Source organism: Leptolyngbya sp. PCC 6406 (assembly GCF_000332095.2).
In the GTDB taxonomy this organism is placed as follows: domain Bacteria; phylum Cyanobacteriota; class Cyanobacteriia; order Phormidesmidales; family Phormidesmidaceae; genus PCC-6406.
This window is the reverse complement of sequence record NZ_KI913949.1, coordinates 2,979,170-3,036,840: the sequence shown is the minus strand read 5'-3', so window position 1 is coordinate 3,036,840 and position 57,671 is coordinate 2,979,170. Positions and strand designations below refer to the sequence as shown.

The following is a 57,671-nucleotide window of genomic DNA, read 5'->3' as shown; positions in this document are numbered from 1 at the left end:
GGTAACGCGGCTACCAATGGGGAAGCGGTAAGACAATTGACTAACGCTGATACTGAAGTCCCCGGTCCCGCCATTGGCCAAGAGCCCCCCTGCCCCTAAAACCCGATTGTTACCGCCCAGTTCGTCGCGGGCCTGAAGACGGGTTCGCAAACGATCCCGTCCTGTAAAGCTGGTATCGAAGTTTAGCCGTGCGCGACTGGTGAAGGTGGTGAAGTTATCAATTTGGGGACCGCCCGCCGCCAACTGGCGGTCGCCAAAGGGCACGACCAAGTTGGCATCCACCTGACCCCGGAGTTTGGTGGTGGTGGAGAACTGCTGGGCACGGAGTTGAGCGGTTTCTGCTTCTAGGGCATCCACACGACCGCGCAGGGTGGCGAGTTCGGCTTGGAACTCTTGCTGGAGGCGCTGGATGGTGGCGAGGGTGCTGCCGTCTAGGCCGTCTCCGGTGATCAGGCCCGCGATCACGTCTAAGCAGGCGTTGAGGCCAGCGGCGAATTCGTAGCGGGTGAGGGCTTGGTTACCCCGGAAGGTGCGGTTGGGATAGCCTTCGATACAACCGTAGGTTTCTACGAGGTTTTGCAGCGCGGTGTAGGCCCAGTCAGAGGGCAGTACATCGCTGAGGTCGCTAACGCTGGCGACTTGGGCTAGTTGCGTTGGAGTGGCGATGGAAATGGGTTCTATGGCTTCAGGGGCAGGGAGATCCGCGATCTCGTTTTCTACGGCCTCATCCGCCAGCATCTGGGGAACATCTCCAGAGCCTTGTACCGTCAGGGAAGGGTCTGACGCTAGGGCAGTACTACCTACAACCATACCCATTAGAACCGGGCTGGCTAATGCTACTTTTTTCCAGAATTGTTGAGTCATTGAATGTACAACTTTTCCTCACACCAGGAGGCTAGGGTTTACTGCCAGAAGGAGGTTGACATTCCATCTTGGACCTGTGCCGGAGGTCGCAATAGCCTAAAGTTGGCCAGAATCCGGAATTTACCCGCTGTTAGGTACATTATTCCCAATCAGGACGAAGTTGGCCCACAACTTCATCCCCCTCTCAGCTCTTGCGCTGGGAGAGTTCTTGAAGATACCCACAAGAATTCTTGGCCAGCATGATGCTGTCCAGTGGAGGATGTCACCCCTTATTGCGAATTACTCTTATTAAGTAACTGCGAGAGCCATCCTACCACTATTGATAGCAGCTCTCAATAGGTTTCGGGCTGATATCCTGTAGGTGGGCTACTGTGCATAGCGATCCTGCATGAGCTTTGAGTAAGCCTCTTCATGGGTTACGCTTTGCTTCACCCACGCTACGAAGGTCTTCAGAAATCAAATGGGATTGCTATGTACACATCTTGCTCCTCCCCCCCAGCCCTATCGGGCAGGCTAAACAAGGGGGGATTAAGGGGGGTTGCAAGGAGCAGAAGTACCCATCAGAAATATGTGTACATGGCACCCCCAAAATGGGGAGGCCGGACAAGACTTTCCGGCTCCCCTTGTGTCTTATTGGAGGGTGTCTGAGAAGTCGAGTATGGGTGCTGAAACCCCTATTCTTTCCTCATGCGCCAGTACTCATAACCCTGATTCTTTCCTAGGCAACTACCCTTTTCAGACACTCGCTTAGACAGAGATCTCAGTATCCTGGGGAGTGGCCGTAGATTGGAAGGATCGCTCTAGTCGCATTACTTGCTTGGCCTTCAGGGACAACGTAGTCGTATCGAGAACGTTGGCGATCAGTGCATCGGTGGAGAATAGGCCACCGCCATTCACGGTGAAGTACAGGAAACAGGCAGCGTAGATGGCAGATAGTTCCAGGTAGGGCAAGCTCAACCCCGCTACGGAAACATGGTGGTACATGGCGACAAGCATGGTGCTAAAGAGGCCCAAGGCGGCAGGACGAGTGAAGAGCCCAATCGCCACCAGTGGGGCACCAATCAGCTCAGTGTAGGCCGCCACATAGCTGAGAAAAATAGGGAAAGGTAATCCCAGATATTCCACATAGGCGCGGGAAAAACTCTCAATGTTAGCGAGTTTGTCGAGACCGTTGTGCACCATCATGATGCCAATAACAGCACGGGCAAGGGCAAGGGTGGCCTGGGACCAAAAATTGGGATTGACGTTGGGCTGGAAAAGCTTAGCAGCGAAGGTAGTCAGTTGCATGGGTGAGGACGTGGAGGAACTCCAGGCGAAACTGTATTTATGAATGTGTCTTTATATAAGTTAACGAATCGTCGTAATTTTTGCAGGCAGCGAAAAAAGGGCGCACGATTCCGTGCGCCCTGAAGAATTAGCCCAGTAATAGGGAGCTACACCTGGGGAGTTGTACTAGCCTGAGCGCGATTGCCAAGGACTGGCCGGCCATCGCGTCGCCGTATCATCAGTGCGCCAACAGCCAACAAGCCTAACCCCAGAGCGGGTTCTGGCACTGACGCCGGAGGCTGGTCTGGGGGCTCGGAAACCCTCACCGGAGGCGTAGGCAGATTTCCCTTGAACTGGAAGTTGTGGAACTCCCCGCTGCCAGATACCGAGGCTGCAACCAGGTTGCCTTCCAAATTGCCATTGTTAAAGGTGTAGTGGGCCTTAGGAGCTAGGACACTACCCGTAAAGGAAAAGCCAGTGGTAGAAAGCTGGGTTGCATCCACAAAGTTGAACAGGACATTTTCCTTATTGATTCCGTTGAGATTGAGACCAAAGTTGGCAATGTTAACCGTGTCGCCAAAGACGTTAAAGAGAACGGTGGCATTATTAGCCACTTTGTTGATATTGAGGTAAGTGGAGTTTGAAAACCAGGAGCCGTCAATATTGAACACTGACTGGCTGGAGTTGTCCCCCTCTAGCCAGATCCCACCCCACTTATGTTCAGCAGTGCCAGTGGTAGCGAGGCTACCCCAGTAGGCGGAGGCATCTAGCAAGTTCTGTTGGGCGGCGACAAAATCGATGGGGCTACCCTGACTAACACCGCAATTGGGAGCACAGTTGAAATACACCGGGGTGTTGACGCTACCCCCTACGATCGCATTGCCGCCAAAGATCTGACCGCCGTTGTAGTTCAGGTCTCCGCCCACCACTAGGCGAGTATCACTGCCGTTGGAGTTGGGCAGGCGATCGCCGATACCAAAATTGGTGAAGGTGGCATTGCCACCCACTGCAACGCGACCTTCAGCATCCGAGCTTTGGTTCATATCACCAAAGACAAATACGTTGTAGTCAGAGGCGATGCCCAAGCCACCTGCTACGGCAGGAGCAGGTGCCAGAGAGACTAGGGCTATAGGAGTAATGGCGGCTAACAAGGCCGCAGACTTCAGGAGGTGCATAGAATAGCTAAATAATTAGAATGAGCCCAAATGAAACAGGCGAACTGGTAAATGTCCTCGATTAAGGCTAACGGACCTATTATGGGCTCCCCATAAAATTTCCTCTGGGGTGGGTAAATTTTCCATGAAGTTTCTAGTACTCGACGGCAGAAATCTTCCGATGCCGACACCCGAGAAATCACAGGATCCCTCCCTGCGCTCGGGGAGTAACGGAGCGTCGTGAGGGATCTCGGACTATCTGAGGGATCGAGATTCCTCGTTTAATGGCCATTAAAAATAGACTAGGAGCTGGGCTGGGGATAGGGGGGCGAGTCCGTTTTAACGGACTTCTGCGATGAGCCAGGGTAATTTATTCCCTGGCGGATGGGCAACGAAGCTTAAGTCGAGATCAGGTCTCCGTGAGCGAGCCCGAGATTGTTCCCTGCGCTCGGAATGACAGGCTTCCCTCTGTTTCTTCCGGGCATTACCCAACATTTTGCGTTGGGTCTGTTGTTCCGCAGGTGCAACGGAGTCGTGGGGTGCTTGCCCGGTGGGTGGTGCCGCCCTGTCGAACAGCTTGTCCAGTGGTATACCGGCGCAACGGAGTCGTGGGGTGCTTGCCCGGTGGGTGGGTGACAGAGATTGGGGTGGGTGGGGTCGGCGATCGGGGGAAGGGCTACGATTCTGGGTCTAGGGTGACTGCTTTCACATCTACGGTCTGCCCCTCTGGGGCGGTGGTGTTTGGTTGGGAGCCCTCGGCTTCGGGAGACGGGGCCATACGCTGGGTAGCCCACTGGGTAAAGGCGGACACCATCACAAAAATCAGGGCCACATCGTCGATCTGCCCCAAGATTGGCACCAGATCTGGGGATAAATCAATGGGGCTAATCAGATAGGCAAAGCTAGCCAGCAGAACCCACCCGCCAAAGCGAGGATGGGTGAGCAGGCGGCGATAGCCCTCTATGAATATTCTCCCTGGCCATCTCATCCCTCAATCCCTCTGTTGTCTGTAATTGGCGTCTGTAATTGGCGTCTGTAGTTCTTAGTCGCCAGTTCGTAATTGGTGCAGGAATATGCTGCCCCCTATTAACCCCTATTAATAGGATAAGGGCAGTGTTTCCCCTGAGATGCACGATGGCCCAAGGTCGGTCGGAGCCTAACGGAGTTGGCCCGACCGCAGGATGCTCACCACCAGCCAGAGACCCAGGAAGGTGGCGGCGGCGAAGAGGATATTGCTGAGGATTACCCCCTGGGAAGACTGCTGACTGGTGGAGACGATGGCGGCTCCGATGATTAGGGCGGCGACAACGGTGCTGAAGGACCGCCGGTTGGCCGCTGTGTCGATGCTGCGACGGAGGCCGTCTAGCTCTTGCAAGCTGAGATTCCAGCGTAAGGTTTCTGTACTCATGCGCTCTAGCAAAAAGCCAAACTGCCGGGGGGATTCTAGGGAGAGGTTGCGAAACTCTAGCCCGGTGCGAAGCAGGGTTTGCAGGGGATCTTCTCCCACCAGTTGTTGCCGGAACAGATCCACCATCAGGGGTTTCACCTCCTCTAGCAGGTTTACCTCGGGGTTGAACTGGCGGGCTGCCCCCTCTAGGTTGGCCATGGATTTGGTGAACAGGCCAATATTGGCGGGCCAGCGGAGATGGTTACGGGTTCCTGTTTCTAGGATTTGACCAAAGATTTCTGCTGTGTTGATGTTTTTTAGATTCAGGCCGTAGTAGCGCCCCATGAGCCGGGTAAATTCGCTCTCTAGTTTGGCGATATTGGTGGGTTCGAGGGGCTCTGTCAGTTTGAGGGTGAGTTGGGTACAGCGTTGGGCGTCGGAATTTGCGATCGCAAGTACCATCTCCGTCATTACGGCACGGGTGCGGGGATCGAGGCGGCCCATCATGCCGCAGTCCAACAGGGCCACACGCCCATCTTGGAGATAAAACATATTGCCGGGGTGGGGATCGGCATGGAAAAAGCCATTGCCAAAATACTGCTGGAAAAAAGCTCGGAACAGCAGCGTGGTGATGGCTTGTCGCTGGGCTTCGGCTTCAGGAGCGAGGGAATGGGCAATGTCGCTGGTAAGGATGGGAGCCCCCTCTAACCATTCCATCACCAGCAGCTTGGAACTGGTCAACTCCCACAAAATTTCAGGCACGACCAACTGGCTGGGGTCAAACCAATCACTCTGGTTCAGGTTATGCCGCAGCAGATCGGTATACTCCGCCTCGGTGGTGAAATCGAGCTCTGCCCGGATGGCTTCGCTGAATTCCTGGGCAAGGTCCACGACGTTATAGCGCTGGCCAAACTGGGTGGCGGACATAAGACGAGCCACATCGCGGATCAACGTCATATCCCGCTCCACCAAGCGGTCAATGCCGGGGCGCTGTACCTTGAGGGCCACGGAACGTCCATCTTTGAGGACGGCCTTGTGAATCTGACCAATGGAGCCCGCTGCGATCGCGGTGTAGTCCAAATGGTCAAACAGCTCCTCAGGGGATTGGGGTAGATGTTGCCGAATAAACGCCTCCATCTGCCCCGCTGGCACCGGAGGCACCGTAGATTGCAGGCTACTGAGGGCCTCAATGTACTTACTGGGCAGTAGGTCAGGGCGGGTGCTGAGCAGTTGCCCCAGTTTGACGTAAACCGGGCCTAGCTCCGTCAGGATATTGCGCAATACTTCCGGGGTGGGGATGTCAGGCTCATTCGCCTTGCCGCCCGTCAGCAGTTGCCGCATGTAATCCCAGCCGTTACGGAGTACGACCTCTACAATCTCTCCCTGGCGAGACATGCGAGAAGGGGCGAGCATAGAACCTCCGAAGTCACCTGGCTTGATGCTAACGAACTCCAGCCCCGATTCACGCTGCGGCCTCTGCCCAAATTCAGGAGAGGCCCAATTCCAGACAGGCCAATTCAGGACAGGGGTCTAGCTGAAACACGCTGAAACTGATCCATGGGAATTCCCATACTGTAGGGAAGATGTTTCATGCCCCAAGCTGTGGGGAGTTTGGATGCCATTCCCTACCCCCCTGACTCAGGATTTGGTCTTTGTCGGTGGCGGTCATACCCATGCCCTAGTGCTACGGAAATTTGCCATGCGCCCCTTGGCAGGGGTGCGTTTGACCCTGATTACCAATCTGGTAGATACCCCCTATTCGGGGATGTTGCCCTGCCACATCTCTGGCCTCTACGACTTTGACGAGTCCCACATTGACTTGCGGCCCCTGACCCGCTTTGCCCAATGCCGCCTGATTATGGACCGTGCCGTCGGTCTTGATTTGGACCGTCAGCAGGTGCTCTGTGCCACCCATCCTCCCGTTGCCTACGATGTGCTGTCCCTGGACACTGGCAGTACCCCCGCTACCGCCACCGTACCGGGGGCGGCGGAGTATGCGATTCCTGCTAAGCCTGTGCCCGATTTGTTGCGGGCTTGGGTCGATTGGCTGGCAGACATTGAGGCCCAGAATCCCGATGCCCTGTCCCTCGGGATTGTCGGTGGTGGTGTCGGCGGGGTTGAATTAGCGCTGAATATGCAGGTGCGGTTGTGGCAGCTCTTAGCGCGGCTGGGGCGATCGCAATCTGCGCTAACCCTGCACCTGTTCCATCGGGGGGAGGATATTGCCTCTGGGCGCAATGCCAGTACTCGGCGTAAGTTGCGGCGACACTTTCAGGAGCGAGGCATTCAGCTCCACTTGGGGGAGTCGGTCTCTGGGGTGGAAGCGGTGGGAACTGGGCGGCGGGTGCGTTGCGAGTCGGGCTTGACGGTAACGTGCGATCGCGTTTTTTGGGTTACCCAGGCTGCGGCCCCAGACTGGATTCAGGGCACGGGGCTCCGCACCAATGACCAGGGGTTTGTGCTAGTGCAGGACACCCTAGAAAGCTGTTCCCATCCCCAGGTTTTTGCCGCTGGGGATATGGCCACGATGGTCAACCATCCCCGACCCAAGGCGGGGGTGTTTGCGGTGCGCCAGGGACCGCCACTGTTCCACAACCTGCAAGCTCGATTATTGGGCACCCCATTGAAACCCTTTCGCCCCCAGCGCCAGTATTTGAACATCATTGACACTGGGGATGGCAGTGCGATCGCATCTCGCGGCCCCTTCACCTGGGAATCGCCCTGGATGCGGGCCTGGAAGGATCGCATTGATCGCCGCTTCATGGGCCTGTTCTCGGATTTTCCGCCTATGGTGGAGAGCCCCCAGCCTCGACCAGGGCGGGCCGATGGCCTCGGGGCTGCCCTGGGAATCCCTGGCGCTGGGCAGAATTTCCCTGGCCCTCGGGACCAGCCTCCGTCCATGTACTGTGCCGGGTGCGGTTCCAAGGTGGGGCAAACGGTTTTGAGTCGTGCCCTGGTGCGATCGCAGGCTACGGTGCCCAGTCTGGAGCGGGAGGACATTGTGGTGGGGTTGACTGCGCCGGATGATGCCGCGATCGTCCAGTTGCCGCCCCATACCCTAGCGGTCCAGACCGTGGACTTCTTTCGTGCCCTAGTGGACGATCCCTTTATCTTTGCCCAGATCTGTGTCAAGCACTGCCTCAGTGATCTCTATGCCATGGGGGCGACGCCGCAAACGGCCCTAGCGATGGCGACGATTCCCTACGGCAGCTTCACCCTCCAGGAAGAAACCCTATTTCACCTGCTGGCGGGGGCGAAAAAAGCCCTGGCCATAGCCGATACGGCCCTGGTGGGGGGCCACACGACGGCGGGGCCGGATCTGTCCCTGGGCTTTGCCTGCAATGGCTGGGTGGCCCCCGATGCCATCTGGTCCAAGGGGGGCATGGAGCCGGGACAGGTGTTGATCTTGACTCAACCCTTGGGCACGGGGACGCTGTTTGCCGCTGACATGCAGTACCGGGCCAAGGGGGAGTGGATTGAAAGTGCGATCGCGGCCATGATTCAGCCCAATGGCCCCGCCGCCCATATTCTGCGGCACCACGGAGCCACCGCCTGCACCGATATCACCGGGTTTGGGCTGCTGGGCCACTTGGCGGAAATGGTGGAGGCATCCCAGGTGGGGGCCGAGCTGGATCTGCGGGACTTGCCCCTCTTGGCGGGGGCACGGGAAACCCTAGCCCAGGGGCTAGTCAGCTCCCTCCAGCCCCAGAATCTCCAGGTGACGCGGGCCTTGAGCAATGGCAGCACCTACAGCGCCCATCCCCTCTACGGCATCCTCTTTGATCCCCAGACGGCAGGGGGACTGCTGGCCAGCGTCCCAGCGGCACAAGCCACCGCTTGTCTCGAATCGCTCCACGCCCAGGGCTACACCGCCGCTGCCATCGGCACTGTGGTTCCCCTCGTAGCCCCCACCCCGCCCTTAACGATCCGCGCTTGGTAACCAGACAAGATTCGGGTTGGGATACGCTCAGGGTGAGCTTATCCCTAGGAGCCGGAGGCAGATCCCCGGCGACGTTTGCCCAGCTTTGCCGGGGCACCAGAAAATTCCCAGCCTAATCTTCACCGTATTTTCACAGTATTTCTCCTACTTTAGAAGCCATTCTTAGGGAATAAGGTGAAGAATAGTTTTACCTCTAAAGCAATTCCGTATTTTCCAGTGGACGGGGTCAATTTAGACTGATTTTCGGGAAAATACTTGGGTGATCCCCCTGTGGGGTGATGGCAAGGAGCTATTTAGGATATCGACAGGTGCCGTACAGCACCCCACCCTGTCGCAATTGGCTACCTCCATGGACAGCTCTATCCGACCCGCTAGCGCCTTCGTAACCCGGTCTTTCCGTAAGGCATCTACCTCTTTCAACGCCTCAGGTAAGTCCTACTCAAGCACAGTGGATCTGCGGGAAAACATTACTTCTGACAATTTACAGGGAGTAGCTGCTCTGGATTTCACCGTTGCGATTTGCACCTACAACGGGGCCGAGCGACTGCCTGATGTTTTGGACTGTCTAGTTGAGCAGGGTCCCATAGAGGACTGCAATTGGGAGGTGATCGTCGTCGATAACAACAGTACTGACGCAACCCCTCAAGTCGTCCAAACCTACCAAAAAAAATATCCGCACCTAGGATTGCGCTACACCTCTGAATCCCGCCAGGGTGCAGGCTACGCCCGTCACACAGCGATCCGTGAGGCTCACAGTTCCCTAGTTGGGTTTCTAGACGATGACAATTTACCTGAGTCCAATTGGATTCAGGCATCCTACTACTTTGCTCAAGAGCATCCCCAAGCTGCGGTGATAGGAAGTCGTATTCATGGTGATCTTGAAACCGATCCCCCGGCACATTTTGAACGTATTGCTGCTTTTCTAGCCCTGACGGATCGGGGCAATGAGCCGATTCCCTATCGGCCTCAGCAAAAGATCCTGCCCCCAGGTGCAGGTATGGTGGTCCGGCGCGATCTCTGGCTTCGCCATGTACCGGATGAGCCCGTATTGGGGGGCAGAGATGGAAAAAGTATGCTCACGGGGGAGGATATAGAGGCTGTGCTCCAGATTCAGCAGGCGGGGGGAGAGGTTTGGTACAACCCTGCCATGCGAATTGCCCACAAGATTCCCGCTAAGCGCCTCCAGCGGCAATATTTGCTGAGTTTGATGCGGGGAATTGGCCTCAGTCGCCATCGTACTCGGATGCTGAGTCTCCCAGCCTGGAAGCGTCCCCTGATGTTTTGGGCCTATCACCTGAATGATCTTCGCAAGGTGTTGATTCACCTGAAGCGCTATGGCAGTGATGCCTGGACGGATACGGTTGCCGCTAGCGAACTCACGCTCTATCTCTTCAGCTTAGTGAGTCCTTATTATCTCTGGCAGCGGAGTCTGTGCCAGAAGCTGGCGGGTCGTTCCTAAGGCTGATACAATCAGCCTCAAGCTAGGGGTGTCCGAGCAATCGGGCTGAGATTATACCCTCAGAACCTGACCTGGTTCAGACCAGCGGAGGAAAGCGTTGCTTGCGGTCAAGGGTACCAAAACGACGTAGGGCCAGCTTCGGTAGTGGTGGTGACAGGGGAAACCTGTTTGCCCCTAGTTCTGTCTGAAGTTTGTTCGCTTTGACAGGTTGAGCACCCCGGCGCTATTTAAAGCAATCGGGGGGGATGGGCTATGGCGATTGGGGCGGTGGGGCTGTGGGTCACGTTGGTGACCGCTGCGGTGTTTACGGTGTTGGGGGTAATCCAGGCTAGCCGTCAGGCGGTTGACCTGGAGGACTTCATGGTCAGTCGCAATCGCTTCGGTACGGGTATGGCGCTGGCGACGGTGGTGGCTAGTGCGATGGGGGCCTGGATTTTGTTTAGTCCTCCGGAGGTGGGGGCCACAAGTGGGGTGGCGGGAATTTTGGGCTATTGCATTGGACAGGCGACGCCCGCTGTGGCTTTTGCTGTGTTGGGACCGCGAATTCGTCACCTGATGCCCCAGGGCCATTCTTTGAATGAGTATGTGCTCTATCGCTTTGGCAATGCCATGTACTGGGTGACCTTGGCCATTATCACCTTCTACATGTTTGTCTATCTGACGGCGGAGCTAACTGCGATCGCAAAAGCAGTGGAACTCATGGCAGGGGTGCCGCTGTGGGTGACGGCCTTGGTCGTAATGGGGGCGGTGTTTGTCTACACCACCGTAGGGGGATTGGGGGCGACGATTTTCACCGATGCGATTCAGTTTGCCTTGATTGTTCCCCTGTTGCTGTTGAGCTTTGGCGTGGTGGTGGTGGCTCTGGGGGGATGGGAAGCCGCGATCGCGCCGGTCCTACAATCCGCTCCAGAGTTGTTCAGCTTGGGCTATGGTCCGGGACAGAAGTTTGGGCTCACCCTGATCATCGCCATTATTGCAGCGGAAATGTTTAACCAGGCCAACTGGCAGCGCATCTATGCTTGCCGGAATGATGGGGTGGTGCGGCGGGCATTTTTGGGATCGTTTCTAGTAATTGTGCCCCTCCTATTCATCGCCGGGTTACTGGGCATCTTGGGAATGCACTTTGGCTTTAGCGACGATCGCACCTTCTTTGCCCTGATTCAAGAATTGGCCCTACCCCGTATCGTCACGATTGGGGTATTAGTTCTGGTGCTGGCCCTGGTCATGTCCAGCCTCGATACCCTGGTGAATGGCATCGCCAGCGTCTTTACCACGGACCTACTGCGGTTGTTTCCTGGCATGGCGACCCAGGGCATTCTGCGTCTCTGTCGGGGCATGGCGGTGGTGGTGGGGATTCCGGCAATCGCGATCGCGGCCCGAGGCTATAACGTCCTGTATTTGTTCTTACTGGCGGATTTAGTCTGTGCTGGGGCACTGTTTCCAGTCTTGTTTGGGCTCTATTCCCGACGGCTGACGGGGACGATCGCCCTCTGGAGCACTCTGATTGCCATCGGCACCGGGGCACTCTTTTTCCCTAGACCAGACTTTGCCCCTTGGAATGGCCTACCCGGATCTGGGGATTTGCTAGTGAGCTTTACTGCTCCAGTGGTCATTTCTATCCTGCTGTGTTTAGGGAGTATTACCTGGCAAGCTCAGCAGGGGCATACCCAAGTCTTTAACTTTCTCCACTTGAGTCAGAAGATTAGGGCCTACGGTTCTGCCGACAAGGAACCCGTCGGTTAAGCAAGAAAAGGGGGGTTTCTGGGCTGGAAACTGGCTAAAACTGGATCTGGTCGAGGGCGGCCCGGAGTGTGGCGGCGGAGGCATCCAGTTGCGATCGCTCGCGATCGTTGAGGGATACATTCAACACGCGGATTACGCCAAATCGCCCCACCACCGAGGGCAGGCTCAGACAGACATCCTGGAGCCCCTGGGGACCGTTCATCAACGAGCTGACCGTCAGCACTCGATTTTGATCTCGCAGGATGGACTGGACAATCTGGCTTACCGCCAAACCGATGGCATAGCTGGTGTAGCCCTTGCGGCGAATGATTTCATAGGCGGCCTGCTTGACTTGGATAAAGACATCATCCAAAGTAGCCCGATCTGAGGCTGAAAGCTTATCAGTATAGATGCGTGCCCCAGCTATGTTGGCCTCGCTCCAAAAGGGCACTTCGCTGTCACCGTGTTCGCCAATGATATAGGCGTGGAGGCTGCGAGGATCGACCCGCAGCTTTTGGGCCAGAAGATAGCGAAACCGTCCGGTATCCAGCACCGTGCCCGACCCCAGTACCCGCGCACTGGGTAGCCCCGAGAGTTTCCCAGCGACATAGGTCAGTACATCCACCGGATTGGCCACCAGGAGCAGAATAGCCTCAGGACAATGGCTGACCACTTCGGGAATCAGCTTTTTCAAAATATCCACATTGCGCTGTACCAGAGCTAGGCGGGTTTCTCCCGGCCTCTGGGCAGCGCCAGCAGTGATGATCACGATGTCGGCCCCGGCCCCATCCGCCAGGGTGCCTGCTGTGATTTGGGTGGGTTGGACAAAGGGCATCCCCTGCTGGAGGTCCATGACTTCCCCCTCCAGCTTGTCCTGGTTGATGTCCACCATCACCAGTTCATCAAAGGTGTTTTGAATCACCATGGCGTAGGCACAGGCCATGCCCACCTGCCCTGCACCAATGATCACCCCCTTCAGTGGTCGTAGGGGATCTACCTTCAAGTCGGGCAAGGTATTCGCGGTAAAGAGTTGCTCCAGCATAGGTTAGCCTTAGGCTTACCCTATGCAGGGTAAAGTATTCCTCCGCAAAAATCATGGCCAATGATCACTAGTATCGCAGGGCGTAAATCAGCCCACTATTGTCGCACCAGCCCAACATTTTCCGGTCCCCTCTCCTCTTGGGAGAGGGCTAGGGAGAGGGGCCGAGGTGTACCACGATAGTTTGATTGTCCACAGCCCCTAGCTCACGTAGTAGTCGCGGGTACCTCGGGCACTGTGGGCTTCCTCTAGGCGCTCTAGGGCATGGACATAGGCGGCGGTGCGCATGGGAATGTCCAGATTTTGGGACAGACGCCAGATACTCTCCGCCTCCTCCACGATTTTGGTCTGGAGGCGCTGGTTCACCTCGGATTCAGACCAGTAGAGGCCACTGCGGTTTTGCACCCACTCAAAGTAGCTGACGGTGACCCCTCCGGCATTGACCAGAATGTCAGGAAACACGTAGACGCCGTTGGCTTCTAGAATGCGATCGCCCCCGGAACTAATGGGACCGTTGGCCACCTCAAAGATGAACCGAGCCTGGACATTGGCAGCATTGGCCTCGGTGATCTGGTTTTCCAAGGCAGCGGGAATCAGAATGTCCACATCCAGCGTCAGGAGTTCTTCATTGGTAATGGCCTCCTGATTATCCACCAGGTTACAGACCGTGCCCTTGCAGTACACGGCCTTGACGCTGCGGGTCGAGGCTTTGAATTGTTGGAGGCTGGGAATATCCAAGCCCTGGGGACAGTAGACGCCTCCTTGGGAATCGCTGACGGCCACGACGCGATATCCAGCATCAAAGAGCAACCGGGCGATGATGCTGCCAGCATTGCCAAACCCCTGCACCGCTATGGTGGTGTCTTGGGGAACCCGGTTGAATTTGCGCATCATGGCCCCTAGCACGTAGAAGGCTCCGGTGCCTGTCGCTGTATCGCGGCCTTGACTGCCCCCCATACCCAGGGGTTTGCCAGTGATTACGGCGGGGGAAAGTTTGCGGCGGATGATGCTGTACTGGTCCATCATCCAGCCCATGATCATGGGGTTGGTGTAGACATCGGGGGCGGGAATGTCCACGTCGGGGCCAATGAAATCTGCGATCGCATCAATGTAGCCCCGGCTCAGGCGCTCCAGTTCAAACTTAGAGAGTTCCTTCGGATTTAGGGTAATGCCCCCCTTGGCTCCCCCAAACGGCAAACTCAAGGCGGCGCATTTGAAGGTCATCCAAAAGGCTAGGGACTGCACCTCATCCATCGTGACACCGGGATGGAAGCGAATGCCCCCCTTAGTTGGTCCTCGGGTGTCGTCGTAGCGGACCCGGTAGCCCTCAAAGACCCGTAGGTCACCGTTATCCATGCGGACAGGGATGGAGACCTTGAGACTGGCCTTGGGAAACTTGAGACGCTCGCTAGCATCGGCGGAAATGTGGACGTACTTTAACGCCCGCTCTAGGCGGATGTTGGCATCGGACAGGAGCGTAGTGGCCATGGAGACTCTCCTTATGGACCTCTTAGGGGTCAGTTGCGCCTATTTTGTATCAAAGGCTACTAATTTAAGTCTGGTGGCTGGGGCGATCTGCGCCTCGGAATTGATACGGATCTTTGAAAAGCGATATTGGGTGTAGGGGCAATAGGGGAATATTCCTGGGACAATGACCCTACTGGGGTGGTCCCCATCCGAAAGGCTGACAATAAGGACTGACAACTGGGGGCTATGGTGGCGCTGGATATTCCGCTTTCGATCACGGGCAAAACCCAGGTTTTGGGCATTATCGGCGATCCCATTGCCCATTCCCTGTCACCCCCCATGCAGAATGCAGCCCTGCGGGCATTGGGCTGGGATGGCATTTACGTCCCCTTTCCCGTCAGAGCGGCGGCGGTGGATACAGCCTTGGCGGGGCTCTGGGCTCTGGGCGTGGTGGGATTTAACGTCACGATTCCCCACAAGCAGGCGGTGATGGCGGCACTGGCGGAGGTGACCCCCTTGGCTCAAGCGGTGGGGGCGGTGAATACGGTGTGGCGTCAGGAGCAGGGTTGGGCAGGCACCAACACAGATGTCCTGGGATTTGTGGCTCCGCTCCAGGACTGGGGCCATGAAGCTTTAGTGCCCGAATCCAGCCTTGCGGGCCATCTTCCCTGGTCCCAGCGGCGGGCCGTGATTTTGGGCAATGGCGGTGCAGCGCGGGCGGCAGTGGCGGGCTGTAGCCAGCTCCACTGTGGGGAAATTTGGGTGGTGGGGCGCGATCGCAACAAGCTCCAGTCCTTTGCCGAAAGCTGGCAGGATTCTCCCCTGTGTCCCACACTCCAAGTTGCGTCCTGGGATCAGTTGCCAGCTCTGCTGCCAGAAACCACCCTGCTGGTAAACACCACCCCACTGGGGATGCATCCCCGTGAGGATCAATCTCCGGTTTCCCCTCAGGATCTAGCCCAGTTACCCTCAGACGCGATCGCCTACGACCTGATCTATACCCCTAGCCCGACCCAATTCCTCCGCTGGGCAACGGAGCGAGGGCTGCACACTATCGATGGGGTGGAAATGCTAGTGCAGCAAGGGGCCGCTGCCCTGGAGATTTGGATTCATCAACCACCCCCAATCGCGGTTATGCGCCACGCCCTCAAAACCCATCTGGGTCTGGCCTAGACATTTCTGCGGTGCATTGCTTCGCGTGGGCGAAGCCGCGCCTTAGCGCTATACACCCTACGAAACTCACCTATTTGATTGAGCAGGGGTCCCCGTGAGACCAGGAATCCCTTTTCACCCTTCACCCTTCACCCTTCATCCTTTCTGTACTAGGGACTGGATTCGGAGGGGGTCAGCATTTCGCGATAGGCTGGACTTGGCTAAAAGTCCCCTATCTCCAAGCAGTTATGAACATGGGTTTGCGTGGTTTTCTCATCAGTGCGATCGCGCTGGTACTGCTGGGGTTCAACGCCTGGGTCGCTCCCCCAGCCTTGGCCCTAACCCAGATTGAACTCAAGGATCTGAGCTACACCAGTTGCCCAGAAGAGTTTGCAGAAGGAATGGTCACAGCGGGATCTGTCCAAACCGCCCGCTGCTACATGGTGCAGGGCATCGCTGTCAATACCACCGGAAAATCCGTAATTGACGCCGATGTGTTTGGTCGGATCTACGACGCCAACGCTAACCCAGTTATGCAAAATCGCTCCCGCCTAGGGGGCATCCCGGAAATCCCCCCCGGTGAGAGTCCCTTTGAAATCCGCATCTCCGTTGCTGCTAACCAGCCAGAACCGCTACGGCTCGAAAAATTCAAGGCCGCAGGGTTTACCGGGCGGGTACGTCGTTAGTGATCTACCCGTTTCATAGCCTTGAATTCAGGCTGGTGGGCATTGACCACTCTGCGGAATCCTACATCTGAAACCGTCTAAAACGCTGACATAGCAACGGTTGCGGCGACTTGGCTCACACTCTGAGCCACCAGTTGCAGCACGATAAAGGCCAACAGCGGTGATAAATCCAATCCTCCCAGGGGCGGGATGATGGAGCGAAAGAGATTGAGGTAGGGGTCGGTAAGTTGGCTAATCACCGAGAAGGGCGGGTTTAACCAATCCACATTGGGAAACCAGCTTAGCAAAACACGAATGACCAGCAGAATGAAATAGATATTGAGGAACGTAGACAGGGTACTGGCAACAAGCCCAAGGGCAGGGGATCCCATTTAATATTCGCCTCCTTGTAGGAGTCAACGTAGATATCTCTAGAAGTTTAGTTTACCGGACGGACCTGGAAGGTGGGGTGACAAATCCTGGGGAATACCGAAGGGGGGGTGATGGGGTGGGGGGGTGATGGGGTGAAGGGGTGAAGGGTGAAGGGTATTGGGGTGATGGGGTGATGGGGTGATGGGGTAAATCCCGTAGGGGAGGCTCAAAACCCGCCCTGTTGTTGCCGGGTGATCGATATTGATCTGGATCCGTAGGGGCAATCCCTTGTGGTTGCCCTTGTTGTCGGGTGACCCGTGAGGGGGTGAGGGGGTAAATCCCGTAGGGGCGGGTTTGGCTCGTATTGACTGGGAAATCCAGAATGGGAGGCTCAAAACCCGCCCTACCCAGTGCCGGGTAATCCAGGATTGAAATTAATTCCGTAGGGGCAATCCCCTTGGGAAATCCAGAATGGGAGGCTCAAAACCCGTCCTGTTGTTGCCGGGTGATCGATATTGATCTGGATCCGTAGGGGCAATCCCTTGTGGTTGCCCCTACGGAGGGCAGATTAGCCGTCATAGGGTGTGGTTTGCTCCCCTGGGGCCGGTTGAGCGTGGCCATTGACACCGCCTAAGCGCTGGCGGACATCGTCAATGGCGCTATTGAGCTGGGCAATTTTATCCTCTAAACCCCGGCGGGCGAGTTCCATTTCCTCCTCGCTGGGGGAAAGGAGATCCGCCTCACTACGTCCTGGGGGCAATTCTCCCCGATCATCGTCGCTGGCCTCTCGGTTTAGGCGAGACGCCACGACAGCGCCGACAAGGCCGCCGACAATACCGCCAAACAAGGTTCCCAAGAGGAACCCGCTGCCAAAGTTATCTTGCTGACTCATGGTGAAGAGAACCGCCAGGGAATCGCTGATTGGCTTGATCCTATGGGCTAAAGGGGGGCTTCGTCTAGGTACCAAAGGTGCGATCGCCCGCATCCCCCAGCCCCGGCACAATATAACCGTTGTTATTTAACCCTTCATCAATCATAGCCGCGTAGATCTTGAGGGCAGGGTAAGCTACCGCCAGCTTTTGTAGCGCAGGTGGTGCAGTCACCACCGAGATAATCCGCACCATGGCCGGGTCTACCCCCCGCTGGGTCAACTCCGCCATCGCCGCCATCATCGTGCCCCCAGTAGCCAGCATGGGTTCAGTGATCAGCACCCGTGTTTCTGGGGTAAAGGTTTCCGGTAGCCGATTCAGATAGCAGGTCGCCTCTAGGGTTTCCTCATTCCGCACAAAGCCCACATGGTAGATGGAAGCCAGGGGCAGCAGGGACTGTGCGCCTTCTAACAGGGCTAGGCCCGCCCGCAAAATTGGCACAATGGCAATGGGTACCTCTGGGTCCACAAAGGTGGCCGGACAGTCCGCCAAGGGGGTTGTGACCGTGGTTTCCAGAATGGGCAGCCAGTCCCGCGCCGCTTCGTAGGTCAACCATCGCCCCAACTCCGTCATAGCGGTGCGAAATAATGGGGAAGGGGTATTAGCATCCCGAGACACCCCCAGCCAATGCTTGATTAGGGGATGGGGGGGCACAAAGATGCGGAGTTGAGAAACCATAGTCATCGCAGTCCGTAAACCTGAATCATCATATTCGCTCTTAGACCTCCGAGGTTTTCAAAACCTCGGAGGTCTAAGCAGTCCACCAGTTTACAGGGACGGCACCGTTACCGGCAGGGGCGAGGCTACGCCGTTCTGATCACTGCCATTGGTATTGGCGACGTTGATCAGACGATCCACGTTGAAGCGGTAGCCTACATTCCGCACGGTTTGAATGATGTTGGGCTGGCGCGGATCCACCTCAATTTTTTTGCGGAGGGAAAGAATGTGGGTATCTACGGTGCGGGGATTGTCGATGGCGTCGGGCCAAGCCCGCTGGAGCAGGTCGGTGCGGCTGAGGGGCGATCCCGCTGCCTGGGTCAGGACATACAGGAGACTAAATTCCTGGGGCGTTAGATCGATAAACATTTCGCCGTAGCGTACCCGTCGCTGCACCAGATCAATATTGAGATCGCCATAGGTTAGGGAAGCTGGAGCCCGCATCCGCCCCATGCGCCGGGTCAGGGCCTCAATTCGGGCCAGAAACTCTTGCATCCCAAAGGGTTTGGTTAAGTAATCGTCGGCTCCCGCCCGTAGTCCCGCAACTACATCAGCTTCCGTGGTGCGGGCAGAAAGAATCAGGATGCAGGTTTCGGTCTGCTGATAGACCCAGCGGCACAATTCCAACCCGTCGCCGTCGGGGAGTTGAGCATCTAGCACCATGAGGTTGGGCTTATGGGTTTGAAAGGTGTCCCGAGCCCGAGCCAAATCTGCGGATTGGAGGACACGATAGCCCGCTTGCTGGAGGTGCCATCCTAGTAGCGATCGCAGATGGGGATTTCCTTCAACAATTTGAATGCAAGCTGCGCCCACAGATTCTGTCCAGCGTGAGGTGCGTCAAGATGACCCATAGACTAACAAAGCCCTTAGGGTGGTTTTGTAGCTGCCGTTACGCCCCTCCCTCCCTTTCTACGGCAATGCAGCGCGATCTCCCTCCCTCCGCTAAGTTGCGTTATAAGAAAATAAGGGCTATTGCGGGCCACGTTACTTTTGTTACCCATGAAATTGGGGCATCCTAAACGCAAGACGCCTACTTACCCTTTCCCAAGGTCCGCTAAAAAATGTTGCAGGACGCCAGATCCATTCGCTACTACCAGCGCATCACCGATGCTCTCGTTGATCACTGGAACCAGGGCTATCGCACTGATGAACTCCGCCTCTATCTAGAGGGGTATATCACGGCCCTGCGCCACAGCGATGCCATTGAGCCCTATCTGATCAATCGCCTAGAACAGGAGGCTAGGCGCTACCTCTTAGACACCTCGAACTTTGCTGTTCCCCAGCCGCAACCGGATTTGGATTTCTTTTAATCTCTCCCTTCGACCAATAAGGGGCTGGCTTGCAAATGAATTACCAGTGACCCCTTAGGCTATGCGCTTTGCGTCTCCCGGAGGACGAAAACCGGATTGGTCGGCATGTTATTCGATCTCAAAACCCTAAGCTCTCGGGGCGGGCTTCACCGATGCGTCTATACAAGCGCGGTTACAGCCCCTAGCTTAATTCAGTCGAGCGGGAGTGGTCATGCCTACCCTGCAAGAGCTTTTTTGTTACTTTTTTGTTAATTGTCTACACGCCCTAGCATTCTAGGCTGTTGATGACTGAGTTGATGACTGATCTGAGGTCATCAACAGCCTAGGGATCTCTAGCCAGGGTTGCTGTCATTCCCATGATATAGGGCTGCGATAACGTGCTTGGTAGGCTGAGGGGAGGAAGCGCTACAGGGCTAGCACTCCCTAGCATTAGAGACAACCGATTTGACGGCGATGGTCCGCTGGGCGATTACTGATAAATCACTAATTTTAGGAGAAATCTATGCTATTCAAGAAGTCGCTTCAGGCTATGATTTTGGGAATAACGCTGTTTTGTATTTTTCTTCTATTTAGTGTTGAAGAACGTCCAATTATGGCAGCAACACTCACGGAAACTGAATCGATCGCTCCAGAAAGAATAAGTGCGCCTTCAGACGAGTCCCTCAAGTTGGAGTTAGAAGTCGATCACTTTCTTACATCGATTCCAGCAGGTTATTACACAATCCCTAGTATTGAAGGTTTGAAAAGTCTGTTGAAAGATCCTCAGGCTGTATTGGTGGATGTGCGAGAACTCTCTGAGTATCGATCAGGGCATATTCCTAATGCAATCAATATTCCACTCCGAACATTGGCGCATAATCTGGACAAAATCGATCGCGATCGTCCCATAGTGTTGTACTGTTCAACGGGTTATCGATCGGCAATGGGTGTCATGACACTGCACTTGCTAGGCTATGACAAAGCCCAGGGGTTTCCACCGAGTTTTGCTGGCTGGAAAATTGCTGGAGAAGCGATCGCCCAGTAATCACTTCTTTAGCCTGATTTTCTGGGGGGAAAGCTCACGAAAGTGGAGTGCTCCCGGTTGGCACTGGGCAACTGAACGGCATCATGTGTTGTATTGCTAACTCGTTTGAGTTTGAAACTGTTCAGCAGGGCCGAAGATTCTATCGGTTAATTTCACATACCAGGCTGCTGCTTGCACTTGAATGATGTAAGCCATGGCAATGATTAGGGCAATTTCTGAGCCCTGTTCACCACCAAAGGCTGTAATGGCGATCGCCAATGCGATAGACAAGTTTCGCATTACCGTGCCATAGACCAAGGCGATCGCATCTCCCCGATTGAACAACAGCTTGCCTACGAGGGTACTAAGGGCAAAGTTGCCGATGTACAAAATAGCCAAGGGTACCAAAAATGACCCCAAAATCATGGGTTGGCTGACAATGGCCTCTGCTTTAAGCGCCATAGCCACAAACACCACGCCCAAAACTCCTAGAGTCGAAAAAGCTGGGAACTTCTGCTTCAGGGTCTTGTTATATTTGTTTGCTCCCACGACGCGAATCAGCAGCAGGCGAGTAGCTACTCCTAAAAGCATGGGGAGAAACACAATCACAATGATCTGTCTAAAAATGTCGGCTAGAGGAATTTCAATCGCCGCACCCATCAGCCATTTGGCATAAAAGGGGGTGGCAATTGACCCCAAAATCAGGCCGATCACGGTCATTTTTACTGCTGCGTTCAGGTTGCCTTTGGCAAACCCTGTCCAGGAAATGGTCATGCCGCTGGTGGGTAAAAGCGAGGCTAGCAAAAGTCCCAGAGCTACCAGGGGCCGATCGGCAAAAAAGAGCTGCCCCATGCCAAAGGCAAAGAATGGGACGATGGCAAAGTTGATGAGCTGAGTAACTAATTGCAGTTTGTAATCCTGCCCAGAAAAGACTTTCTGAACTTGCAGGTTAATCATCATGGGGTACACCATGAGGAAGGTAAGGGGAATGATCAGCGCCTTTAGTGGGGCTGGCTCAATGATGTACCCGACCAGAATTCCTAAAATCATTGAGGCGGGAATTGCCCAGGTCAAGTTTTTCTGAATTAGCTCTAACAGCTTCCACATCGACCAAATCCTCAAAAATTATGTCAGTTGAAATCGTCGGTAACGTATTCCCTGGTGGCGGGGCAGCGAAGCTTAACCTGAATTCAGGTTACTTAGGGCTGTAGGGCGGCTTGAATGGACTGCTGCACTTCGGGAATAAACACGGCGTACATCCCGCGCAAGTCGCCCACATTAAAGTCGTAGGCTAAATCTTGGGGATAGCCCTCTTTGACAAACTGGGGGCGTCGATTTTGCTGCCCATGACAGGCCAGACAACTAGCTTCGACATTAATGCGGCGATAGTAGCGATCGCCTGCCTGTCCGTCTATCGTGGCTTTTTCCCAAAAGCCCATGAGTTCGGGCTTTTGTTCAAATTGGGCGAGGGCTATGCGGGAGTGAAGCGTATCGGGGGCATGGGCTGGGTTGCGATATTTGGTGGCAATTTGTTTTACCTGCCAGCCGTTTTCTTTGCTCAGCTCCATGGCTTTCATCCCTACGGGACGGCAGACTTCTTTCATCGTCTTCATGGTGGGTTCTGCGGTCTGGCCTTCTAAGGTTGAGGCTAGGCCGGAACGCAGCATGTCTAACTGTTCAATTTCTTGAACGGCCTTGGCCAGTTCGGCGGGGTTGACCGCTGCCCAGGTGGCGGTGGGCTGGAGCAGCATGACGATGATTGCCATGCCAATACAAAAAGCAATTCGGTAAATGGGCCTCATTGATGCTCTCCTGAATGTTTTCTAGGCTCGGACGCTGGCGGGGGCTGATGTGGGAGTGGCTGCAATTGGTTTGACCAAATCAACGCCAAACATCATCCGTAGCCCCAGCCGTTCGTACCAGGGCACGGCAGCGCCTAGGCGCATTTTGGTCATAAAGTATTGCTCAAATAGAGCTTTGCCCCACACCACCCATTTCCCTTGGATGGCGTAGGAGTAGCGCCGTTTTCCCGTAGCTGGGTCGGGTAGTACCGGAGCTGCCACGTAGAGAATGCCGGTTTCGCCAAATTCGGCGAAGCAAATGGCTTCTAGGGTCGGCGTTTGTAGCAGCTTATGGATAGCTCCAAGTTGCACGGCAATATTGTGGGCTACGGCCATGCCCATGGCTTCGGTCATTTGCCCGCTCTTGGGCAGGCCAATCGGCACGCGGAACTGCTCGGGCTGAGCCAGACTGACGCCGACTCCGAGGCTATAGACCGAGGGAAAATCGGGGTGCTGGTAGGTGGGCAGCACGGGAATGAAGCCCTTTTTGTTGCCTAAACCGGGGGTATTTTGGATGAATGATGCCCCCCGAAAGGCTGGGAGAATCATGGCGTATTGCTGGGGCAGGGTGCGGCCATCGTCTAGGGTGACAGCGTCTGGAGAAATGGCGGTAATCGCCGCATTGGCGATCGCTTCTATCCCCCGCTTCCGCAGTAGGGTGGCGGTGAGTTTCTGGGCATTTTTAACGCCGCTGACCCCCAGGTGTCCGACGTAGGGTTCGGGGGTAATCAGCGTTAAGGTGGCGCGATCGCGCAGTCCTTTTTGGCGCAAAATCTGCTCGGCCATCAGAATAAATTCGTAGGCTGGCCCAAAGCAGCCCGCGCCGGGAGCGGCCCCTACTACTAATGAGCCAGGGTTTTCTAAAAATTGGAGCCATGCCTCTCTAGCATGGAGGGCGTGGCTGGGGGAGCAGATGGAGTGGGTGTAGCCATCATGGGGTCCCAATCCTGGGATGGCGTCAAAGGCAAAGCTTGGCCCCGTGGCGATCGCCACATAGTCGTAGTCAATAACTTCGCCATTTTCCAGGGTAATGCGCTGGTCGTGGGGGTCAAGGGTGGTGACCTTGCTCTGCACTAGGGCGACTTTATGACGGTGAGCCAGGGGCTCTAGGTCTAGCTGGAAATGATCGAGCGGATCGACATCTAGCCCGACGCGCACCAGGCCCGGAATAAAGGTGAATTTAGGCTGGTCAGAGATGAGCGTTACCCGGTGCTGAGACGGCAATAATTGCCGCAGCTCGTAGGCGGTGGGAAGCCCGCCTAATCCGGCACCAATCACAACAACGTGAGCCATAGAAAAAACCTCAATGCTATTTCCGACGGATCCATGCGGTGCCGACAATGATGCATACAGGGGCGAAAAATATCCCAACCCCTTGTGTAGCCTGCGCTTAAGGTGGGGCGATGACTGAGGTGATGACAGACGCACAAAGCCCGTTATTCTTTATCAACTATATAGCTATATTTGTCATGGGTTGCTTTTGTGACAAATATTTTGATGTTAGTGGGGTGACTATTCTGTGCGATCGCACTGGAGAGACCTAAGGGACTCGCAGGAAAATAAGGTACCCATTGCCACCTTGCCTATTGGTGCATTGCTGCGCGTGGGCGAAGCCGCGCCTTAGCGCTATGCACCCTACAGTGATCAACGCTTCCGGTGCTTTATTTAGACGCAAGTCCCTAAGGACATTCACGGTAGCCAACCCCACTCGTCTTTCAATCGATGGTGGCTGTGTGACCCTAATTTCCCAGCAGACTCCTCAGCATCCAGGCGGTTTTTTCATGTATCTGCATGCGTTGCGTAAGCAGGTCTGAGGTGGGTTCATCATGGGCCTGCTCGACCGCTGCAAAGAGCGATCGCGCCGTGCGCACCACGGCTTCCTGACCCTCCACTAACTTACGAATCATGTCTTCGGCACTGGGCACGCCCTCTTCTTCGCCAATGGACGAAAGCGCCGCAAACTCCTTGTAGGTGCCGGGAGCTGGAAACCCCAGCGCTCGAATACGTTCAGCGATTAGATCTACCGCCAATGCCAGCTCGTTGTACTGCTCTTCAAACATCAAGTGCAGGGTACGAAACATGGGGCCAGTCACGTTCCAGTGAAAGTTGTGGGTCTTTAAATACAGGGTGTAGGTGTCGGCCAATAGTTTAGAAAGGCCCTGAGCAATCTCGTGGCGCTCTTTTTCTGCCATACCAATGTTGATGGGCATCGTCTGCATGTAACTGATCTCCTAAGGATTCAAGGGATTAAAGTTTCGTGGGCCAATAGTGCTGGATCGATTCATCCAGCACTATTGGCCGTCATCTGGCTGACAATCTTTTGCACAATTTGCACCCCGGTTATGGCCTGCCAGCCAAATAGCCCCAGCACGACTAAGTTCAACGAAACGTGGACGCTGCGAACCCAAGTGTGCTTTTGCATAAAGGGCACCAGTGCCGCCGAGGTGGCAACCGACCCGACTATGGCTAACCCGGCAAACAGGTGGGGACCAATAACAATCTTGCCGCTGTTGATATAGGTCACGGTGATGCCACCGATCGCTCCCATGACGACCAGCGCCAAAAATATAGAGCCAATTTGATGATGCCGAATCGCGAATCGACCCTTGATCAGCTCTTTTTTAGGCTCACCCTCTGCCAGTCTTGTCCGCCGAACCTGCACTCCGAGGTATAGGGTGTAGATCGCTAGGGCCAGCAAAATCCACATGGTAACGGGGTGAAAAAAGCTGAGATAGGGTTTAAGCGCCGCTAGACGTTCTAAAGTCATAATGATTCCAAAATTGTTGTCATGTATCTTTTTAATCTGTCACTGCATGGCGAATAGTTATGCAGTGATTATTTTTGATCCGTGAGTAATCGCCATTCTCTAAGCATCTCAGGGGAGACATTGAGGATAATCTCTGATTGATCGAGGGTTGGCAGGATAAGCTGCAACGGAACCGCCGATTCTAACTGCATCAAGATTGGCTGCAAGTTATACTGCCCGACATCAGGTTCCATTTGGGTTTTATCCGTAAATATATCCTGAGATATATCTGCGGCAGTCAATGTTTTGCCCATTGAGTCGGTGAGTATTAATGGCTGCGAATGATCAATGTCTGCGGTGCCTGGAAACCCAACCAGCCGCAAGTAGATCACGGCTGTATCGTCGGGACGAATGCGCTTGAAGGCGATCGCTTGCCAGCTATTACCCTGCTGGTCCTTGAGGGTTTGGCGTGACTGGTAGACGATCTGTCCTGGGGCTTCTTCTAGTTGGCGTAAGTCGGCCTGGGCGGGGGCGATCGCCACATTAATTGTGACTGTCCAAACGAGTATTCCGAGTAGGAGCGCTGAGCCAATGAAACGTAGAATGGTCTTCATGTTCAGTCTTTCTGGATCCAAGTTAAATTGTTATTTATTCTTCACTACTCAAGCCATCGGTTGTTCGTCCAGCAATTTCACTAGGATGAATCTGATAAAGCGCCATTTCTGATGCCCGACCCCAAGCATCAATCCAGGTGCGATTGATGGCCGGTGACAGTGCCGGATTTCGTGTTTTAACAAATTCGAGCACGCGATCGATATGGCCCTGTTCAGTGATATGCTCAGCCCGACCTGTCACCGTAACGCTGCGCCAGTGCTGGAGATTTTTGACATCTTCAACCTGTAAGCAGACCTCTGGATTGACATCCATATACTTAGTTTTCATCCCCACTGTGGTGAAGATGTAAATAGCTGAATTGTCAAAGTAATAGTGCATTGGCACAACGTAAGGATGCCCGTCAAGGGCACAGCCCAGATGTCCATGTCCTACTTCTCGAAGTAGTTTATTTATCTCTATTGCGCTCATCTCATCAATATCTAACATGATCTTTCTTCCTGAAAATTAGGATGCCCATAATGTAGTCAAGTAAAAGAAATTTAGCCCTGACGGTTGGGTGAATGATTAGAGTCTGTCACCATTTCAGAAAGTGTCAGCAAAAAGGTGAGATCAGTCATCGCTTTAAGTGAGTGGCGTGCGTTAGCCGGTATAAAGACAAAGATCCCTAGTTCTAAAACAATTTCTTTGTCTTCTAGGGTCAGTATGCCTTGCCCTTCAAGAACATTTACGGTGGCATTGCGAGGGTTAGTATGTTCTGCAATGGACGCTGATGTCCCCAGAGACATCAGTACATAGCGACAATTTTTATCTTCTAGCAGAAGCTTGCTCTTGACTCCAGATTGAGGATACTCAATGACATCAGGCCAATTAATTTGAGTTACTTTCAACGACAGGATAGCTGTGCTCATGTAATTGGCCTTTTATAGCAGGGAGATAGGTTTGAACGGTGAAGACGCTGATAGCTAATTTAGGTGTCATATTTGACCTGCTAATTCGGGCTAGATTCTGTCTTGAAAGGGACAGAATCAATGCCTTTAGTGAGAGCTTAATTTTGTCGATCTGTTGCCTTAAATTAGGCCAGGGCCTTTGTGACGCCAATCATGTTTTGTGGTCAGTTTGCCGTCCTCATCTTCAGATAACTCCTGCATTTCATGGGCATGTTCTGCCGTTTCCTGGGCAGCTTTCTCGCGCAGATCTCCGGGCACCTCGACGTACATTTCTGGCTCAATTGCGTAGTTATTGATCAATCCCTCCTGATCTACGGTGTAGCCATCTGTGGTGTGGCTCAATTCTTGATCAGGCTCGTCATGGGGGGTGTGGCCAAAATCCTTGCCTTCTCGATGCTGGCGGGCGGCAGATTCAGCCGGAATAAGGTGCGCGTCATACTGGGGAACGTGCTCTTGAGACTCATTTTGGGTGCTCATTGCTATACTCCTATGTAGTGTTGATGGCACTGGGCTGCTAACGAGAGATGAATTTTAGAAAGTTTCTATTTCAAGGCTTTCGATAATTCCACTCTGCCGATCGGTTATTTAGAGACCAGTGCCTATTTTCCCAATTGCTAAGGCAATCTATAGCGATCCTGCGTGGACTTTGAGTAAGCCTCTTATTTCGTGAGTTAGGCTTTGCTTCACCCACGCTACGAAGGTTTTCGGACATCAATGTGGGATCGCTATGTGATAGTTAGGCAAGCCTAGTCAGGGCCTTGTGTTTGATCAAAGCAATTACTAACATCATCTTCTAGGCATTTCACGGCTTCACGGTTTTGCTTTCTCAAGTTTTTCCCATTAGGTTGATAATTGGGATTGTCAATGCTTTCAATGATTGCCTCTTGAGTGTTAGCTTCAAATTGCTTGGCTTTTCCGGCAGCCTGGGTTTTAAGATCACCGGTCATATTACCAATTCTTTCTTGGGCTTTACCTTCCATCTTCTTGGCGGCTACTTTAGCTTGGTTTGTAGTCGCAACTAAAGCATGTGGTTGGCTAATGCTAGATGTCAATAAAGGATTAGCCCAACTTTTTCCAGAGGCAAAACCAAAGGTGATAACCGTTGAGAGGATTACAACTAATCCAACAGTCATCAAAATTTTGCGAATCTGATGAGAAAAGATCATATTAATCTCCAGAAAATTCTTTGGTTACTAAATCAGCAATGAAATTTCTGCTCTCTCATCTACTAATAGAGTGAGAGCAAGAAACGAGATGGGTTCTTTAAGCGGATTTCAGTCAATTGCCTCCTTGACTTTCTCCTTTATGTTTTCGACGGTGTGCTGAACCTTTGCCTCTGCTTGCTTTTCTGTGCCCGCCGTCTGGGTCTTAGGGTCTCCTGTTATATCCCCTACAGCTTTTTGAACTTTACCTTCAATATTTTTGGCCGTGGCCTTGGCTCTATCTTCTAAGCTCATGACCTATTCCTCAACTGGTGAAATGATTATTTGAGTTGGACCAAATTCATGGTGACAGGCTATTGCTTGATTCTTTGAGTGAATTGTATGAGTTGATTGAGTTTGATATTAAACGTAATTAGAGTCGCTTAGTGATGGCGCTCTAAGAGGGTGTCTGAGAAGTGTTCAATGTCATAGTGAAGGATCTTGGACTATGCTGAGGGATGGAGATTCCTCTCTCTGTTTCACTGCGCTCGGAATGACAAGCTCATTGTCATGTTGAGTGTACTTGTTATGTTGTTCGCGGAGCGACTCCGCAGGAGTAATGGAGCGGAGCGGAGTTGAAACATCTTGGTCTAACAGCCAGATCAGGCTTCCTCCCTGCGCTCGGAATCATAGGCTTCCCTCTGTTTCTTCAGGGCATTACCCAACATTTTGGGTTGGGTCGGTTGCTCCGAAGGTGTAATGGCACGATCGCGTCGTGAAGCATCTCGACGTAGAGGCTCAAAGCCTAGATTCCACCCTACGGGAAGTCGCAGAGCGTCTATGTTCTGCTTCGCTACTCTCGGAATGACAAATGTGACTTTCAAAACATCCTCTTAATGGATAAGAGGGGCTGTCTTTAGGGCTAACGCTCCAGCGACTTGCTGGGCGATCGCGAATCCTCTCCCCCGAGAACCCTTATAGAACAAGGGTTTGGCAGGATTGAGTAAACCCAATTTGCCTGACCTTGTTATTCTATAACTAAATAGCCATATAATGTGGGTAAAGTTAGATAACGATGCCGATTGCCTGGACAGTCAATGCTTCATGACTAGGCCAAGGGGCTTGAAATCTATTCAACACTGGAGATTTTCGCTATGAAAACAAATGTTGGTTTGCTAGATCGCCTGATCCGCTTACTGTTGGCGTCGGTGCTGGTGTATCTAGGACTATTCCTTTACAGCGGTTCTGCCTTGGGCATTGGCCTAGTGGTGGCAGGCGGTGTGTTGCTGGCCACTGGGCTGGTTGGTTTCTGTGGGCTCTATAGCCTGCTGGGCCTGCGCACCAGTCAGCCTCGCGAACAGATCTAGGGCATATGGATCTAGGGCATACAGATCTAGGGCATGTGGAAAATTAACGAGGAAACCCTTGTGGGGTAGGCATGACCACGCCCACCCCCTGCTAAATCAAGCTAGGGGTTGTAATCGCCCCATAACCAGGCATCTGGCTTTGATGGCCCACAGCCCCTAGACCCACTTACGCATAGTTTTTGGAAATTACTTGGAAATTACTTGGAAATTACGATGACTTACCACTTCAGCAAGGTTGTTGATGCCTCTTTTGAGGAGGCGATCGCCCAGGTTACCGAAACTCTCAAGCAAGAAGGTATGGGCATCTTGACCGAAATTGATGTGCAGGCAGCTTTTAAGAAAAAGCTGGATGTTGACTTTCGCCAGTACAAAATTCTGGGAGCGTGCCATCCTCAAATTGCCTATCAAATGCTCCAGACCGATGACAAAGCGGGTGTTCTGTACCCCTGCAACGTCGTGGTGCAAGAACACACCGATGGTCGGGTTGAGGTTTCAGCGGTTGACCCCTTGGCGATGTTTGCCCCGGTCGAGAGTCCAAAGGCTAGGGAAATTGCGATCGCGGCCAGCCAGACTGTCCAGCGAGTGATCGATCGCCTATCTCCAGCCCAGCCCAATGCCACCTCCTACGAGTACGCCATCTAATGCGCAAGGTTATTTTCTATGGATACGAACCTTCCGGTCGAGTCAGCGGTAGCGCCAGAGAATTCGACAGCTTAGTTCGAGATAGGCTCAGGTTCCCACTTAAGGGCAGTGGCGATCTGGTGACCTAGCAGCCCTGGGTCAAATGGTTTGAGCATCACTGCATGGGCACCGAGTTCCGCGTATTGCCGCTGGCTGACAATGCTGCCCGTTGCTGTCAGCATAATCACAGGGATCTGTTGAGTCGCGGCAGTCGTTTTAAGGATTTTGAGGGTGGCAAGGCCATCTATGCTAGGCATGACTACGTCCAAGAGAATGACATCAGGCTGTGTGTCTATGGCTATTGCCACGCCTTCTTGGCCCGAAGCTGCCGTTAACACTTGCCACTTCTTGGTGATTTGCAGGCTAACTTTAGCAATTTCGCAGATATCTGCTTCATCATCGATTACGAGAATATTTTTCATGATGTTGTCAGCATTGAAGAGGGACTAAAGGGTTGGTTTTTGCCAGCTCTGGAGCAGGCGATTACGTTTTAGACGGTTAAAAATACGTGTGATTATTTCGGGCTCCGTGAAAGGCTTGGCAATATAGTCATCGGCTCCAGCACTATACATTTTTACAATCATTTCTGCTTCACGATGGGCGGTCAAAAACAAAATAGGTATGCCATTCCAGATATCATTGTCGCGAATAAATCGACATAGCTCAATGCCGCTACCCTGGGGCATATCTACATCTAAAATCAGTAGATCTGGCATTTCACTGGCTAAGGTATCCCATAACTGTAGGGGATTATTTAGGGTAATTAGGTGAAGCCCCCAACGGGGCAAGAGATGCTGCAAAGATTTGAGAATGAGCGGATCATCATCTACGGCTAGTATTTTAATTTCGGGTGATGACGATTGAGACGTTTGGGGCAGAGGCAGGGTGGGGGTTGGCTGTGCTGAAGAGGTTTGCCTGATAACTCCATCTCTAGGCAGATTCGTCTCTGAAGGCTGGGGCGATCGCTGAAGCTCCTGGTTCAAGGCAGCTAGCAGAGTTTGTAATTGATCAATCTCCGCTGCTGTAGTCGCTTGCTGGAGGTGCGTTTCGATCTCCTGCCCCAGTCGAGATCCCTCAGGAAATCCAAACATCCCTAGGGAACCGGATAGCTTATGGGCATTGGCGACTGCTACTTGCCGTAGACTTACGGATAAATTACCGTTTTTGAGGGCGGCTACAGCCTGCTCTACATTAGCTATGCGTTCTAGGATGGGAGCCTTGAATTTGCTCCAAAGTGCGATCGCAGCAGCGCGTGCTTCATTCTCTGCCGATTGATCCTCTGCCGATTGATCCCCTGTTGATTGATTCTCTGTTGCAGTGGGAGTAGCTGTTAGGGGCTGGAGGCGATATCCCATGCCATAAACTGTATCGATCATATTCTCTAGCCCTACTGCTTTTAGTTTTTGGCGCAATCGTTTGATATGAGTTCGAATTGTTTCTTTGTCTGGAGCATCGTCAAATCCCCAGAGATGTTCGAGAATAATACTGCTGCTAAATACCCGTTTAGGGTTGCGTAAAAATAGATCTAACAAACCGTATTCCTTGGGAGATAGGGGTAATAATTTTCCTTGACAAGTTACTTCACAGGTTCCAGGATCCATCGTAATGCCACCCCATTTCAAGAGAGGGGAGACTGCGGTTTGGGGACGACGTAACAAAGCTCGAATCCGGGCAGATAGTTCTTCTAGGGTGCAGGGCTTGACCAAATAGTCATCGGCTCCTGCATCTAACCCCATGACCTTGTCTGAACTATCTCCTTTAGCAGTTAGCAGCAAAATGGGACTATTGTATTTGTTTCGGCGAAGTTTCTGACAGAGGCGGACACCATCTAGTTTGGGCAGATTAATATCTAGCACGATGAGGTCGTAGATAGCGGCTTGGGTATAATCCCAACCTGCTTCACCATCTAGGGCTATATCTACAGCATAGGAATGGGATGCCAAAAATTCCGCTAGACGCTGGGTTAACAGTTCATCATCATCGACCAATAAAATTCTCATGAGATATTAGACTGCCATAGCTTGGGTTGGTTTGATGAAGGCTAAATTGCCTAAAAGATTTCCGTTTCTTGGCAGGGGAGCTAATTGCTTTTGGTGTGGGGTCTGGCATGGGGATAGCGATGATGAATTCAGTCCCCTGGTCTGATTGAGAATTGCATTTGAGTTGACCACCATGATTTTCTACCACAATCTTGTAACTTACTGACAATCCTAATCCCGTACCTTTACCCACTACTTTAGTGCTAAAAAAGGGATCAAAAATCTTGTCATGGAGAGCGGCTGGGATCCCTAGGCCATTATCAGAAATACGTATAACTGCTGTGTTTTGCAGAACTTCTGTTTGAATTGTAATGGTTGCCGGGGTTGCAAAGGAGCCATGAGAAGAAGGAAAGTTTTCGGCTATCGATGTTGGATTGTTTTGTTCATACCTTTCTTTTAGGAATTTCTCCTCTAGAGCATCAATGGCATTGTTTAGAATATTTAGAAAGACTTGATTAAGCTGACCTGGATAGCAACAGAATTCTGGAATTTTTCCATATTCTTTAATGATTTTTATGGCGGGAACCCCTTGACTATCATTCAGTCGATTACCTAAAATCATCAAGGTACTTTCGATACCATCGTGTAGGTTAGATACTTTAAATTCTGCTTCATCTAGGCGAGAGAAGTTGCGAAGAGAGCTGACAATTTCACGAATTCGATTGGTTCCAACTTGCATGGAATTTAGAAGTTGTGGAAGATCTTTCTGGATGAAATCGATTTCGATGCCTGAAATTTTATCTTGCATTTTACTGGTTAGATCTGGATATTCTTCTTGGTAGGTTTTGACCAGATATAGCAAATCTTGGAAGTATTCTTCAGAGTGCCTTAAGTTTCCATAGATAAAATTGACGGGATTATTGATTTCATGGGCGACCCCAGCTACTAGTTGCCCTAGGCTAGACATCTTTTCGGATTGGATCATCTTGACTTGGGCCTGTTGGAGGGCCGCAGCGGTCTGTTGCTGTTTAGCCATTTCATGGCTGAGATTTTGATGGCTCAGTTTCAACTCTAGCTGGCTTACCACCTGACGACTGAGGGCAGCCAAAGCTTGGGTCTGTTCGGCAGATAGGGTTTGAGGTTCTGGGGAAATGACACAGAGGGTGCCTAGGGCTAAGCCTTCTCTGGTGATTAGTGGTGCACCAGCATAGAAGCGAATGTAGGGTGGCCCAGTAACCAAGGGATTGTCGGCAAAGCGGGTGTCGGCTTTGGCATCGGGCACCACAAAAATGGAGGTGCCCAAGATGGCATGGGCGCAAAAAGCCAAGTCCCGGTGTGTTTCACTGGCGTCAAGGCCAACGGTTGCCTTGAACCACTGGCGGTCAAGGTCTACCAGACTCACCAGGGCAATTGGGGTTTTGCAAATATAGGCTGCTAATTGAGCAATGTCATCGTAAGCGGCTTCGGATGGAGTGTCTAGGATATTGTAGCTGAGGAGCTTAGACAACCTTTGCTCTTCATTAATGGGTATAGGGGCTGGCATGGATGACCTCCAAGAGATAGCAGCTACGGAAAACACTATCTCAGAGGATAAGGATAAAATATGACAGACTTGTGGCACTCCCCCTGACCGATCAGGTTTGATACTCCCTTTATCCGATGCCACAGAGATGCCACATTCCATCCTTAGTCTGTAAGGGTGATTTTATTGCCCTATGTATCACAACCTGAAAGTCTCTAAGTGTATCTCCATGGCCCCACCTAGTCCCCTATTGGCCGTCTTGTCCAGGCAGCTCCGCCTCAGGCGGCGCAGGGTATTGTCGCTAACAGGGCTACTCCTGGGTCTTTCCTGGAGTAGCCCTAGAATTTTGGCTCTGCGTGCCCAATCTGCTCCAGGACGATGGCTAGAGGTGCGGCAGATAGCTCGCAGTGTGTCTATCCACGCTGGGGGAAATCGGAGTGCCCGTGTGGGAGATCGTTTGCATAACAGCGGGCATGGCGTTAGCACTGGTAGACGTGCCAGTGCCACCCTTGCTGTTGATCTGAATATTGGCACTGTTAGCCTAGCGGAAAATACCCACATCACGGTGCAACGATTGGAGGTGCTATCCGATGGGGCGCGGGTGACTCTCTTGCAGGTGCACCGTGGACAGGCCAGAATTCAAGCTCGCCCCATGAATAACCCCAACTCTCGGTTTGACTTGCAAATCCCTAATGGTATTGCAGCGGTGAGGGGAACGGATTTTGGCGTGGCTGTCGGTGAAGATCAGAAGACGGCTGTTGGCACTTTGGATGGGCATGTGGAGTTAACGGCCCAGGGCGTTACTGTCCCGGTGGTTACTGGTTTTGCCTCGGTGTTACGACCAGGGCAGCCTCCCACTCAACCTCTGGTGCTAGACCGAGAGCTGGATATTACTTGGCAATCTCAATCGCGCCAGGGGAATACGATCTATTTGGTAGGACGTATTGATGTGGCAAATACCCTGTGGCAGGAGATGGAAGCCGATAGTCGAGAAATTCCTATTAATCAAGGCGGGGTATTTGAAATCCGGTTGCCCCTAGAGCCTCGTAGCCGCACTCTCACGTTTTCGGTCCGTAATTCTCTCGGAGAATCTCGGACCCATCCCCTTACCTTGGACCGCATTCCCATACGCTAAAGGCCAAGGAGTGTGATCGAACGACACAGGGGGAAACCCATTTGCGAATCCTTATTCGCGTCTGCCACAACTGCCTAGCACAACTGCCTACCATAACGGTCTGCCACAAAAAGATTGACTAAGTTAGGTTGACTAAGTGCCATAGCGGCATTTATCTCAACCCAGTACGTCTACGGTAGGGGCGCACGGCTGTGCGACCTCAGGGATTTACGCAATCCAACTGCATGTCGCTATAGGTTGAACAACTGTTGTGGCTCATGAATAGGCATCTGTGGCAATGTATATGGCGGCTGGCACCGGGAGGTATTGCCGCGATCGCGATCGCGATCCTGTTGCAATGGAATGCCTTTCAGCCCCTAGAGCAACTGGTCTACCGTCATTTGTTTCAACTTCGCCAGCCCCCAGTTCTAGATCAACGCCTAGTGGTCATTGAGATTGATGATGCCAGCATTCAGGCATTGGGTCGATTTCCCTGGTCGCGCCAGTATTACACCCAACTGCTGGAGAAACTGACAGCCGCTGACCCTAGGGTCATTGCCATTAACCTCATCTGGTCAGAATCCAGCCCAGATGATGCGCCCTTAGCTCAAGCCATGGCACAGCATGGAGGGGTCGTACTAGCAGAAGCGTGGGATGCCGATGGGATTCATCTCTATCCGGTTCCCGATCTGGCTGCCGCTGCCGCCAGTACCGGGCATGTGATGAAGCAGGAAGATACGGATGGCATGGTTCGCCAAGTTGATTTAGAGGTATTGGGGCAAACCGCCTTAGCCGTAGCGGCGCTTCAGGTTGATGAATCGCTTTTCTCTGGACAGGGTAACACCCCTGTATCGGGACTCGATCTAGACTCCCCTTTCTGGATCAATTGGGTTAACCCCAAACTTCAGGGCAACACCTACTCCTTTGTAGAGGTGCTCCAAGGCAAAGTCCCGGCCCATCGTTTTCACGACAAGATTGTCTTACTGGGGGTAACGGCAACGGGCCTCGATCCTCTAGTCACCCCCTGGAACCGAAACCCCCCCAGCAGTGGGTTATATCTCCACGCGACGATGATCAATAATCTGCTGCAAGGCAATCCGCTGAAACCGATTCAAGGTGAGCGTTTTTGGCTCCTGCTCTTGCTGAGTGCGCCGGGTCTCAGTTGGCTGATGGCCCGCTGGAGTACCCGCCAGCAAGTGGTCGTAATCCTCGGACTCTGTGGTGGTTGGGGCCTGCTGAGTCTGGCCCTATTTAATGCCAACTATTGGCTCCCAAGTAGTGCACCCATTACCTTGTTTGCCACAACCGCAATAGTGGCTATTCTGAGCGATCGCATCCGGGAAGACTACCTGTTACGGCATCAGGTGAACCGCCTCTGGCACCACTATCGGCAAGATTTGCTGATGGATGCCCCAGCCCTTGATCCGGGCTTGCTGCCGTACCACACTCAAGATCTGCCCCAACCCCAAAATGCAGTATCACGGGTAACCCAACTGGCCGTTCTCGCCGAGCAGTTAGGGCGATCGCAGTCGATGCAAAGTGCCATCGCCCGTACCCTAGACATGGGGTTGCTGGCGGCAAATCTAGAGGGCCTGATCTGGTTTTGCAACCCTAGGGCAGAGCAATGGTTACAGGTTAAGGTCGGTACCTCCTTGCCCCAGCGATTAATTCCCCATTGGTTGAGCCCTGAACAATGGCAACAAAGCCTCAATGATTTCCAGCTAGGACAGTCTAGTAAACAGCAAGACATCCAACAAGGAGAGCGCTGGTTTGATATTACACTACAACCCATTTCCGACTATAAAATTCCCAGAAAGGTAGCCCATGGTAGATTTAATGACAACCACAACTCGCAACGGTATTCCTGTAGTCACTTTCTTCTATTTCTAGAAGACATTACACAACACAAGCAGATAGAAGCGGAGCTTATATCTGCGAAAGAAGACGCGATGCGAGAAGCTGCCGCCAGTGCTAAGGCCAACCAAGCTAAAAGTGAATTTCTTGCTAATATGAGCCATGAGTTGCGTACCCCCCTAAATGCAATTTTGGGCTTCACTCAAATTATTAGTCGCGACCTTTCTCTAGCTCAAGAGCACCAAACCAACCTCAAAATCATCAACCGTAGTGGGCAACATCTCCTGGGGTTAATCAATGATGTGTTGGAGATGTCGAAAATTGAGGCAGGTAGAGTTCAACTCAATTTAAATAGCTTTGATCTGAGCCGATTACTTTATGATTTAGAAGCTATGCTAGGGGTCCGCGCCCAAGAAAAAAAACTAAAGTTAATCTTTAAATATGGTTCTGAGTTACCCCGCTATGTTGAGGGGGACGAAGGGAAATTGCGACAGGTATTACTCAATTTACTGGGAAATGCGATCAAGTTTACAACGATGGGTCATGTGATCTTGCGGGTGAAGTCAGTCCCCCTTCAGTCCCCTACTGCCGATACCGATACCGATACCGATACCGATGCTGTGCCTCCCTCTGCCATAACCCTGGAATTTGAGATCGAAGATACAGGCCCTGGTATTGCTGCTGAAGATCTGACGGCTATATTTCAACCCTTCATCCAAGCTAAATCTGCCCAGAATGTTCGAGAAGGGACTGGCTTGGGGCTGGTCATCAGTCAGAAATTTATTCGCTTGATGGGTGGAGAAATCACCATTTGTAGTGCTTTGGGTCAAGGTAGTACCTTCAAGTTTTTCATTCAAGCCCACCGCGCTATCGCTCCAGTTAGTCTAATGCCCATCAAGCACAATCGGGTAATTGGCTTAGCGCCCAATCAGCCCGCCTATCGAATTTTAATTGTCGAAGATCAGTGGGAGAACAGTCAATTTTTAGTTAAGTTATTGGTTCCCCTAGGGTTTGCTATTAAAGAGGCCAGGAATGGCCAGGAAGGTATCCGAATTTGGGCACAGTGGCATCCCCATCTAATTCTGATGGATATGAAAATGTCTGTGATGAATGGTGTTGATGCTACCCAAGCAATTCGGACGATGGAACGAGGTCGTCAATTTCAGAACCGGCACAGAGACCCTTCCCAGGGGACTTTGCCCCCATACACCCTTGTACCGACGAAAATTTTGGCTCTGACTGCCAATGTGTTTGAGTCTATGCAGTTGAAGGCTGTCGAAATTGGCTGTGATGACTTTTTGCGCAAACCAATTCAGGGCACCATGCTACTCGCAAAGTTGGCTGAGCATTTAGGGGTGCAGTATCTCTACGAAGCAGATACGCCTGTTGTTCCCGCTAATCTGTTACCTTCTGCTGATCTTTTGACTGTTTCCGAGTTGACTGACCATCTTCAGCAAATGCCAGAAGACTGGATTCGACAGCTTCAGCACCTAGCCATTATTGGAGCAGATCATCTCATGCTAGCTATGATGGCAGATATTCCCCCAAAACAAAGACCCTTGGCCCAAGCGTTGACAAATTGGATTCAGAATTTTCAATTTGATGAAGTGCTCCAACTGATCCAGGACGTTCTGTAACGCAATTTTCCGGTCCCCTCGCCCCGTGGGCTACGGTGTACACATAAGTCACTGTTTGATGGGCATCCCGGCCTGACCCCCTCTAACTCCCCCTTGTAAAGGGGGAGGACTAGAGTTTCCCCCCTTTACAAGGGGGGATTAAGGGGGGTTTGCAAGGGGCATCAGCACCCTTCCAGAAATATGTGTACACAGCAGCCGGGTATCAACGTAAGCCGAGACAATATGGGCTCCGAGGAATTCAGTAGCTAGGAGTCAGTACTCTCCTAGATTCTGGCTCCTAACTCCTAACCCCTCCCCACGAGATTTGTCGCGCGACGCAAAGTATATAGCCCAAGGGGCAATACCCTGCGGTATGGGTACGCTAAGGCTAGCCCTAGGGCGGAGCCTGTCTGAAAGACTTAGGACTGCGCTCAACCTGCCAACCCCGAAAGTTGAGTTGAGCGGCAAAAGTGGGATGCCCCCGGAAATCGTCATTGCCCCTATATATTAGAAGGGTTATTGGAAGGGTCATTCTAGTAGAAGGGTTATTGGAAGGGTCATTCTAGAGCTACGTTTAGGAACGTTTAGAACCGTTGTGCGCCAATTTAGCGACTTGAACCGTCCCCTAGGCCCAATTTCTCTCCAGGTGCTGTTCCGGGTGTCTTTGGGGCTGCAAACGGTGGGGACTATGGCCTTAGTGGGGTATCTGCTCTATGGTCTGTTGGGCTATGGCGGTGGGGTAGGGGCAGGACTACCGCCGCTGCTGTCACCCCTAGGGGGGTCTGTACCGCTGGCGATCGCGCTGATCATCCTGATTTGCGGTACTTGGGGGGTGACAATTGTTCTGGGGTTCTTCACCAGCCGCCAGATTACCCAAGGCATTGATCAGGTAATCCAGGCTAGTCAGACTCTGGCCGCAGGTCAGATGCCTCCCCCTTTGCCTAGGGGGAGTATGATTGGCGATCTAGATCGGTTGGCTCAGTCTTTTCAACAAATGGCCACAGCGGTCGATCTATACCAAGTTCAGACCCAGGATAATTTAGCTGCTTTAGAAGAGAAATTTACGCTCCTATTTCACTACAGCCCCATCCCCACTTGGATTGCCACCCTAGAAGAGGGGCGCTGTTTGCTGGTCAATGACAGTTTTTGTCAATTGATGGGCTATGCCCAGGCAGAAATCATAGGCCAGACCTGTAGGCAATTGCAGTTCTGGGATAACCTGGTAGACTACCAGAATTTTCGCCACGGTCTGACGACCCAGGGCCAAGTTCGGGATTTTGAGTGTGTCTTTCGGACCCAATCAGGAGGCACTAAAACCCTATTATTAACGGCGCAGGTTTCTTGTCTGGAAGGGCAAGATTGTATTTTGGGTATCGCCCATGATATTAGCGATCGCAAACAGGCCGAACTGGCTTTGCGAGACAGTGAGATGCGATTGCAAGCCTTGCTGGCGAACACCCCAGGGATGATCTATCGCTACTTGCCCATTGACGATGGGGGTGGCACTTTTTTGGAGGTGAGTGCTGGGGCCTATGAGCTGCTAGGTCTAGAGCCAGAACAGGTACGCCAAGACGTGAGTACTGTTTGGGCCTTAATTCATCCTGAGGATGTGCTCACCCTACAAGATTCGGTTGAGATCGCGGTTCGAGATTGTACTGACTGGCACTGGGAAGGGCGATTGACGACACCATCGGGTGAACTGAAGTGGCTGCGAGGCTATTCTCGCCCCTATGTCACCCCGGCGGGGATAGTCTGGGATGGCTTGTTCACCGACATCACCGCCCTCAAGCAGACAGAAATTTCATTGCATCAAGAGGTTTCGCGGAGGCGATCTCTATTTGAGACCTCCATTGATGGGATCGTCATTGTGGATAGGGCGGGCAATGTCTTAGAGTCAAATGCCAGATTTGCCAATATGCTGGGGTATTCCTTAGAAGAAGTAAAGACTTTAAACCTGGTGGACTTTGATGTCAACTTGTCATCGGTAGAAATCGAGGGAAAAATTGACAAAGATGAGCTCTGTCTAGATCACTTTGAAAGTCGCCATCGGCGCAAAGATGGTTCTATCTATGCCGTTGAAATTAGTGCCAATACCATAAACTGGGGTGACCAATCGGTTAGTCTATGCATCTGTAGAGATATTACCGAACGAAAGCGAAATGAACTTGCGCTGCAAACGAGTCAACTGCGGCTAGAGCTAGCCCTAGACAGTAGTGGCACCGGCACCTGGGACTGGAACATGGAAACCAACGAGGTGTTCTTTTCGGAGAAGTCCTGGAGAGCCATGGTGGGTTATGGTGCCGATGATAGGTTTGGCAACACGATTACCGAGTGGGAAAGTCGGATTCACCCTGAGGATAAAGCTCAGCTAGAGGTGGACATCGCCAAACACCTACGGGGGGAGACAGAAACCTATGAAAGTGTTCACCGTATTCGTTGCCAAGATGGCACTTACAAATGGAATCTGGCTCAGGGGAAAGTGATTGAGTGGGATCAGGCGGGTAATCCAGTCCGGTTCATTGGCTTATATCGTGATATCAGCGATCGCAAGCAGACTGAAATTGCGTTGTCAAACCTTAGGAGTCAACTAGAAAGAGCCCAGGAAATAGCTCACTTAGGTCACTGGTCTTTTGATCTGGATACTCAAAAACTTACCTGGTCAGACGAAGTTTTTCGCATCTTTGACATGACCACAGACCAGGATGAACCCACCTTTAGGGAACATCTTGAGCAAATCCATCCCGATGATCAGTCTTCATGGTTGGAGCGGGTGGCAGAGGCCAATCAGGGAATTCCACAAAACTTTTGTTTCCGCATCCTGCGTCCTACTGGGGAAGTGCGCTATGTCAACAGTTACCTGGAACTGGAGTATGAAGGGGAACAGATTGTCCGCATGTTCGGTGTGGTTATGGATATCACCGAACAAAAGCAAAATGAGCTGGCCTTGCAAGCCAGTGAAGCCCGTTTTCGGGCCATCTTTGAACAAGCGGCAGTGGGCATTAACCAGGCCGATGTCTCAGGACAATTTATAGAGGCTAATCAGTATTTCTGCGACCTGTTGGGCTACACCCGCGATGAACTGCTGGCCCTCACCTTTCAAGCCATTACCCACCCTGATGATTTTCAGCAAGACTCGGTCTTCTCTCGACTTTTGGCAGGGGAACTGACATCCGTCACCGCACAAAAACGTTACCGCCATAAACAGGGAGACTGGATCTGGACTGAGGTAACGGTGTCGCTCATACACGATGCCGACGGGCGGGCAATCTCGGATCTGGCTATTGTCTTGGATATCAGCGATCTCAAACAGGCTAATGCTGCCCTGCAAGCCAGTGAAGCCCGTTTTCGGACCATCTTTGAACAAGCGGCGGCGGGCATCAATCAAATTGATGCCTCGGGGCGCTTTACCGAGGCTAACCAGTATTATTGCGATCTGCTGGGCTATTCCCGAGCAGAACTGCTGACGCTCACCTTCGTCGATGTGCTTCATCCAGAAGTTCTGGCTCAATATTGGTCTGAGAACAATTTTATTTTAAGTGGTGAAATTGAATTTCTGGAGTATGAAAAGCGCTTGCGTCACAAAAATGGCGACTGGATTTGGGTTAAAAGTAATATTTCCGTACTGCGAGATCAGGCGGGTGAATTGGCGGGCAACCTAGAGGTAGTAGTTGATATTCGCGATCGCAAACAGGCCGAACTAGCGCTTCACGCAAGTGAAGACCGCTTTCGGGCCATCTTCGAACAAGCGGCGGCGGGCATCAATCAAATCGATGTATCGGGGCGCTTTACCGAGGCTAACCAGTATTATTGCAATCTGCTGGGCTATTCCCGAGCAGAACTGCTGACGCTCACCTTTGTTGATGTGATTCATCCAGAGGATCTGGCTAAACATTGGTCTGAGGTCGATCGCATTGTACGCGGCGAAATTGACTTCCTGGATTATGAAAGGCGCGAACGCCACAAAAATGGGGACTGGATTTGGATCAAAAGTAATATTTCTGTACTGCGAGATGGGGCGGGCCAGGTCGTGGGCAACCTGGCGGTGGTGGTGGATATTCGCGATCGCAAGCAAGCCGAACTAGCGCTTCAAGAAAGTCAAGCCCGCTTTCAATTGTTGTCAGCAGCCTCTCCAGCGGTAATTTACACCGTGATAGAAACGGCCCAGGGCATCAATCGTTTTGACTACATCAGTCCAGCGGCTGAGGAGATCCACGAAATCCCGGTGGATACTCTCCTACAAAATGGGATGTTAATTTCCGAGCAAATGCATCCAGAGGATCGGGAGCACTATGCCGCCACCTATGCCGCCAGTCTGCAAGCGCTAGCCCCTTTTACCTGTGAGTGGCGTATCATTACCCCTTCGGGTCAGACTAAGTGGCTCAGAGCCAGTTCTTGCCCAGAACAGCGCCCCGATGGTGATATAGCTTGGCATGGGATTGCCCTAGATATTAGTACTCGCAAACAAGCTGAATTAGAAAGCCAAACACTACAAACTGCTCTCGTAGAGGCTCAGCGGATTGCCCACATTGGCAATTGGGCCTTTGACCTCGCCAGTCAGAAAATCACCTGGTCGCTGGAACTGTTTCGCATGTTTGGCCTTGACCCGGCCCAGGACGAACCCAGCTACCCTGACTACTTGCAACTGATTCATCCTGATGATCGCCTCCTCTTGCAGCAGGCCATTGACCGCGCTGTGACGGCGGGTACCCCCTACTCGATTGATTATCAGGCGCAGTTGCCCGATGGCAGTACCCGCTACCACGAAGGACGTGGCGAGGTCGAGCGCGATTGCAGTGGACAAATCACACGGCTGTTGGGTACCTGTTTAGATATCACCGATCGCAAGCGAGTCGAGCAAATCATTCTTCAGCAGGCAAGGCAAGAAGCCCTGCTGCGAGAAATCGGCCAACGCATTCGCCAGTCCCTTGACCTTCAAACTATTTTTGACACCGCCTGCCAAGAAATTCGTAGCTGCCTGAATGCTGACCGAGTCGGCATCTTTAAGTTTGACCCTGACTCAGGCTACGACGACGGTGAGTTTATCGCCGAAGCCTGCGTTGGCGGCCTGCCCTCAGTGCTGACTATCCCTGTCCAAGACCACTGCTTTGGGGACAACTATGCCACTCTCTATGCCCAGGGTCACTACTGCGTCATTGATGATATCTACAGCGCCAATATGGCGGACTGCTACATCGACCTTCTGGCCCAGTTTCAGGTGCGGGCTACCCTAGTCATGCCCCTGTTCTGTGGCGATGTGTTGTGGGGGCTGCTGTGCATTCACCAATGCAACGCTCCGCGTCAGTGGCAACAAGCAAACATCGATCTAGGGCAGCAACTGGCGAATCAACTCGCGATCGCGATTCAGCAGGCCATTCTCTACGAACAGCTCCAGTCAGAGTTGCAGGAACGCCAGCGAGCTGAGACCAAGATTTCCCAGCAATTGCAGCAACAAACAGCTCTAGGCATGATTTGGCAACAGATTCGCCAATCTCTAGACCTGCAAGATATCTTGGCCATTGTGACCCAACAGGTGCAGGTGGTTTTTCAATGCGATCGCGTCATTGTGTTTCAGCTCTTTGCCGATGGCCGCAGCCAAATTGTAGAGGAGGAGGTTCTAGGATCTTTGCCCGCACTCAGAACCATGCACTGGGAGGATGAAGTGTGGTCCCAGGACATTCTCGCCCTCTACTGGCAAGGGCAGCCTCGGATTGTGCCCGATGTAATGGATGATATCTGGACTGACTGCCTGGTGGAATATGCCCAAGCTGGACAGATTAAGTCCAAAATAGTTGCCCCCATCCTCCAACAGGGGCATACCGCCACAGGCAACCGCTGGCAAGATCCGAACCACCCTCACAAACTCTGGGGGGTGCTGGTGGTTCATGCCTGCCATGAGCGCCGGACTTGGAAAGCAGAAGACGCCCAACTCTTGCAGCAGATTGCCAACCAACTGGCGATCGCCATTCGACAGGCACACCTCTTTGAACAATTGCAGCAAGAGCTGATCCAACGACAGCAGGCCCAGCAGCAACTGGTCGAGCGTAATCAAGAGCTAGCCATTGCCAACCAAGACCTCAGCCGCGCCACCCGCCTCAAAGACGAGTTCTTGGCCAACATGAGCCACGAACTCCGCACCCCTCTGAATGTCATTTTGGGCTTTGCCCAAGTGCTCAATTCCGACCTATCGCTTCAGCCTCAGCACCAAGACTATATCCGCATCATGCACCGCAGCGGCGATCATCTACTGCATTTGATTAACGACATTCTTGACCTCTCCAAAATTGAAGCCAACCGCATTACCCTAGAGCCAGAAAGCATCGACCTCTTCAGTCTGCTCCACGACCTCCAGGCCATGTTTCAGGAGCGGGCCACAGACAAAGAACTTCAATTCACCCTCGCCTTACCCCCAGACCTGCCCCAATACATCGTCGCTGACCCCAACAAACTTCGCCAAGTTCTGATCAACCTCCTGAACAATGCAATTAAATTTACGCAACAAGGCCAAGTAATACTATCGGTCCGGCTTCAGGGGGCTGAAGCTGATCAACAATTCCACCTCTCTAGCTCAATAACGTCTTCAGATACCCCTCCTACCCCAAGTTTATGCTTCCAGGTTATAGATACCGGGGTAGGCATTCCCTCCGAAGAAATAGACATCATCTTCGATGCCTTTACCCAGGCCAGAGCTGGCAAAAGCACCCTCGGCAGTACTGGCTTAGGGCTAGCCATCAGTCGCAGTCTTGTCAAGCTGATGGGGGGTGAACTCACCGTGAATAGTGCCCCAGACCAAGGCAGTACCTTCCAATTTGCCATCCCCCTCCACCTAGCACGAGGTGAAGATGTGACCTCAGAAGGGAGCCTTGGAACGGTAATTGGCCTAGCACCAGGGCAGTCCCCCTACCGTATTCTGGTCGTAGACGATCAACCCGACAACCGCCAACTCTTGGTCACGGTGTTTTCCCAGATTGGCTTAGAGGTGCAAGAGGCCGCCAGCGGTGCTGATGCCATTGCCGCCAATCAGCAATGGCACCCCCACCTGATCTGGATGGATTTGCGAATGCCTGATATGGATGGCTGCGAAGCGACCCGCCAAATCCGTGCCCAAGCCCAGGAACTTGACTCCGAAAATCGCCCAGAAGACCCCGTCATCATTGCCTTCACCGCCCAAGCTTCTATGGATGAACGCACCCGCGCCCTAGAGTCAGGCTGTGATGACTTTGTCAGCAAGCCCATTCAGCTCAACTTAATCCTGTCAAAAATGGCGGACTATTTGGATCTCCGTTACGAATATGCCCAGACGGTAACCCCAGCCCCAGGAGCACAATCAGCCACCGCCACTGCCATTACCCTAGATGCCCAATCTCTGCGAATCATGCCCCTCGAATGGATCGCCGCCCTTCACAAAGCCGCTCTCCACTGCGATGATCAAGCTGCTTCCAGCCTGGTTCAAGAAATACCGACGAGTCAATCGGTTTTGGTGGAGGGCCTAAATCGGTTGATCTATGACTACAAATTTGAAAGCATCGCCCAACTCACCTCCCCTCTACTCCTAGAGTGAGCCCTGGACTTTAGGGACTTGCATCTAAATAAAGCACCGGAAGCGTTGATCACTGTAGGGTGCATAGCGCTAAGGCGCGGCTTCGCCTTTTATGTCGCTTGCGAAACGCGCAGCAATGCACCAATAGGCAAGGTCGCAATGGGTACCTTATTTTCCTGCGAGTCCCTTAGCACTGGCAAGCTGGTGCTGGAGTTACTAGTACCGCAGGGTGTAAATCAGCCCACTATTGTCGCACCAGCCCAACCTTTTCCGGTCCCCTCTCCCCCTGGGAGAGGGCTAGGGCTTCGGCGTGAGCTCAGCCGAACGGTGAGGGGCCGAGTGTGCCACGATGAACGGCCAGGTATTTCCACTATTGTCGCACCAGCCCAACCTTTTCCGGTCCCCTCTCCCCGTGGGAGAGGGCTAGGGTGAGGGGCCGAGTGTGCCACGATGAACGGCTAGGTATTTCCGCCGCCCAGTACTAGCGCGGGTGAACCAGGAGCTGGAGACTACGGTGGATTATGGCTAGCCCCGGCACGGTTGGCGGTTTAGCAAACCTTCAAATGCGCTACAGTACCGAACCCCATCCCGCTGATGACCCACTGCGCCCCAGCCACCCAACCTCTTTCTAGGCGAGATTTTGGATCAGGCCGACCTGCTTAAAGGGTCTTTATCGCTTGAATGCTGCTTCCCACGGTTTGAATCTGCTGGTAAGGCTTTTGTGAAGCTGTCTGCCGAACTCCTTCCCCCAGGATGTTCAGACAGACTGTGATCTGTCTAAACACCCTATTCAGGCGATATAGGCAGATCATGATCGGTCTATATCGCCCCAGCAGCTAGATAGGCAGACTATAATCTGCCTAATCCACCCATTTGGGTGCTTATAAAGACTGTAATCTGCCTATATCCCCTCAGCAGGGAGATAGACATCACCAACTCTGTCTATCTCCCCTACACAAGGTGTTTAGGCAGAGTAGAGGCACCCTGATCTGTCTAAACACGAGTTAGACTGTTGAGTCATCCATTAAGTTGTATTTGTAAATATCCTCCTGGTTAAGATTATGTGTATTATCGTTCCTTCAGTTCCATTAGTAGAAGGCACAAAGATCTTTGCAAGACGTTCTGCTGATTCAAAGCAGTTCTTGGTTTATAGCATGGGGTATAAAGCCAGCCAAGATGTGGCGATGATTTTGCCATTGCCCGTTGGCTCTCACGATGAATATATGACTATTCGTTTTATTCCTTTAGACGGCTATAAAGATTTCTTCGATCACATTGAAATGGGTTTTCCTGATTTGACTAAAAACGTGTGTCGTTCCGCTTCAGGATCGCTGACCGTATATGAAGTAGGAGATTATGATGCGAGTTTTATCCCTACGCTTAATGATTTTGATCGTCTAGATCCTCAATTCAAATTATCAAGGCAAGTTTGGGATCTTTTACCCGAATATCAAGACTATGGTTTTGCCGTATTCAAGTTACGAGAATCCACGAAAAATCTGAAGAAACCACATCCAATAGCGTTTGAGTTTGTCACTCGATTGCCTGATAAACTCTTCTTCCCTACAGTTCATATTCATGATGGTAAAGTTCATGAAGAGGCAAGTTTTGATCACCATTTATATTATCAGGGTGATGACTTTGCCAATGCGCTTACTTTAACAAAGACATTTCATTCAAAAAAGATCGCTTCGAAATTTATACATATCAAACAAACAATGGGGATAGTAGATGGACAGCAAAGATGCCATGCTGTTGTGATGTCTGGAAAGTTTCCGAATCAGGATACTGTACTTTCCACGGTCTAATCGGGATAGGGGAAAACCTCACGATCTCCCCCTCCCACACCACCCGGCGTGCGGGTCCGCACCGGGCGGTTCCTTAGAAAGTTTTAGAAATCAAGACTCTTTCGACTCTGACTCCCAGAGCTGGCTACACCATTAAGCGCCGTTCCTATAGCTCCCCCATTCGGGTTCAACGCTCAGAACGAGCCCTGGCGGCTCCTCTCTGCCTTCCATGGTTTGGCCCTTTGCCTTGTCTAGCCCATTACAGGCCAGCGTTTGACTACTATGGCCTCGGCTGACTTCTGCTTCCGGCGACGATTGTTGCCAACTGTCGGGCCGTCTTCCAGTCCTTAGGGTTCTGTGGCTTCCTACCCGTTTCCAGATAGTCCTCAGTCAGACTCCCTTAGCCTCAAAGACTGCCAAGGAGGCAGATCTCCCCAGATAAGAGCGTGAACTGTCCATGCGCAACCGCGTCATTTACTGTATCTCCTGAACCATAGGGCTACCCTTCGGGAAGGCTGCGCCTATGTTGTGTTGTGCCAACTCGCCCCAGAGACTCGGCCTTCTATGACGTTTCTGTCCGTCGGCTCGCACTTTTGCCGCTGGCTTCCGACCGACCCTCTCTCGCGGAAACGCCCTTGCCTTAAGCTAGTGGTTGTCCATCTCTCGGCTCCTATGACTTACGAGCATTTGGATGGCTGGTTCTCCCACAGGGGACTTTCACCCCATTAGTTCATGCCCATACTGGGCGCACACACGTCATGGCAGCGGACAGTCGAGAGACACTTGTGTGGTTGTCGAGATTGCTTGCCGCCGCTGCATTGTGCCATTAGCTGCTCATGCATCAGCCTCTAAATTAGAATGGTCAGTGGTATATTCCACGTTGCATGGCTCGTGCAAAGATCTACCGACAGGTTTGTAATAGTCAATTTTTCTACACTGCCGTCAAATCTGAGAGTAAACGCTTCTCGATTGTTTTGCCAAATTGTAGTGCTGCCTCCTCCACTTCGACCGGGGCTGAGGGTAATGTCATTCGGCTGCAAGAATGACGCTAAACTTAACAGGCTGTGCGGAATTTCTATCAACTCATATTTCACCTCGTTCCTCGGCATGTTAAAGGCTCGAAGCATCACGATACGATCGTAGCCTGCTAGATGTTCACGTAGTCGCTCAGAAGCTAGCCGTGCTAAGCCAACAGTATCCTGATCTCGAATCCAGCGAGCTTCCATAAATTTAGAAATAGTAATCTTTGCTTCTCGGATATTTTTTGATGCCTCAGTCTTAAGCGATATTCTGGTTTCATCTACTATTAAATCTGCTCCTGGATAGACATCACTGGCAGTGATGTAGGCATTTTTGCCATCATTTCGCAAGGCATCACGAAATATATACTCAAATGACTTTTTGTTAAGTCTTTCTTCGACTACGGCATGATGAATTAGTAAGCGACTCGCAAAATACTCAGAAAACAAGGGGGTCGCAAGATCGCTACTTTGATTTACGAAACCACCAAATCTAACCTGAAGAGCGGATGCCATACGATTAAGTAACATCAGCCTAGTTGCGGTCAGTTGTGGAGCAGTTGCATTTAATTGCTCTAATAATTCGTCCAAATTGGGCGCAAGCATGAACTAGATCTTCCTACCTTCAACATCTTGCTTAGGTAGGTTGAGCTTTTCCCAGTCTTCCACAGCTTTAAGTAAAATCTGTCTTGCCCATGTTGATGGCTCTAAATGCTCATTGGACGCAACATGAGCTATCCGGTCTCGATCTTCCTGTGATAGCCTGATTTGCAAAAATTCAGTCTTAGGTGCCCTTGACATAGGTGAGAGACATTGTGAATCATTGTGTTACGAAAACGTTATCAAAAGGCGGCTACAATGTCTGTCTCACAATGTGTTACATTTGCCAAAGAACCTCGTTACCTCATTGCGATGCCTAACAATTCTCCAAAACCTAATACATTGTGGAAAGTGGTTGACTTGTTTTCAGGGTGTGGGGGTATGAGTGAAGGCTTTCGTACCTATAGGGACTATTTTGAGATAATTGGAGCTGTTGATATCGAAGTAGCTAAACCTGGTAGAGGAAAACATAAAGCTTCTTCCACGCGATGTAATTCTACTTATCATCGCAATATTGGTATTGAACCTAAGTACGCTGATTTATTGAAGTTAGAGCCTAAGTCATATCGTGAAGAATTAGGTCTAAAAAAGGGGGATCTGCATGTATTGATTGCCTGCCCTCCTTGTACAGGATTCTCCCAAAAAAATTCCAAAAATCATCTGGGTGATGATCCACGGAATAAGTTGGTGGTTCGTACCTCTGATTTTGTTGAAGAATTCTTGCCCGAATTTCTCGTGATGGAAAATGTAAAAGAATTACTACGAGGGAAACATCAACATCATTTTCAGGTACTTTATGATCGGTTGAATGTCTTAGGATATTCAATATACGCAGATATCCATGAACTTTCAGAGTATGGTCTGCCACAGAGACGAGAAAGGGCGTTAATAATAGCTAGACGTGATCATGGATTTATCGGTGGTTGCCCACTCAAACGTCAGGTAGAAAAAGTCACGGTTTGGCAGGCTATTGCTCATTTACAAAAGACTAATGCGGGTCAAGAGAAATCGTCTGATCCTATGCATGTATCACCAGGAATGACTTCGGTTGTTCTGTCACGAATACAGGCTATTCCAAAAGATGGAGGTTCCTGGGGAGATATTATGAAAAATCCCAAAATCTCTGACGAGGAAAAGAAAAAACTACTTATTCCATCGATGTTTCGTGCGAGACCAGGTTCTTTTCCAGATGTTTATGGTCGCCTAAAGTGGCACGATGTTGCTGCAACGATCACTCGGGAATGTGGTCATGTTGGGAATGGTCGATATGCTCATCCTGAGCAAGATAGGTTGCTCACGGTTCGGGAAATGGCTATATTACAGGGATTTCCTACGCACTACTTTTTTGAGGGTGCTTTGGCTGCTAAGTATAATCAGATTGGTGATGCTGTCCCACCCCTTATATCTAATCAAATAGCTCAACATATCATTTCGCTAAAATCTAATCAAAGCCCACCTAGAAATTATTTTCAGCAGTATCCAAGGGTAATTACACAGTTAGAATTACTAGAAGCCTAAAGGAGCTCATTGAAAACAGCTAACAACGCCCATGCACGCCGACCGCTGAGAGTTGATCGGCTGTGATGCAGAGGTTATCTGAGGCGGGTGATGGTCAACGTTATGCTGCAAGTCCTCGGTGGGGATGTAGCCGGGAGCCAGTTGATAAATTGCTTGCTTGCGTGGAGTGACTTGTCTATGGCAGGTGTATTAATTCTGAGTTGGGTTTTTAGGTTTGACGATCCGGGCTAAAGACTTTTGAGCCAGAATTAAGATTAAGTGGAAGTCCTGAACAGTCTCCAGGATTTTACGCTCAACTCATAGGAATGAAGTGAGGGAACTCGATTATGGCAAATGGGCAAAAGCCGAATAAGCTGCTGTTTTCACAACACTACCTGGAGCATCGCATTCAAGAATGCCCGGAGTGGCTGGTAGATGTGAGGGTGGGGTTTGAGGCCACTGTCATCGTTTCGGCCACCTATGACCATTCATGGATAGTTTATCCGAACTATTGAACTCTAAAGCCTTGCTCCCCAAGGGCTATGGCTTCCTGAGGACTACGCTTGCTTAGTGGCCAAGAGGCAATCCTTTAGTTGTAGGTAATCCAAGAGGGCTCGGCATACCTGGGAGTGCTTCTGATATTGTCACGTTAGGGGATGGCAGCGAAGCGTTGTTTGACTTGTATGCTGCGACAATCATCTGGGACGGGCCGTAAAATAACACGCATCCCCAGCCCCTTCTCCCTCCTTGGGAGAAGTCTGCGTAGGTTGGGTGGAACGAAGTCACCCAACAGCGGTTGGCCATGTTGGGTTTCGCTAGCGCTGCACCCAACCTTGTATGTAAGCGGCCTGCCATCGAGAGTTATTTTGGAAGCAGACCGTCAGGGGAGAACTCCGAACCCAACCCCAAGCCTTCAAGCTTGTTTCGTAGATTCATTGAGCCTCCCCCCTCCCCCAAGGGCATCGCCAATCAGCCTGGACAGTATCATGAGCGGCCCGACTGGGCACCTCGAATTTAGCAAGGATAGTGCGATTGTTGAGCCCCTGCCAACCTCTATTCTCTGGAGCCAGTCCAATGAGTACAGCCCCCATCATCTTCCTCGGTATTGATATCAGCAAAGCCACCTTTGACGTAGCTTTACTGAGTGGTGGTAAGCGTAATGGCAAATCCTCTAAACACGCCAAGTTTGACAACACCCCCAGCGGCTTTGAGCAGTTGAGCCATTGGCTCCAAGGGAATGCTCTCGGGGCAATTCATGCCTGTCTGGAGGCGACCAACATCTATGGCCATGACTTAGCTACCTATCTCCATGAGCAGGGCCACCAGGTCAGTATCGTCAACCCAGCCCGCATCAAGGGGTATGCCAAAAGTCAACTCAGCCGCACCAAGAACGATGCCGCTGATGCCGCCCTGATTGCCCGCTTTTGTCGAGATATCCAGCCCAGTCTGTGGCATCCCACGCCAGCGGCGATCGCCCAGCTCCAGAGCCTCACCCGCCGTCTGAAGGCGCTGGAGCAGATGCTCACCCAAGAGAAAAATCGCCTTGAGCTCTGTCGTGACTCGGAACTGAGAACGGATATTGAGGCCCATATCGAGTTTCTCGAAAAACAGGCTAAGGCTCTCAAGGAGCGCTGCCAGCAGCATATTCAAGGGGAGGAATCGTTGGCGGAGCCCTGCCGCTTGTTGACCTCCATTACTGGCATTGCTGAACATAGCGCTAGCATTATCCTGGCGGAAATTGGCTCGATTAAGGTCTTTGGCTCTGCCGCTCAACTGGCGGCTTTTGCTGGGTTGACTCCCCAGGAGCATCAGTCTGGCTCTTCTATCAATGGCAAGGCGCGGTTGTGCAAAATTGGCAATGCCCATCTGCGCGAAGCTCTTTTTTTCCCAGCGCTGAGTCTGATGCGTCATTGCCCTGAGGTCAGAGCTTTTCGCCAACGGCTCTTGGACAATGGCAAGCACAAGATGGCGGTGGTGGGGGCGGTGATGCACAAGCTCATTCGTGTGATCTATGCGGTCTTGTCCTCTGGACAGGAATTTGACCCCAAAAAGCTAGCGCCTCAGCAGTCTTGACCCTAAGGCGCTAACACAGTATCTACAAATTTAAGCTTGACAGAGCACTAGAACCGATCCGTATAACATTGTCTCTGAGGTGAATGATGAATGCACAACTAATGATTCAACCCTCCTCTTTTATTGATGCTGGCATTCAAATCAAACTAGTTCGAGGATTGTTCTTATTCAAATTTAGTGAAGACCTGCAAGAGCGGCTGGAGAGCCTGAACGAAAAACAGCGAGAGTTGCAGTTATCACCCAATGAAGCAGTAGAACTGACTGGAATTTTGGAACTCGATCGAATTTTTACGTTGCTTAATGCAAAAATCATTGCTGATTCTGCTTAGGCATGGCGATTTCAAAAAAGACTCGGCAACAGGTTCGGGAGCGAGCTAAGTATCTGTGTGAATACTGCCACTCCTCCGAAGAAGCTAGTGCAGCACGATTTGAAATTGATCACATCCAACCGCGATCGCTTGGAGGGGCAGATATATTTGAAAATTTAGCTTTGGCTTGTCAGCAATGTAATAGCTACCGCTACAACTTTACAGAAGGAACTGATCCAGAATCTCAAGTTTCTACTCAGTTGTTTGACCCACGACTGCATCAGTGGAATGACCATTTTGTTTGGGAGAAAGGTGGTCTAGTAATTCGAGGCAAGACTTCAATTGGGCGGGCAACGTGCGATCGCCTAGATTTGAATGACCAAGAGCATAATGAGGGAGCGATTGTTAAAGCCCGTCGCCTGTGGATTCAAGGCGGTTGGCATCCACCATCCAATGATGCTATTGAATCCAGATGAGAGGGCGATTGCGGCGGCATAAACACTGCGTGGCAGCGGACGGTCGAAGTCTACTGATGTGAAGTTCGAGCTTGTCTGCCGCCGCTACACTTCACCGTTATGCCGCTGAGTCCTCGGTTGGGGCGCAACCGACAACCTATCTGTTGGTGCCAAAACCCCTTCTCCCAGGGAGGGAGAAGGGCTGCCGTCATCGGGTTAGGCGACGGCGGTCAGGGCTGGGGCAGCGGTGGTGGTGGTCAGTTGACTCAACACCGCATTCACATTAGTACGGGCATCGCCGTAGAGCATCTGGGCGTTCTCCTTGTAGAACAGGGGATTACCCACCCCGGCATAGCCCGCCGCGAGACTGCGCTTCAGCACCACCACATTATGGGCCTTCCACACCTCTAGGACGGGCATCCCGGCGATGGGGCTGTCGGGATCCTCTAGGGCGCTGGGGTTGACGGTGTCATTGGCCCCAATCACCAAGACCACGTCGGTTTCGGGGAAATCTTCGTTGATTTCATCCATCTCCAGCACGATGTCGTAGGGTACATTGGCTTCCGCTAGCAGCACATTCATGTGGCCAGGGAGTCGCCCCGCTACGGGGTGGATGCCAAAGCGAACCGTCTTGCCGCGATCGCGCAAAATTTTCGTAATCTCCGCCACGGCGTGCTGGGCCTGGGCCACCGCCATCCCATAGCCGGGAACGATGATCACACTTCCAGCCGCATCCAAGGCTTCCACCGTTTCCTCCACGGTGGTGGGCGTAGCGGTACCTTCCACCGCCTTGCCACTGCCACTGCCCCCGGTCGCGCCAAAGCCACCGAGGATGACGCTAAAGAAGGAGCGGTTCATGGCCTTGCACATGATGAAGCTGAGGATGGCCCCGCTACTCCCCACCAGGGCTCCCGTAATAATCAGCAGGTCATTGGAGAGCATAAAGCCCGCCGCCGCCGCCGCCCAGCCGGAGTAGCTGTTGAGCATGGAGATTACCACGGGCATATCGGCTCCGCCGATGGCAATCACCAGATGAATCCCCAGGAGTGACGCGATCGCAGTCATCCCCAACAGTGGCACCAAACCAGCGGTGCCCTCCGCCCCCAGGAAGGGCACCCCTAAGGCCACCGTGCCCGCCAAGAGCAGCAGGTTGAGAACATGGCGACCGGGGAGCAGCAGGGGCTTGCTGCCCAGGATGGCCCGCAGTTTGCCAAAGGCCACCAAGGATCCGGTAAAGGTCAAGGCCCCAATAAATACCCCAATGTAGATTTCCACCTGGTGGATGGTGCCCTCGGCCCCCACCAGACCACTTTCGGGCTGGAGGTAGTTGCCGATGCCCACCAGTACGGCGGCAAGACCCACAAAGCTGTGGAGAATCGCCACCAACTCCGGCATGGAGGTCATGGCCACGCGGGAGGCCACCAGGGCTCCCACCAGAATGGCAGGGGCGATCGCCGCCACCAATAAGCCGTAATTGTTCACCGGAGCACTGGCAGCGGTGGCCCCAATCGCCAGGGCCATCCCGGCAATGCCATAGAGGTTACCTTGCTTGGCAGATTCTTGGTTAGCCAAGCCCCCCAAGCTCAGAATGAAAAGAATGCTGGCCGCAATATAGGCGACCGTGACAAGGTTGGTAGTCATGGATTCCGTTAAATAGCTGGATCAGACGCTGAATACTGGATGCTGGCTTCTGGCTCCTGAATTCTGAATTCAGGCTGCATCAGAGCCCTACTTGCGGAACATCTTCAACATGCGCTGGGTGACTAGGAAGCCCCCAGAAATGTTGATGGTGCCAACGAGAATTGCGATCGCGCCCAAAATTGTCGTCGGAGCCGTCAATTCCCCAGAAATCTGCAACATGCCACCGATGATGATGATGCCGCTGATGGCATTGGTCACACTCATCAAGGGGGTATGCAGCGAGGGCGACACATCCCAGATCAACTTCCAGCCCAAGAACACCGCCAGCACAAACACCGTGAAGTGGGACAGGAAGGATTCCGGTGCGCCAATGCCCACCCCCAATAGAGCCACCCCAATCAGCCCCGGCCAGAGGAATTTACTCAGGGGATTGGGAGCCGCAGCGGTTTTCTCCGCCGCTGCCACCGGGGTCGCCGGATCCGGAGCCTTGGGTGCAGGGGCTTCCGGCTTCGGGGGAGGCCAAGTCACCTTACCCTCTAGCACCACCGTCGCCCCCCGAATCACCTCATCCTCCATGTTGACCAGGTAATTTTCGGCCCCGCCCAGATCGCTCAAAAGGTGGGATAAATTCGTGCCGTAGAGTTGACTGGCCTGGTTTGCCATCCGGCTAGGGAAATCCGTCAGCCCCACGATGGTGACCCCATTCTCTGTGGTGTAGACCTCGTCGGGGTGGGTGAGTTCACAATTCCCCCCTTGCTCCGCCGCCATATCCACAATCACGGAACCGGGCTTCATGGCCTGCACCATCTCCGCCGTCACCAGTTTGGGGGCGGGACGACCCGGAATCAAAGCGGTGGTGACGATGATGTCCACCTCCGCCGCCTGTTGGGCAAAGAGGGCCATTTCCGCTGCAATGAAGGCGGGGCTCATGACCTTGGCATAGCCGCCGGTTCCGGTGCCATCTTCCTCAAAGTGCAGCTCTAGGAACTCCGCCCCCATACTCTGCACCTGTTCCTTAACCACCGGGCGGGTGTCAAAGGCCCGGACGATAGCCCCCAGGCTCCGAGCTGCGCCAATAGCCGCCAGTCCCGCTACCCCGGCCCCAATCACCAGGACTTTACAGGGGGGCATTTTACCCGCAGCGGTAATCTGGCCCGTGAAGCAACGGCCAAAGTGCTGGGCGGCCTCAATGACGGCCCGGTAGCCCGCCAGGTTGGCCATGGAGCTCAGGGCATCCATTTTTTGGGCGCGGGTGACCCGAGGCACGCTGTCCATGGCCAGGGCGGTCACCTGCTTGGCCGCGAGACGGGCCAGCAACGCCTCATTCTGGGCGGGCCAAATGAAGCTAATCAAGGTGCCGCCGGGATGCAGCAGCTCCGTTTCATCCTGATTCAAGGCGGGATGGTGCTGGGGAGCCCGCACCTTCAGCACAATGTCCGCTGCCCACACTGCCGCTGGGTCTGCCAACACCTGACAGCCTGCGGCTTGATAGCTGCTGTCGGGGAAGCTGGCGGCGGCTCCAGCCCCCGCCTCTACCCAGACTTCAAAGCCTAGTTTTTGCAGCTTTTTAGCCGTATCCGGGGTGGCCGACACGCGGCATTCCCCTGGAAAAATCTCTCGCGGAATCCCGATTCGCATCGGACCTGAGGAAACAGGTGTAGGACTGGTCTCTGGCGCGATCGCGACTGTCATGAATGGAAGTCCTCTCTAAAAATAAGGCCCAAGGTCATCAAGCCCAGGTCATTCACGGTCATCAATACCCAGGCCCCTACGGCCCCTCACGTAACATTTCGTAAGCAACTGGGCATCCACCGCTCTCGATATATAACGACCGAGTTGGCCAACTTCCCCAGTTGATCAGACATTTTTCACATTAGGCCGCCACAAAACCCCTATCCGATGACATTGTTGCGAAATACATCATCCCTAGCGTTGTCCCTGAAGGCCAAGCAAGTCATGGGACTGGAGCGATGAAATCCGGATCGGGCGGGCGCTAGCCCGCTGGTTGAATTGCTTCAGTCGCCTTACAGAAGCCCCACTAGCCTGCTTGAGTAAGTTCTGGAGCTTGGCACGGTGTACAAACCTCTTTCTGAGCAGTCACGTTTTGGCGAATCCCCCGCTATTGCCGCCCTCTTTTCAAGGGGGCTACTCCAATTCTGGATAGGGCTGCCCCCCTTAAAAAGGGGGGTTGGGGGGATCAAACCCTAAACAAGACTCAACCGAAGGCTTATAGCGGTTCCCTAATGGATGAGGTACAGCTCAACTTGATGGCAATTCGGGGAACAAGGGGCTTAAGCCCCTTGTCTGTACTTAACCCGAGTGAGAACCGCTATATCTATACACAGCAGCCGAGGTATACACAGCAGCCGAGCGCAGGGAGGGATTCTGGTCTGGCTGTTAGACCGAGAGGCTACTCCCCGAGAAGCCGCTTCGCGTCTACGACTCCGCTTCGCTTCGTTACACAATTGCACTCAACATGACAATGAGTCTGTCATTCTGAGCGCAGGGGGAAATTTGGGTCTTGCTCACAGAGGAAAGTTTCTTAGCAGTCGCTTCGCGAACAACATGACAAGTGCGCTTCAATATGACAAGCCCATCATTCCGACCAGCGGGAGGAATCTCGGTCTTGCTCACAGAGGGAAGTTTCTTAGAAGCCGCTACGCGAACAAGGCAAGCCCTATGCCCTCCGGGCAGGCTCCGCCCTAGCGTTAGCCTTAGTGTAGCCATGCCGGAGGCTATTGCCCGAAGGGCTATACGACTCCGTTGCTCCTCCGGAGCCGCTACGCGAACAGGACAGGCAAGGGATTGCCCCTACGGGATCTACCCCAATATCTCTACTGCCTACCCCCTGACAGGGCGAGCGCCGCTCGCCCCTACCCCACCA

45 protein-coding genes and 1 riboswitch (1 of these 46 cut by a window edge) are annotated in these 57,671 nt (G+C 52.6%); of the genes, 17 read left to right on the top strand and 28 right to left on the bottom strand.

Annotated elements, in window-relative coordinates; genetic code table 11:
- From LEP6406_RS0213405 to LEP6406_RS0213385, 5 genes are all read right to left on the bottom strand, one after another.
- Nucleotides 1–816: the 5' portion of an iron uptake porin gene (locus LEP6406_RS0213405; protein ID WP_225886524.1), read on the bottom strand. It extends 702 nt beyond the left edge of the window; only the first 816 of its 1,518 coding nucleotides appear in the window; the start codon lies at nucleotides 814–816; its stop codon lies off the left edge, out of view.
- Nucleotides 817–1,611: 795 nt separating this feature from the next.
- Nucleotides 1,612–2,151, bottom strand: coding sequence for a DoxX family protein (locus LEP6406_RS0213400; RefSeq protein WP_008317973.1), 540 nt, complete (start codon nucleotides 2,149–2,151; stop codon nucleotides 1,612–1,614).
- Nucleotides 2,152–2,297: 146 nt separating this feature from the next.
- Nucleotides 2,298–3,305 carry a choice-of-anchor A family protein gene (locus LEP6406_RS0213395; RefSeq protein WP_008317971.1) on the bottom strand — a complete coding sequence of 336 codons (1,008 nt, stop codon included), beginning with the start codon at nucleotides 3,303–3,305 and terminating at the stop codon, nucleotides 2,298–2,300.
- A gap of 655 nt (nucleotides 3,306–3,960) precedes the next feature.
- On the bottom strand, nucleotides 3,961–4,272 hold the full coding sequence (locus tag LEP6406_RS0213390; protein ID WP_008317969.1) for a YkvA family protein: 312 nt from the start codon (nucleotides 4,270–4,272) through the stop codon (nucleotides 3,961–3,963).
- Between the two features lie 168 nt (nucleotides 4,273–4,440).
- The gene (locus LEP6406_RS0213385) at nucleotides 4,441–6,084 is read right to left on the bottom strand and encodes an ABC1 kinase family protein (protein ID WP_008317966.1); all 1,644 of its coding nucleotides are present in this window, start codon (nucleotides 6,082–6,084) and stop codon (nucleotides 4,441–4,443) included.
- Nucleotides 6,085–6,286: 202 nt separating this feature from the next.
- On the opposite strand from LEP6406_RS0213385, the gene selD reads away from it, so the two are divergent.
- From selD to LEP6406_RS0213370, 3 genes are all read left to right on the top strand, one after another.
- The gene (selD, locus tag LEP6406_RS0213380; protein ID WP_008317964.1) at nucleotides 6,287–8,611 is read left to right on the top strand and encodes a selenide, water dikinase SelD; all 2,325 of its coding nucleotides are present in this window, start codon (nucleotides 6,287–6,289) and stop codon (nucleotides 8,609–8,611) included.
- A gap of 349 nt (nucleotides 8,612–8,960) precedes the next feature.
- Nucleotides 8,961–10,070: a hormogonium polysaccharide biosynthesis glycosyltransferase HpsE gene (gene hpsE, locus LEP6406_RS0213375; RefSeq protein WP_008317962.1), complete on the top strand. Its 1,110-nt coding sequence runs from the start codon at nucleotides 8,961–8,963 to the stop codon at nucleotides 10,068–10,070.
- Between the two features lie 14 nt (nucleotides 10,071–10,084).
- Nucleotides 10,085–10,180, top strand: a riboswitch (TPP riboswitch).
- A gap of 142 nt (nucleotides 10,181–10,322) precedes the next feature.
- On the top strand, nucleotides 10,323–11,813 hold the full coding sequence (locus LEP6406_RS0213370; protein ID WP_008317960.1) for a sodium:solute symporter family transporter: 1,491 nt from the start codon (nucleotides 10,323–10,325) through the stop codon (nucleotides 11,811–11,813).
- A 34-nt stretch (nucleotides 11,814–11,847) separates the two neighbouring features.
- Here the strand turns inward: LEP6406_RS0213370 and LEP6406_RS0213365 are convergent, their stop codons facing one another.
- Together LEP6406_RS0213365 and LEP6406_RS0213360 are read right to left on the bottom strand one after the other, a co-directional pair.
- The gene (locus tag LEP6406_RS0213365; RefSeq protein WP_008317958.1) at nucleotides 11,848–12,834 is read right to left on the bottom strand and encodes an L-lactate dehydrogenase; all 987 of its coding nucleotides are present in this window, start codon (nucleotides 12,832–12,834) and stop codon (nucleotides 11,848–11,850) included.
- Between the two features lie 198 nt (nucleotides 12,835–13,032).
- Nucleotides 13,033–14,319 (bottom strand): Glu/Leu/Phe/Val family dehydrogenase, encoded by a 1,287-nt coding sequence (locus LEP6406_RS0213360; RefSeq protein WP_008317956.1) that lies wholly within the window; start codon nucleotides 14,317–14,319, stop codon nucleotides 13,033–13,035.
- Nucleotides 14,320–14,544: 225 nt separating this feature from the next.
- Here LEP6406_RS0213360 and LEP6406_RS0213350 point away from each other — a divergent pair, with 225 nt between their 5' ends.
- Together LEP6406_RS0213350 and LEP6406_RS0213345 are read left to right on the top strand one after the other, a co-directional pair.
- Nucleotides 14,545–15,471 carry a shikimate dehydrogenase gene (locus LEP6406_RS0213350; protein ID WP_008317954.1) on the top strand — a complete coding sequence of 309 codons (927 nt, stop codon included), beginning with the start codon at nucleotides 14,545–14,547 and terminating at the stop codon, nucleotides 15,469–15,471.
- 233 nt (nucleotides 15,472–15,704) lie between these two features.
- The gene (locus tag LEP6406_RS0213345; RefSeq protein ID WP_027269110.1) at nucleotides 15,705–16,136 is read left to right on the top strand and encodes a hypothetical protein; all 432 of its coding nucleotides are present in this window, start codon (nucleotides 15,705–15,707) and stop codon (nucleotides 16,134–16,136) included.
- 77 nt (nucleotides 16,137–16,213) lie between these two features.
- On the opposite strand, the gene LEP6406_RS0213340 is transcribed toward LEP6406_RS0213345, so the two are convergent.
- The 4 genes from LEP6406_RS0213340 to LEP6406_RS28030 all read right to left on the bottom strand — a co-directional run bounded on the left by LEP6406_RS0213340 (nucleotide 16,214) and on the right by LEP6406_RS28030 (nucleotide 18,946).
- Nucleotides 16,214–16,507: a YggT family protein gene (locus LEP6406_RS0213340; RefSeq protein WP_008317950.1), complete on the bottom strand. Its 294-nt coding sequence runs from the start codon at nucleotides 16,505–16,507 to the stop codon at nucleotides 16,214–16,216.
- 548 nt (nucleotides 16,508–17,055) lie between these two features.
- On the bottom strand, nucleotides 17,056–17,379 hold the full coding sequence (locus LEP6406_RS0213335; protein ID WP_008317948.1) for a ssl2009 family thylakoid membrane protein: 324 nt from the start codon (nucleotides 17,377–17,379) through the stop codon (nucleotides 17,056–17,058).
- A gap of 64 nt (nucleotides 17,380–17,443) precedes the next feature.
- Nucleotides 17,444–18,100, bottom strand: coding sequence for a uracil phosphoribosyltransferase (upp, locus tag LEP6406_RS0213330; protein WP_008317946.1), 657 nt, complete (start codon nucleotides 18,098–18,100; stop codon nucleotides 17,444–17,446).
- A gap of 84 nt (nucleotides 18,101–18,184) precedes the next feature.
- Nucleotides 18,185–18,946, bottom strand: a complete 762-nt coding sequence (locus tag LEP6406_RS28030) for a response regulator transcription factor (RefSeq protein ID WP_008317944.1) — start codon at nucleotides 18,944–18,946, stop codon at nucleotides 18,185–18,187.
- Nucleotides 18,947–19,194: 248 nt separating this feature from the next.
- On the opposite strand from LEP6406_RS28030, the gene LEP6406_RS0213320 reads away from it, so the two are divergent.
- Both LEP6406_RS0213320 and LEP6406_RS0213315 read left to right on the top strand, forming a co-directional pair.
- Nucleotides 19,195–19,443 (top strand): DUF6761 family protein, encoded by a 249-nt coding sequence (locus LEP6406_RS0213320; RefSeq protein ID WP_008317941.1) that lies wholly within the window; start codon nucleotides 19,195–19,197, stop codon nucleotides 19,441–19,443.
- A gap of 502 nt (nucleotides 19,444–19,945) precedes the next feature.
- Nucleotides 19,946–20,467 (top strand): rhodanese-like domain-containing protein, encoded by a 522-nt coding sequence (locus tag LEP6406_RS0213315; RefSeq protein ID WP_008317939.1) that lies wholly within the window; start codon nucleotides 19,946–19,948, stop codon nucleotides 20,465–20,467.
- A gap of 96 nt (nucleotides 20,468–20,563) precedes the next feature.
- Here LEP6406_RS0213315 and LEP6406_RS0213310 read toward each other — a convergent pair whose 3' ends face one another.
- The 11 genes from LEP6406_RS0213310 to LEP6406_RS0213260 form a co-directional block, all read right to left on the bottom strand.
- Nucleotides 20,564–21,553, bottom strand: coding sequence for an arsenic resistance protein (locus LEP6406_RS0213310; RefSeq protein ID WP_008317937.1), 990 nt, complete (start codon nucleotides 21,551–21,553; stop codon nucleotides 20,564–20,566).
- A gap of 92 nt (nucleotides 21,554–21,645) precedes the next feature.
- Complete coding sequence (locus tag LEP6406_RS0213305) at nucleotides 21,646–22,248, bottom strand: Tll0287-like domain-containing protein (RefSeq protein ID WP_008317935.1); 603 nt, start codon at nucleotides 22,246–22,248, stop codon at nucleotides 21,646–21,648.
- Between the two features lie 21 nt (nucleotides 22,249–22,269).
- The gene (locus LEP6406_RS0213300) at nucleotides 22,270–23,580 is read right to left on the bottom strand and encodes an NAD(P)/FAD-dependent oxidoreductase (protein ID WP_008317933.1); all 1,311 of its coding nucleotides are present in this window, start codon (nucleotides 23,578–23,580) and stop codon (nucleotides 22,270–22,272) included.
- A 446-nt stretch (nucleotides 23,581–24,026) separates the two neighbouring features.
- Nucleotides 24,027–24,497 (bottom strand): Dps family protein, encoded by a 471-nt coding sequence (locus tag LEP6406_RS0213295; protein WP_409978147.1) that lies wholly within the window; start codon nucleotides 24,495–24,497, stop codon nucleotides 24,027–24,029.
- Between the two features lie 71 nt (nucleotides 24,498–24,568).
- Nucleotides 24,569–25,054, bottom strand: a complete 486-nt coding sequence (locus LEP6406_RS0213290; protein WP_008309636.1) for a DUF4079 domain-containing protein — start codon at nucleotides 25,052–25,054, stop codon at nucleotides 24,569–24,571.
- 68 nt (nucleotides 25,055–25,122) lie between these two features.
- Nucleotides 25,123–25,647, bottom strand: coding sequence for a DUF3122 domain-containing protein (locus LEP6406_RS0213285; protein ID WP_008309634.1), 525 nt, complete (start codon nucleotides 25,645–25,647; stop codon nucleotides 25,123–25,125).
- A gap of 34 nt (nucleotides 25,648–25,681) precedes the next feature.
- Nucleotides 25,682–26,134, bottom strand: coding sequence for a pyridoxamine 5'-phosphate oxidase family protein (locus LEP6406_RS0213280; protein WP_008309631.1), 453 nt, complete (start codon nucleotides 26,132–26,134; stop codon nucleotides 25,682–25,684).
- Between the two features lie 53 nt (nucleotides 26,135–26,187).
- Entirely contained in the window at nucleotides 26,188–26,556 is a 369-nt protein-coding gene (locus LEP6406_RS0213275) for a cupin domain-containing protein (RefSeq protein ID WP_008309629.1), read from the bottom strand.
- A gap of 159 nt (nucleotides 26,557–26,715) precedes the next feature.
- Complete coding sequence (locus LEP6406_RS0213270; RefSeq protein ID WP_008309627.1) at nucleotides 26,716–27,072, bottom strand: hypothetical protein; 357 nt, start codon at nucleotides 27,070–27,072, stop codon at nucleotides 26,716–26,718.
- A 269-nt stretch (nucleotides 27,073–27,341) separates the two neighbouring features.
- Nucleotides 27,342–27,761, bottom strand: coding sequence for a CsbD family protein (locus LEP6406_RS34305; protein WP_008309625.1), 420 nt, complete (start codon nucleotides 27,759–27,761; stop codon nucleotides 27,342–27,344).
- Between the two features lie 108 nt (nucleotides 27,762–27,869).
- Complete coding sequence (locus LEP6406_RS0213260; RefSeq protein WP_008309623.1) at nucleotides 27,870–28,052, bottom strand: CsbD family protein; 183 nt, start codon at nucleotides 28,050–28,052, stop codon at nucleotides 27,870–27,872.
- A gap of 839 nt (nucleotides 28,053–28,891) precedes the next feature.
- Here LEP6406_RS0213260 and LEP6406_RS0213255 point away from each other — a divergent pair.
- Nucleotides 28,892–29,104, top strand: a complete 213-nt coding sequence (locus tag LEP6406_RS0213255; protein ID WP_008309621.1) for a YgaP family membrane protein — start codon at nucleotides 28,892–28,894, stop codon at nucleotides 29,102–29,104.
- A gap of 213 nt (nucleotides 29,105–29,317) precedes the next feature.
- Entirely contained in the window at nucleotides 29,318–29,746 is a 429-nt protein-coding gene (locus tag LEP6406_RS0213250) for a DUF302 domain-containing protein (RefSeq protein WP_008309619.1), read from the top strand.
- Between the two features lie 71 nt (nucleotides 29,747–29,817).
- Here LEP6406_RS0213250 and LEP6406_RS0213245 read toward each other — a convergent pair whose 3' ends face one another.
- The 3 genes from LEP6406_RS0213245 to LEP6406_RS28020 are packed head-to-tail and all read right to left on the bottom strand — an operon-like array spanning nucleotide 29,818 to nucleotide 33,307.
- Nucleotides 29,818–30,207 carry a response regulator gene (locus tag LEP6406_RS0213245; protein ID WP_008309614.1) on the bottom strand — a complete coding sequence of 130 codons (390 nt, stop codon included), beginning with the start codon at nucleotides 30,205–30,207 and terminating at the stop codon, nucleotides 29,818–29,820.
- A gap of 24 nt (nucleotides 30,208–30,231) precedes the next feature.
- Nucleotides 30,232–31,785, bottom strand: coding sequence for a response regulator (locus LEP6406_RS0213240; protein WP_008309611.1), 1,554 nt, complete (start codon nucleotides 31,783–31,785; stop codon nucleotides 30,232–30,234).
- A complete protein-coding gene (locus LEP6406_RS28020; RefSeq protein ID WP_008309608.1) occupies nucleotides 31,763–33,307 on the bottom strand; it encodes a GAF domain-containing sensor histidine kinase in 1,545 nt (514 codons plus the stop codon). Before LEP6406_RS28020 ends, LEP6406_RS0213240 begins: the two co-directional genes overlap by 23 nt.
- A gap of 325 nt (nucleotides 33,308–33,632) precedes the next feature.
- Here LEP6406_RS28020 and LEP6406_RS28015 point away from each other — a divergent pair, with 325 nt between their 5' ends.
- The 4 genes from LEP6406_RS28015 to LEP6406_RS0213215 all read left to right on the top strand — a co-directional run bounded on the left by LEP6406_RS28015 (nucleotide 33,633) and on the right by LEP6406_RS0213215 (nucleotide 47,215).
- Nucleotides 33,633–34,421 (top strand): FecR family protein, encoded by a 789-nt coding sequence (locus LEP6406_RS28015; RefSeq protein ID WP_051463690.1) that lies wholly within the window; start codon nucleotides 33,633–33,635, stop codon nucleotides 34,419–34,421.
- Nucleotides 34,422–34,678: 257 nt separating this feature from the next.
- Entirely contained in the window at nucleotides 34,679–37,891 is a 3,213-nt protein-coding gene (locus tag LEP6406_RS0213225) for a CHASE2 domain-containing protein (protein ID WP_008309604.1), read from the top strand.
- A 574-nt stretch (nucleotides 37,892–38,465) separates the two neighbouring features.
- Nucleotides 38,466–45,428, top strand: coding sequence for a PAS domain S-box protein (locus tag LEP6406_RS0213220; RefSeq protein WP_008316973.1), 6,963 nt, complete (start codon nucleotides 38,466–38,468; stop codon nucleotides 45,426–45,428).
- A 1,040-nt stretch (nucleotides 45,429–46,468) separates the two neighbouring features.
- On the top strand, nucleotides 46,469–47,215 hold the full coding sequence (locus tag LEP6406_RS0213215) for a hypothetical protein (protein WP_008316539.1): 747 nt from the start codon (nucleotides 46,469–46,471) through the stop codon (nucleotides 47,213–47,215).
- Between the two features lie 827 nt (nucleotides 47,216–48,042).
- On the opposite strand, the gene LEP6406_RS0213210 is transcribed toward LEP6406_RS0213215, so the two are convergent.
- Nucleotides 48,043–48,819, bottom strand: coding sequence for a hypothetical protein (locus LEP6406_RS0213210; RefSeq protein WP_008316537.1), 777 nt, complete (start codon nucleotides 48,817–48,819; stop codon nucleotides 48,043–48,045).
- A gap of 252 nt (nucleotides 48,820–49,071) precedes the next feature.
- Here LEP6406_RS0213210 and LEP6406_RS0213205 point away from each other — a divergent pair, with 252 nt between their 5' ends.
- The 4 genes from LEP6406_RS0213205 (at nucleotide 49,072) to LEP6406_RS28010 (ending at nucleotide 53,167) form a co-directional block, all read left to right on the top strand.
- Complete coding sequence (locus tag LEP6406_RS0213205; RefSeq protein ID WP_008316535.1) at nucleotides 49,072–50,331, top strand: DNA cytosine methyltransferase; 1,260 nt, start codon at nucleotides 49,072–49,074, stop codon at nucleotides 50,329–50,331.
- A gap of 1,053 nt (nucleotides 50,332–51,384) precedes the next feature.
- Nucleotides 51,385–52,383: an IS110 family RNA-guided transposase gene (locus LEP6406_RS0213195; protein WP_027268693.1), complete on the top strand. Its 999-nt coding sequence runs from the start codon at nucleotides 51,385–51,387 to the stop codon at nucleotides 52,381–52,383.
- 83 nt (nucleotides 52,384–52,466) lie between these two features.
- A complete protein-coding gene (locus LEP6406_RS0213190; RefSeq protein ID WP_263971175.1) occupies nucleotides 52,467–52,712 on the top strand; it encodes a hypothetical protein in 246 nt (81 codons plus the stop codon).
- A gap of 2 nt (nucleotides 52,713–52,714) precedes the next feature.
- The gene (locus LEP6406_RS28010; protein ID WP_008316325.1) at nucleotides 52,715–53,167 is read left to right on the top strand and encodes an HNH endonuclease; all 453 of its coding nucleotides are present in this window, start codon (nucleotides 52,715–52,717) and stop codon (nucleotides 53,165–53,167) included.
- A gap of 195 nt (nucleotides 53,168–53,362) precedes the next feature.
- On the opposite strand, the gene pntB is transcribed toward LEP6406_RS28010, so the two are convergent.
- A complete protein-coding gene (gene pntB, locus LEP6406_RS0213185) occupies nucleotides 53,363–54,787 on the bottom strand; it encodes a Re/Si-specific NAD(P)(+) transhydrogenase subunit beta (RefSeq protein WP_008316327.1) in 1,425 nt (474 codons plus the stop codon).
- 87 nt (nucleotides 54,788–54,874) lie between these two features.
- Entirely contained in the window at nucleotides 54,875–56,425 is a 1,551-nt protein-coding gene (gene pntA, locus LEP6406_RS0213180; protein ID WP_202807528.1) for a Re/Si-specific NAD(P)(+) transhydrogenase subunit alpha, read from the bottom strand.
- Between the last annotated feature and the right edge of the window lie 1,246 nt (nucleotides 56,426–57,671).

Bases quoted from the DNA above. Each gene is read 5' to 3' on its own strand.
- LEP6406_RS0213400 (WP_008317973.1), bottom strand. From the start codon at position 2,151: ATGCAACTGACTACCTTCGCTGCTAAGCTTTTCCAGCCCAACGTCAAT.
- LEP6406_RS0213395 (WP_008317971.1), bottom strand. From the start codon at position 3,305: ATGCACCTCCTGAAGTCTGCGGCCTTGTTAGCCGCCATTACTCCTATA.
- LEP6406_RS0213390 (WP_008317969.1), bottom strand. From the start codon at position 4,272: ATGAGATGGCCAGGGAGAATATTCATAGAGGGCTATCGCCGCCTGCTC.
- LEP6406_RS0213385 (WP_008317966.1), bottom strand. From the start codon at position 6,084: ATGCTCGCCCCTTCTCGCATGTCTCGCCAGGGAGAGATTGTAGAGGTC.
- selD (WP_008317964.1), top strand. From the start codon at position 6,287: ATGCCATTCCCTACCCCCCTGACTCAGGATTTGGTCTTTGTCGGTGGC.
- hpsE (WP_008317962.1), top strand. From the start codon at position 8,961: ATGGACAGCTCTATCCGACCCGCTAGCGCCTTCGTAACCCGGTCTTTC.
- LEP6406_RS0213370 (WP_008317960.1), top strand. From the start codon at position 10,323: ATGGCGATTGGGGCGGTGGGGCTGTGGGTCACGTTGGTGACCGCTGCG.
- LEP6406_RS0213365 (WP_008317958.1), bottom strand. From the start codon at position 12,834: ATGCTGGAGCAACTCTTTACCGCGAATACCTTGCCCGACTTGAAGGTA.
- LEP6406_RS0213360 (WP_008317956.1), bottom strand. From the start codon at position 14,319: ATGGCCACTACGCTCCTGTCCGATGCCAACATCCGCCTAGAGCGGGCG.
- LEP6406_RS0213350 (WP_008317954.1), top strand. From the start codon at position 14,545: ATGGTGGCGCTGGATATTCCGCTTTCGATCACGGGCAAAACCCAGGTT.
- LEP6406_RS0213345 (WP_027269110.1), top strand. From the start codon at position 15,705: ATGGGTTTGCGTGGTTTTCTCATCAGTGCGATCGCGCTGGTACTGCTG.
- LEP6406_RS0213340 (WP_008317950.1), bottom strand. From the start codon at position 16,507: ATGGGATCCCCTGCCCTTGGGCTTGTTGCCAGTACCCTGTCTACGTTC.
- LEP6406_RS0213335 (WP_008317948.1), bottom strand. From the start codon at position 17,379: ATGAGTCAGCAAGATAACTTTGGCAGCGGGTTCCTCTTGGGAACCTTG.
- upp (WP_008317946.1), bottom strand. From the start codon at position 18,100: ATGACTATGGTTTCTCAACTCCGCATCTTTGTGCCCCCCCATCCCCTA.
- LEP6406_RS0213320 (WP_008317941.1), top strand. From the start codon at position 19,195: ATGTTGCAGGACGCCAGATCCATTCGCTACTACCAGCGCATCACCGAT.
- LEP6406_RS0213315 (WP_008317939.1), top strand. From the start codon at position 19,946: ATGCTATTCAAGAAGTCGCTTCAGGCTATGATTTTGGGAATAACGCTG.
- LEP6406_RS0213310 (WP_008317937.1), bottom strand. From the start codon at position 21,553: ATGTGGAAGCTGTTAGAGCTAATTCAGAAAAACTTGACCTGGGCAATT.
- LEP6406_RS0213305 (WP_008317935.1), bottom strand. From the start codon at position 22,248: ATGAGGCCCATTTACCGAATTGCTTTTTGTATTGGCATGGCAATCATC.
- LEP6406_RS0213300 (WP_008317933.1), bottom strand. From the start codon at position 23,580: ATGGCTCACGTTGTTGTGATTGGTGCCGGATTAGGCGGGCTTCCCACC.
- LEP6406_RS0213295 (WP_409978147.1), bottom strand. From the start codon at position 24,497: ATGCCCATCAACATTGGTATGGCAGAAAAAGAGCGCCACGAGATTGCT.
- LEP6406_RS0213290 (WP_008309636.1), bottom strand. From the start codon at position 25,054: ATGACTTTAGAACGTCTAGCGGCGCTTAAACCCTATCTCAGCTTTTTT.
- LEP6406_RS0213285 (WP_008309634.1), bottom strand. From the start codon at position 25,647: ATGAAGACCATTCTACGTTTCATTGGCTCAGCGCTCCTACTCGGAATA.
- LEP6406_RS0213280 (WP_008309631.1), bottom strand. From the start codon at position 26,134: ATGTTAGATATTGATGAGATGAGCGCAATAGAGATAAATAAACTACTT.
- LEP6406_RS0213275 (WP_008309629.1), bottom strand. From the start codon at position 26,556: ATGAGCACAGCTATCCTGTCGTTGAAAGTAACTCAAATTAATTGGCCT.
- LEP6406_RS0213270 (WP_008309627.1), bottom strand. From the start codon at position 27,072: ATGAGCACCCAAAATGAGTCTCAAGAGCACGTTCCCCAGTATGACGCG.
- LEP6406_RS34305 (WP_008309625.1), bottom strand. From the start codon at position 27,761: ATGATCTTTTCTCATCAGATTCGCAAAATTTTGATGACTGTTGGATTA.
- LEP6406_RS0213260 (WP_008309623.1), bottom strand. From the start codon at position 28,052: ATGAGCTTAGAAGATAGAGCCAAGGCCACGGCCAAAAATATTGAAGGT.
- LEP6406_RS0213255 (WP_008309621.1), top strand. From the start codon at position 28,892: ATGAAAACAAATGTTGGTTTGCTAGATCGCCTGATCCGCTTACTGTTG.
- LEP6406_RS0213250 (WP_008309619.1), top strand. From the start codon at position 29,318: ATGACTTACCACTTCAGCAAGGTTGTTGATGCCTCTTTTGAGGAGGCG.
- LEP6406_RS0213245 (WP_008309614.1), bottom strand. From the start codon at position 30,207: ATGAAAAATATTCTCGTAATCGATGATGAAGCAGATATCTGCGAAATT.
- LEP6406_RS0213240 (WP_008309611.1), bottom strand. From the start codon at position 31,785: ATGAGAATTTTATTGGTCGATGATGATGAACTGTTAACCCAGCGTCTA.
- LEP6406_RS28020 (WP_008309608.1), bottom strand. From the start codon at position 33,307: ATGCCAGCCCCTATACCCATTAATGAAGAGCAAAGGTTGTCTAAGCTC.
- LEP6406_RS0213225 (WP_008309604.1), top strand. From the start codon at position 34,679: ATGAATAGGCATCTGTGGCAATGTATATGGCGGCTGGCACCGGGAGGT.
- LEP6406_RS0213215 (WP_008316539.1), top strand. From the start codon at position 46,469: ATGTGTATTATCGTTCCTTCAGTTCCATTAGTAGAAGGCACAAAGATC.
- LEP6406_RS0213210 (WP_008316537.1), bottom strand. From the start codon at position 48,819: ATGCTTGCGCCCAATTTGGACGAATTATTAGAGCAATTAAATGCAACT.
- LEP6406_RS0213205 (WP_008316535.1), top strand. From the start codon at position 49,072: ATGTCTGTCTCACAATGTGTTACATTTGCCAAAGAACCTCGTTACCTC.
- LEP6406_RS0213195 (WP_027268693.1), top strand. From the start codon at position 51,385: ATGAGTACAGCCCCCATCATCTTCCTCGGTATTGATATCAGCAAAGCC.
- LEP6406_RS0213190 (WP_263971175.1), top strand. From the start codon at position 52,467: ATGATGAATGCACAACTAATGATTCAACCCTCCTCTTTTATTGATGCT.
- LEP6406_RS28010 (WP_008316325.1), top strand. From the start codon at position 52,715: ATGGCGATTTCAAAAAAGACTCGGCAACAGGTTCGGGAGCGAGCTAAG.
- pntB (WP_008316327.1), bottom strand. From the start codon at position 54,787: ATGACTACCAACCTTGTCACGGTCGCCTATATTGCGGCCAGCATTCTT.
- pntA (WP_202807528.1), bottom strand. From the start codon at position 56,425: ATGCGAATCGGGATTCCGCGAGAGATTTTTCCAGGGGAATGCCGCGTG.